This window comes from Bartonella sp. CM120XJJH, assembly GCF_042194715.1.
In the GTDB taxonomy this organism is placed as follows: Bacteria; Pseudomonadota; Alphaproteobacteria; order Rhizobiales; family Rhizobiaceae; genus Bartonella.
The window spans coordinates 1-57,671 of record NZ_JBHINE010000011.1 but is presented as its reverse complement, the minus strand read 5'-3'; the positions used below and the strand labels follow the sequence as shown (position 1 = coordinate 57,671).

Here is a 57,671-nt window from a genome sequence, read left to right as displayed (position 1 = left end):
ACATTGATAATAAATTGAAAAATGATCGTTCCCTATCTTTGTATCTCTTTTTATTATGGTTTTGTGCTCATAAGAATTTACGTTTTTCTTTTTATAGGATAAGGATTAATTCGTAACATTAGCGTGCCTTGATGAATTGATAATCAGACCTTTTCATAAAACTTGAAAAGAAGTATACATAACATAATTGGAGCTCTTGAGAAATATTTTTTTAAAAGGCTGCATTCCGTTATCATTTATAGAATAATTAAGTTATAATAAAGTGAAGGGGATTTAATGGTACAATCGCATATTCGTCTGCTGATTATTGGCTCAGGTCCGGCTGGTTATACAGCGGCGATCTATGCAGCAAGAGCAATGCTTAAGCCGGTTTTGGTGACGGGCTTGCAGCAGGGTGGACAATTAACAATTACAACTGATGTTGAGAATTATCCAGGTTTTGCAGATCCCATTCAAGGACCATGGTTGATGGAACAAATGGCGAAACAAGCTGAGAATATGGGGACAAAAATTGTCTATGATACAATTATAAAGGCTGATTTGTTGAAGTATCCTTTTGTCTTATATGGGGATTCAGGAACACAATATTCTTGTGATGCACTGATTATTGCAACAGGAGCTCAAGCGCGTTGGCTTGGTTTAGAAAGTGAACAGACCTTTATGGGCGGTGGTGTTTCCGCTTGTGCTACATGTGATGGCTTTTTTTATCGTGATAAGGACGTTATTGTCGTAGGAGGAGGAAATACGGCGGTTGAAGAAGCACTTTATTTATCGCATGTGGCAAAGAGTGTAAGCGTGGTTCACAGGCGGGGACAATTTCGGGCAGAGAAAATTTTGCAAGATAGGTTGCTTGCTTGCAAGAACGTGCATATCATTTGGGATCATGTGGTTGAAGAAATTGTTGGTTTGCCAGCTCAAGATTCAAAGGGCGCTGTTGTAACAGGGGCACGTCTGAAAAATGTTAAGACAGGTCACGAGATGACAGTGAATGCAGAGGGTATATTTATTGCTATTGGGCATGATCCTGCTGTTTCTCTGTTTGAAGGACAGCTGAAACAAAAACGAGGAGGTTATTTATGGACAGCACCCGACTCAACAGCAACAAGCATTGCTGGTGTTTTTGCTGCAGGCGATGTAACAGATGAAACATTTCGCCAAGCTGTAACAGCTGCGGGAAGGGGATGTATGGCAGCGTTGGAAGCAGAACGGTTTTTGGATATACCCAAGCGTTAGTAACTCATTGAGAACATAGAGAATCTAGAGGTAGAATTAATTGTGGCGCCACCGTTGGATTGGGATAAGTTAAGGGTTTTTCACGCTGCAGCAGAAGCAGGATCTTTTACGCATGCTGCTCAAAAACTTCATTTATCTCAATCAGCCGTTTCACGACAGGTTTCGGCTTTAGAACAAGAGGTTGGGGTATCCTTATTTCAACGTCATGCGCGTGGTTTAATTCTTACAGAACAGGGAGAAACTCTTTATCGTACAGCTCATGATGTTTTGATGAAGCTTGAAAGTGTGCGTTTGCAATTAAGTGAAAGCTATGCAAAACCAACGGGGCACTTGCGTGTGACCTCGACCTTTGGAATGGGAGCAGGGTGGATTGCAGAACGTATGCCAGAGTTTCTTAGTCTTTATCCTGATATGCAGGTTCAGCTTTTGCTTTCCGATGAAGAGCTTGATTTGACAATGTGTCATGCGGATTGTGCTGTTCGCTTACATCAACCCCAACAACCTGATCTTATACAAAGAAAACTCTTTACAATTCATATGCATGTTTATGCTTCGGAAAAGTATATTGCAAATTATGGAAAGCCGGAAAAATTGTCTGATCTTGATGAACATCGTATTATTTCGTTCGGTGAACCTGTCCCACCTTATTTGTCTGGTTTAAATTGGTTGGAAAAGGCTGGTAGAAGTGATGGATCATTGCGCGTTTCAATTCTACAAATCAACAATATCATCTCAATAAAGAATGCGCTTATGCGTGATCTTGGGATCGCTGTGCTGCCTGATTATATCGTCAATAATGATGAGCATTTGGTGCGTCTTTTTCCTGATATGGTTGATATTCCTTCTTTTGATACTTTTTTTTGTTATCCTTATAATTTAAAGAATTTAGCAAGGTTAAATGCTTTTCGAGATTATATTTTTTTAAAAGCCCGTCAGTGGTCTTTTTAATATTAATGCCTTAATTTATAAGGAATAATTAACTGTTTTGCAACTTGAGACTCCCGTAATATTCTTTCGTTTCAAATTTGCCCATATTGAATCAATTAAAACTATTCATGGCACATTAAAAGTGGAGGGAGTCCGTGTAGGTAAATACTTTTGAAAAAAGGGATAAATGTTTTTTATGAATGCTAGCAAACGTGAGGGTTATTATATATTGAAAAATGGACAATCATGTGATGATATAGCTTACATTTTTATATTTAATTAAAGAGAGTGGTACATGATGGATAAAAATGTAAAGCTATGTGTTTATTGCATAGCAGATACGCTTAAGTCTTTATTGTACTTTTTTTTATAAAATGACATAGAATGTCATCTCTTGATTATGTTGCCTCCCAGTGCGTTTTCTTGAGTGTTCCCTTACGAAGATCTATCAGATTGATTTTATTTCTGAGGATTTTCCAAATTTGCCGGGCATATGTCCGGCTTTTTTTTTATTTTTGAAAGAGTCCCTATAAATTGCAATATATGGGAGATGATAAGGAAAAAATTTCAAAATTTATGGATATCCAACAATTTTTTAAGAATACTAAAATTTAATGAGGAGTTTGAGAGAGATTTATCCTGTTGCACCAGTCTATCTTTTAGTGGTGTGATATAAAAAATTTAAAACCTTATATATGAAATGCTTTTTATGAGAGTGTGAGGTGAATGTTTAAGGCAGGTCTTGTTCATAAATCCTATGAAGTAAATCAAGTAGTTATTAGAACTTAAAGGAAACTGGATTGTTTGCCCAACGAGGGGAGTGGATTCTTATTCATTTTAGGACGAAGAAGAAGCCGAGAAATAGAAAAGATTTGATTGTAAGGGCCGTTGATTATAAGGGCAATTGTGTTTAAAAGTGCTCGGTCTTTTTTAGAGTTATAAATTGAATAGAAAAAGCAGAATAGGTTTTTTACCATCTCATGATAATAGACCGATTCATTTATTTGATTGCTAGATTTTTTTGATCTTTATCTACAGCCTCTATTGTTGTGTTTATTCATGGATATTTTTGCTGAATCGATTGATTCAGATCATAATACAGTTTCCGATGTTTTATCGGATATACTGACATTCGGCAAAAAACGATCACAAGAGATGATATTAAAGATTTTAAATTAAATTGTTACAAAAGCGCTGTATACGTATACAAGCTTCTTCAAGTAATTCTTCTGATGTTGCATAAGAAATACGAAAAGCTGATCCAAGTCCAAAAGCAGATCCTTGGACGACAGCAACAGCTTCTGTTTCTAGAAGCGCTATGGCAAAATCTTCATCATTCGTAATACGTTGACCGTTAGGTGTTTTCTTTCCAATAAGTCCTGTGCAAGAAGGATAAACATAAAAAGCACCTTCGGGCGTTGGACAGTGAATGCCAGGAGCTTGGTTTAGCATGGAGACAACGAGATCACGGCGTGCTTGAAAAATACTTTTATTTTTAGCGATAAAGTCTTGTGACCCATTGAGTGCTTCAACAGCAGCCCATTGTGAAATGACACTTGTTCCAGATGTTTGCTGGCCTTGAATGGTATCCATAGCTTTAATTAATTCTTGTGGTCCGCCTGCATAGCCGATTCTCCATCCCGTCATCGCATAGGCTTTAGAAACGCCATTCATTGTGAGTGTACGCTCATAAAGCGCTGGTTCTACTTGAGCTGGAGTAACAAAGGTAAAACCATCATATGTGAGATGTTCATATATATCATCGGAAAGGATATAAACATGAGGATATTTTACTAAAACATCTGTGAGTTTTTTCAATTCATTGTGTGTATAAGCGGCACCTGATGGATTTGAAGGAGAGTTAAAGATGAACCATTTGGTTTTGGGGGTAATGGCAGCTTCTAGCTCTTGTGGTTGGAGTTTATAAGAAAATTCGGCTTTTGTTTCTAAAAAGACAGGCGTACCATCGTTGAGTGCGACCATTTCTGGATAACTAACCCAATAAGGGGATGGAATGATGACCTCATCTCCTTTATTCAAAGTTGCCATGAATGCATTAAAGAGAATTTGTTTTCCACCGGTACCAACAATAATTTGTTCTGGTTGGTAAAGAAGGTTATTTTCTCTTTTAAACTTTGCAGAAATTGCTTGGCGCAATTCTGGAATTCCAGATATGGGAGGGTATTTTGTTTCTCCTCTTCGAATAGCTTCAATAGCCGCGTTTTTGATGTTGTCTGGGGTATCAAAGTCTGGCTCTCCAGCACTTAAAGCAATAACATCGCGCCCTAATGCTTTTAAATGGCGGGCCTTTTGAGAAGCAGCAATTGTTGCAGAAGGTTTGATACGAGACAGTTTGTCGGCAATAAAAGCCATAATTTTAAATCCTTATATTATATCAACAAATGGTTATTGCTTTAAGGATATTCTATAAGAGATTATATTGTATGCAATAAAAAACTTCCAAAATACCCTTACACGGGCTTTATATTCTTCTTTTTTGAGATTTTTACAAGATAAGCTCGTTGTAGATTTTATGAAAGTTTTTGAGGAAGTATAAAGGAGGTTTGATAAATTGTACAAAGGAGATAAGAAGTCTTTTATTTTAACAAGGTAAAATGATGCTTTATAAAAATAAAAAAAATCTTCGTCGTTACAAACGAAGATTTTTAAATAAAATATTGCAGAATTTAAACTTTAAAGAGCTGCAAGGTTACCAGCGGCAAATTTTCCTGAACGACGATCTTGAAGAACATCATAAGAAATTTTTTGCCCTTCATTAAGACTGTTTAGACCAGAACGCTCGACGGCAGAAATATGTACAAATACATCTGCACTACCATCACTAGGTTGAATGAATCCGAAACCTTTTGTTGTATTAAACCACTTAACTGTTCCTGTAGACATAGGAAACTCCTTAGAATATATATTATATTGAGTATTGAAGCTTTCATTCCTTCAATACGGTTGTAGATCGAAATTAGGTGGGAGAAGTTTCGTCAAAAGTGCAGATTGCACAGGAAAGAAAGTCACGTAACCGAAAATTCGATGAAACCTCTATAAAAGTTTTTAGAACAAAAAGCAAGTCTTAATCAATTTTTATATAAAGAAAAAATAAGAAAACAGTGTACATTTTGCTATGTAGAGAAAATTTAACTAAAATAACTTTGTAGGGAACGTACTTCAAGGCGCCTTTTTTTGAGTGCTTTGATCGCTTCTACGACGGCTTCAGCCCCAGCTATTGTTGTATAGTAGGGAACATTTTGCATGAGTGCTGCATAACGTAATGATTTTGAGTCTGAGATGGCACTGGCAGTGCTAGTTGTATTAAAAATCAATTGAATTTGGCGATTACGAATAGCGTCTTCAATATGGGGGTGTCCCTCTAGAACTTTGTTGATTTTTTTTGCTTCAATGTGGTGTTCGGTGAGAAATTTTTGTGTTCCACTTGTGGCGACAACAGAAAAGCCGAGCTCAGTTAAACGTTTTACAGGATTTAAGATGCGTTTTTTATCTTCATCTCTTACAGAAACGAACAAAGTTCCCTCTTTAGGGAGTTTGACACCAGCTCCAAGTTGGGCTTTAGCAAAAGCAAGCGAAAATTCATAGTCAAGTCCCATAACTTCACCGGTTGAGCGCATTTCTGGACCAAGAAGTGTATCAACACCTGAAAAACGAGCAAAAGGAAACACTGCTTCCTTGACGGCAATATGTTGTTTTTCCTGTAAAGAAGGTAATCCACCATAAGCTTGAAGAGCATCATGGAGCGTTTCTCCTGCCATAATACGTGCAGCCATTTTAGCAATAGGGCGACCAATCGTTTTTGCAACAAATGGGACAGTACGTGAAGCACGGGGGTTGGCTTCTAAGACATAAATGGTGTCATCTTTTATAGCATATTGTACATTCATTAAGCCGCGAACATGAAGTGCTTGTGCTAATGCTTTGGTTTGGCGCTCTAATTCAGTAACTATTTTATGTGAGAGCGTATGGACTGGTAAAGAACATGCTGAATCACCAGAGTGGATACCAGCTTCTTCAATGTGTTCCATAATACCAACGATCAGTGTTTCTTTGCCATCACATAGACAATCAACATCTACTTCAATTGCTTCTGTTAAATAGGTATCAAAGAGAAGCGGATTTTTACCAAGCAATATATTGATTTGTCCTGTTGTATCGTTAGGATAACGGACTTTGATATCTTCTGGAATTAATTCAGGGACACTCTCAAGTAAATAATTTTGTAAGCTACGTTCATCACGAATAATTTGCATAGCACGTCCTCCTAAAACATAAGAGGGACGTACAACCAATGGGAAGCCTAGTTCGTGGGCAATGAGGCGTGCTTGTTCGATGGAGTGGGCTATACCATTTTGAGGTTGTGTTAAGTTAAGTTTAAATAACAGTTTTTGAAAGCGATCTCTATCTTCTGCTAAGTCGATAGCGTCAGGTGAAGTACCTAGGATGGGGATGTTGTGTTTTTCTAGAGCGCTTGCCAATTTCAAGGGTGTTTGTCCGCCAAATTGGACGATGACTCCAACCAAATCGCCTTTTTCCTGTTCTGCTTCTAAAATAGCGATAACATCTTCTGTTGTTAAAGATTCAAAGTAAAGGCGATCAGAGGTATCATAGTCGGTTGAAACTGTTTCAGGATTGCAGTTAATCATAATCGCTTCAAAACCTGCATCACGCAGTGCAAAAGCAGCGTGACAGCAACAGTAATCAAATTCAATACCTTGCCCAATGCGGTTTGGTCCACCGCCTAAAATAGCAATTTTTTTGCGTTCAGAAATGTGTGCTTCCGAGTGCTCTACACCTGCAAAGGGAACTTCATATGTCGAATACATATAGGCTGTAGGAGAAGAAAATTCAGCGGCACAAGTATCAATCCGTTTGAAGACGTGTTTAACATTCAGTGATTTGCGTAAAGCGGCAATATCATCGGGTTCTTTCTCAGTAAGGGAGGCTAATCTCGCATCTGAAAATCCCATAGCTTTTAACATACGTAAGTTATCTGCGTCTTGGGGTAATCCATGAATGCGGATACGCTGCTCCATTTCAATGATGGAGGCTATTTGTTCTAAAAACCACGGATCAATTTTGCTAATTTGGTGAATCTCATTTAAGGGTAAGCCTGTGCGCATGGCTTGAGCAATATAGCGTAGACGATCAGGGCTTGGTATGGCAATGGCTGAGCGTATAGAACTTTTTTCATCGCCTTCAGCATGCTCTGGAATAACAATTTCATCAAGACCCGTAAGTCCTGTTTCAAGTCCACGGAGTGCTTTTTGTAACGATTCTTGAAAAGTGCGTCCAATTGCCATGACTTCTCCTACAGATTTCATCGCAGTTGTGAGGACAGGTGATGAACCAGGAAATTTTTCGAAAGCAAAACGAGGAATTTTTGTCACAATATAGTCGATAGAAGGTTCAAATGATGCTGGTGTTGCACCACCCGTGATATCATTTTTTAATTCATCAAGGGTATAACCAACAGCCAGTTTAGCCGCTACTTTGGCAATGGGAAACCCCGTTGCTTTTGAGGCAAGCGCTGAAGAGCGAGAAACACGCGGATTCATTTCAATAACAATGAGGCGTCCATTTTCAGGATTGACAGCAAACTGTACATTGGATCCCCCCGTTTCAACACCAATCTCACGCAAAACAGCAATCGAAGCATTACGCATACATTGATATTCTTTATCGGTTAAGGTGAGAGCAGGTGCTACAGTGATCGAATCACCGGTATGAATCCCCATTGGATCAATGTTTTCAATAGAACAAACAATGATACAGTTGTCGTTCTTATCACGAACAACTTCCATCTCATATTCTTTCCACCCTAAAACACTTTCTTCAATTAAAACTTCTGTTGTAGGCGAAGCTTCAAGACCGCGTTCAATAATTTCATAAAATTCAGAACGATTGTAAGCGATTCCACCACCAGTTCCACCAAGGGTAAATGAAGGACGAATAATAGCTGGAAGCCCAACAACATCAAGAGCTTGAACTGCTTTTGCTGTTGCATGGGCGATATAATGTTGTTTGCGATCAGTTTCGGTATGTCGCCAGTTGCGCTCAAGTTCTTCGAGAGCTTTGTCAAGCGCAGCACCAGAAAGTTTTGCTTTAAGTTCAGCACACGTTTTTGCGTGTTGTTGGCGATTTTCTTCTTTCAGTTCTGTTGCATTGGCTAACATAGAGCGTGGCGTTTCCAAACCGATTTTTGCCATCGCTTGGCGGAATAAAGCACGATCTTCAGCTTTATCAATAGCATCAGCATTGGCCCCTATCATTTCAACATGATAGCGGTCTAAAATACCCATACGCTTTAATGATAAAGCAGTATTGAGGGCTGTTTGTCCTCCCATAGTGGGCAAAAGGGCATCGGGACGTTCGTGGACAATAATTTTGGCAACTATTTCAGGAGTAATGGGCTCTATATAAGTTGCATCAGCTAGATCTGGATCTGTCATAATCGTGGCAGGATTAGAATTTACCAAAATAATTCGATAACCTTCTTCTTTTAATGCTTTACAGGCTTGTGTACCTGAATAATCAAATTCACATGCCTGACCAATGATAATAGGTCCTGCTCCGATGATAAGAATAGATTTTATATCTGTGCGTTTGGGCATGGCTTTTTCCTATGACAAATATCTGTGCGCGATTGTTGTGGGCAAAATATTTCAGTTCTGAGGCTACAGTTATTTTATAAGTTAAGTGACAAAGAAAGTAAGCACTAAAATACCTTTTCCATGCTTTTTTTCATAAAATTGAAGATAAATTTCTTTTTTTGAATTGAGTCATCTCGCCAGTATATCAAAAGTATGACCTTTGATAAAAAATAATAATAATGCTCCAACAAATTAGAATATTCAAGCATACTGTGGAGAATAAAAAGCCGGAACATCTTTCTAATCCATTGCCGGTATATTTGTGTTTTATGACATTGTTTGTCTAAGAGAGCACGCGCTTTTTCTGTTGCTTGTAAAATATAAGCCATTATTTATGGTTCGATGGGATTTTGCACAATGAAATGGGAAGCTTATCGTGTTGTTCCGTAAAATACTGCCGTTTAGAGCTGTGATATAAGGTATGAAAATTTACCACATTAAGGTGTTTTTTGTTAGAGTATATGATAGAATTCAGGGTAGGATTTGTCTGTAGAGAGCTTGTGAAATAAACCATATCAAATAGTTTCAGTTGGAATCTGTTAGATAAAAAGCAAGATTGTTGATAGATCGGCTCTGGTCGAAGTTTCCGTTTTAGGTAGGAAGAACGTCAATCTATGTATGTTTCCATTTGATTAAAAGGGTGAGAGTGTATTTTAATACAATGGCTAAGGAGATAATTTCAGAATGATTTTGTTTGTTTTTAAAAGATAGTGATTACTCCTTCTTTATTTTATGGATGATGTTCAAAACTTTTTAAAATATAAAGAAGGCTAAAATGCTGAACATTTCCCAAACGAGAATATTCTGTCTGAAAGATGTATCAATAGGAAAGCTTTTGGTGGCTAGGTCTCAAAAGGGGATTTATCATATAGCGTTAGGAGACACTGTAGAGCAATTATTACAGGAGTTTACGATGCGCTTTGGTGATGCACAGCAAGTTGTAGGTGACAATACATTTAAGAGAGAAGTTGCCCATATTATAGCCATGATAGAAACACCTAAGTTGGTAAAAAAATATAATTTTCCCTTAGATATAAATGGTACAGTTTTTCAACGACAAGTATGGGCCATATTATGTGATATACCATGTGGTGAAACAATTTCATATGAAGTCTTAGCGTGCCGTATTGGTATGCCGAGTGCTTTTCGTGCTGTTGCTAATGCCTGTGCACGTAACGAATTGGCTGTTATCATTCCTTGTCATCGTGTTGTGCGTAAAAATGGTTTTATTTCAGGGTATCGTTGGGGGACCAAACGGAAACAGATTTTGCTACAACGAGAACAAAATGGAGAAATTTAACTTTGTGTGATGGGCATTATAATCGTTACAGTTGTCCCTTTCATTTCTTTTGAAGTAATTTCAAGTTTGCCTTTATGGAGTTCTAGCAAGGAGCGTGAAATGGCTAAGCCAAGACCTGAGCCCGTGTGAGATTTAGTAAGCTGATTTTCGACTTGTTCAAAAGGTTGTCCAAGTTTTTTAATTGCTGATTGGGGAATACCAACGCCTGTATCTGTAATTTTAAAAATAAGGTTGTTTTTTTTCTTGAAAGTGCAGACATCAATATTTCCGCCAGAAGGCGTAAATTTAACGGCATTAGAGATGAGATTAAGGAAAATCTGTTTCATTGCACGACCATCAACTTCAGCATGAAGTTCTGGGGTAATGTTTGTTGTAACAACAATATTTTTTTCTTGAGCTTGAGGCGTGAGTGTTCGTACTGCTTCACTAATGATGGGCTCAAGATCGGTATTTTTACAATCAAGCGTAAATCTTCCAGCTTCAATTTTTGACATATCAAGGATGTCATTGATGAGGGTTAGAAGATGAGTTCCTGAATTGTAAATATCATGCATATATTCCTTATAGCGTTGTGAACCAAGAGGGCCAAAAGTCGATTGCAACATGATATCTGAAAAACCGAGAATAGCATTCAGTGGAGTGCGCAATTCATGAGACATATTAGCTAAAAATTCTGATTTAGCTTTGTTAGCACTTTCGGCGCGCTCTTTTTCTGCTTTCAAACTTTTATTAAGTTTTTCAACTTCTGTTGCGCGTTGTTGAGCACTGCCTCGAGCGCGCTTGAGTTCTTGAATGAAAGAAAAAAGACGCCTTTCACTGTCTTCAAATTTTTCTTGTTGTTGTTTAAGCTCAGAAATGTCCGTACCAATGCAGACAAGTCCGCCATCTTGGGTGCGCCGTTCATTGATTTTGAGCCAACAACCATCTGCCGTTTGGCGAATACTGGTTAAGTTACCAGTACCATCATCTTTAAGGGGATACTCACTGAGTGCAGGGCGTGCCATGGCTTCAACGGTTGCACGTTGGATACCTGATTGTAGAATTTGTTTAGGAATAGCGGCATATTCGCAAAATTTGCTGTTGGACATGACTAAACGTCCTTCTGAATCCCACAAGACGAAAGATTCTGAAATGTTTTCAATCGCATCACGGATACGAAGGTCAGCTTGCGCTGTTTGTTCAGCCAATTGTTGCTGTTCACTAATATCGAAGGAAATACCAACCAAATGGGGTTCTTCTTCTTCAGTAACTTCGGCACGAATGCGCATCCATACATAATGACCATCGGCATGGCGCATGGGAACGTTAATATCAATATGCTTTTTTTTACCGCTCATTAACTCCTGAGCAAGATCAAAAAAATTCGCATCATTTGGATTGATAATGGCGCTAATTTGGGAAATTGAGAGCAATGCATCCTGAGGGACATAGCCGAGCATTTCGTACATTGCTCGTGACCAGTAGACGCGCCCACTTGCCATATTCCAATCCCATAGTCCACAGCGTCCACGCATCATTGCCATATCAATACGGTTTTGAATTTTTTCTGAAACAAGATCCGTTTTGCGTGCTCGTACAATTTGGTTGTAATAAGCATAAAGAAGAGCGAGGATAATGCCACTAGTTCCAATGAATAGGGTTATATTTAACGAGAGAATTTTCCGCCATTCCATGGCGCTATCTTGCATCTTTTCGCTAATGAATACGCCATATTGCCCATTTTCTGTTTGGTGAAATGAAGCAAGAGCAGGAGCATCTTTTCCTATTGTGATTTTCATAATTCCAATGTGCTGTTCAAGGGATTGTAAAGCAATGCTGTCAGAGATAAAATCTTGCAAAGGTTTCCCTAAAGCAATCTCTGAACTGGATGAAGCCAAGACATTTCCTTTTTGATCAACAATGGCGATCAGAGTGCTAGGATTAATAAGATCTTGATTATGAAAAGTGGTGAGGATATTTTGCAAATGACTATGAGAAAGGGTAGAGACTTTTCCTTTCTGAGAAACAGCCAGTAAGTCATGATTAATTGTATTGGTAATATGAGAAGCTAAGAGAGTGATGGTAGAACGCGTGTTTTTGTCAATCGTGTTACGCCAATCATAGAGTGATACAAAACGAATTGATGCAAGTACAATAAGAAATGCTACAATGACAAATGGAAGTGAGCGACGCAACCAAGGTTCAATAAAGAGAAGCTTTTGATAGGCAGAGCCAGAAAGCAGATGAATACGTTTTTTCTGCGCTTTATGACTTGGAGCGCTCGATTTTGAATCAGCATATATCTCCCTTGGCGCATTATATGCGTCCAATTTAGCCATCTCTTGTTCCTTTAATTCCAGAATAATGTGATTTAAAAACTGCTTCGATATTCATAGTAACCCCATCGAGTGCAATGAATCAAAACAGGAGTCTTCTGTCCAGTCTTTTTTTTAAAAAAATAATTTTACTTCTATGAACTTGGAATATGAAAAGGAAAAGGTACTTTGAACATGACCCTATAAACAGGCTTAGATTGCCTGTTTATAGGTTTAATGATGATCGAATAGTTTGTAGAATTTATTTAAAAAAACATTATATCATATTGATTTAAAATATTTTTTTGTTTCAATTGAGCAGACGGTTGATGATATCAGCAACATCGCTTGATAATTTTGGCGCAGCAGCAATCGTTTTTAATCCAGTTTCAAGTTTTTGTTGTCGAATGGGTTCTAATTGTCGCCAAGAGCGCATCGTTGTTAATAATCGTGAAGCGAGCTGTGGATTTTTTTTGTCAATTTCCAAAATGATTTGGCAAAGAAAATGATAAGACGCTCCATCCATCCTGTTAAAGCCCGTGAGATTGTTAGAGGAAAAAACACCGATTAGGGAACGCACACGATTGGGATTATCTTTTGAAAAGAGCGGGTGTTTCATGAGCTTTTGAACATTTTCGAGCGTTGATGTGCCAGCAACCATTGCTTGAATAGAAAACCATTTATCCATGACCAAAGGGTCATGCCTATAGCGGTTTTCAAAATCATTTAAGGCATTTTGGGCCTGCTCACTTTCATTAAAATGTTTCACGAGAACAGCGATACTAGCCATACGGTCAGTCATATTATCCGCTGTTGCATATTGTATAGCAGCACGATTTGGATTGGCTTCAGCAATGGAAAGATAATCCAATATGATATTCTTTAATGCTCGTTTTCCAGCTTGTACAGCGTTTGCTGAATAGGGCTCTTGGGTTTGCATTTGTCCATAGAATTTTGTTAAGAGCTCTTGATGGGTTTGTGCAAGTGAAGCTAAAAACTGATTGCGCACATGATGAATACGCTCTGGATCAACATTTTTACCGATTGTATGAGCAAGCTCAACTTCACTAGGTAAATTTATACAGAAGGCACGAAATTCAGGCTCTAAGTTTTCATCCGTTATGATCGTTTCAATTAGCTTTAGTAAAGCAGAAGGGAGTGTTGCTTTTTCTTGTGTTTTATCTTGAATGCTTTGAATCAAAGCTTGCGTCATTAAATGATTAAGAGATTGCCAGCGATTAATGTGATTGTCATCATGTTGTGCAAGAAAAATAAGTTCTCTTTCATTGAATGGAGTGTGTAGAATGATTGGTGCTGAAAAGTCTCGCAGCAGTGATAAAACGGGTTTTTCACGCAGTCCCTTTAATGTAAACGTTTGGCTTTCCTTGGATAAAAGCATAACATCTGATTGAATATCTGTATCTGCTTCATAGGTGAGGCTTTCTCCGTTGTGTCCTAAGAGTCCAAAAGCGATAGGGATAAGCATAGGTTTTTTTATATTTTGTTGTGGGGTTGCAGGAATATGTTGCTTTGCATGAATTGTTAAAACACCATCACTATAATGACTATCGATTTCTACATTGGGTGTTCCAGCTTGTTCATACCACAGCATGAATTGGGAGAAGTCTTGACCAGATACTTCAGCAAAACAAGCGATAAAATCTTCAATTGTACAAGCTTGTCCATCATGACGTTGAAAGTAAAGATCAGTACCTTTACGAAACATAGAGGGTCCTAAAATAGTCCGTATCATGCGAACAACTTCAGCACCTTTTTCATAAACAGTTGTGGTGTAAAAATTGTTAATTTGGCTATATTGACGAGGACGTACAGGATGAGCGAGGGGCCCAGCGTCTTCGGCAAATTGCGTCGCTTTTAATGTTTTTATATTTTCAATTCGCTGTAGGCTGCGTACATTTTGATCTGATGAAAATTCCTGATCACGATAAACAGTGAATCCTTCTTTTAAACAGAGTTGAAACCAATCGCGACAGGTAATACGATTACCGCTCCAATTATGGAAATATTCATGTGCAATGACACGTTCAACATTTCTATAATCCTGATCGGTTGCTGTTTCAGGATCGACAAGAACATATTTATCATTAAAAACGTTAAGGCCTTTGTTTTCCATTGCTCCCATGTTAAAGTCGGACACTGCAACAATATTGAAAATATCAAGATCATATTCGCGCCCAAAACATTGTTCATCCCAACGCATGGAACGTTTTAGAGCATCCATTGCATAAGCAGCGCGTTTGGTTTTTCCTTTTTCTACATAGATACCAAGCTCGATACGTCTTCCAGATACAGTTGTAAAATGGTCTTCTAACTTATCAAGATTTCCACCTACTAAAGCAAAAAGATAAGATGGTTTGGGATAAGGATCTTCCCAAATGGCAAAATGGCGATTATTCTCTAAAGTTCCTGTTTCCACCAGATTACCATTTGAAAGCAAGATTGGGATTGTTTGGGAATCTGCTTCAATTTTCACTCTATAGGTAGAAAGAACATCTGGGCGGTCGTAAAAATAAGTAATACGACGAAAACCTTCCGATTCGCATTGTGTGCAATAAACACCATTTGAAAGATAAAGGCCCATAAGTTGACGATTGCTTTCAGGATTCAGTTCCGTAACCAATTTCAATGTAAAAGGAGCCGTTGGTGGCGTTGTAATTTCTAAACGTGAAGGCGTCACTTTATAAGCATTTGGGGCTAATGTCTCATCATTAATAGAAACGGAAATTAAAGTAAGATCATCACCAGAAAGAACAAGAGGTGTTAATTCTTTTGTATCGTGACGGGATTCAATAGACAATATGGCTGTAACATAAGTTTTTGTTGGTGCCAATTGAAAGGAAAGTTGTGTTTTAGGGATAGCGTAAGGGGTTGGCTGGTAGTCTTCCAAACGATAAATATATGTTGTTGGCTGTTCCATAGTTGTTCCCATTCGTATTTTAAGAGTTAAAGAAGGTGTTTAATTTTAGTGTCAAAGAAGATTACAGAATTACAAAAGGCTATCGAGGCGATTTTTTACTTCTAAGAAGTCTATCCATGTAAGCTTCTTTTGACTAGGGGTTCGAAGAAGGTAGGCAGGGTGGAAAGTTGGCATAACAGGTATTTTTATATTATCCTCACTTTCATAAAGATGCCATTTTCCTCTTGTTCGGATAATCCCATTTTGAGATCCCGTAAGAAACTGTGCAGCAACGCCTCCCAGTGCTATAAGTACACGAGGACGCGCTAAATAAATGTGTCGTTCAATAAAAGGGCGGCACAAGGCAACTTCTCTTGGTGTTGGTGTACGATTTCCTGGTGGACGCCAAGGAATAGTGTTGGCAATGTAAACATTATTTCTTGTTAAGCCAATTGATGCGAGGATTTTATTAAGCAACATTCCTGCTTTTCCTACAAAAGGAATTCCTTGTATATCCTCGTCTCGTCCTGGCGCTTCGCCTATAAGCATCAGGGGGCTTCCTGCTGTTCCATCTGAAAAACAGGTATTTTTTGCTGTCAATTTTAATGAACAGCCATTAAATGCAAGGAGAGCAGATTTTAACTCATCAAGTGTCTTTGCATTTTTTGCGCTCTCTATAGCGGTGGATTCATTTTGTAGAGCCCCAGAGTTATGCAGCGGATGATGATTTAATTTTACGGTTGGGGATGTTTTGGGAGATGTTTGTTGATTATGAGAAATGCTCACGACAGGTGTTAATTTTTTTTCTAAACAAGCAGACTGTTTAAAACGATCAATAGGGAAATCTGTCAGAACAGCATCCGCACCACTTTCTTTATAAAAGTTTAAGAGTTCTTCATAAGAAATTGAGCACGGCGTTTGATTTAACATTTTATTTTTTCTAATGATCTAGCAACTATAGATCAAACAAATTTATCCCTCAAGTTTTATAAATGCATTTGCTAGCCGTTAATGTATAGGAACGCTGATAGGATTCTCTCTTTTCACAAAAAAGGCAAATCGTAAAATGCAAGTGTTCTCGATTATATATATCTTTAAATGTACAATTTGTTTAAATTACGCTATTTTAATTTTTTAAACAAGTTAGGCTCTTTATAATAAAAGAATTCTCTACTGAATGCAAGTGGTATGATAATATTTTTAATCATTATATCCTATATTTAATAATTAATGCAAATGAACTTTATAGTATTTAATTTGTAAAATTAAGTATAAATTTTTTATTATTATATTTTTATCTTTTTTATTAAAAATATTAAATGAATAAAATATATAAAATATTGCTTTTATATGAGAAAATACTAAGACTTTACAAACTGTTTTTACAATGGGTTAAAAGCAATGTGTGGATATATGCTTTTGCTTTTTTTGCAGCTGAAATGAGGGGTTCATTTAATGCTAAATGCGCAGCAATAGCGCTTGAGAGAATGCAACCTGTTCCTCGCATTGTTCCTTTTAAACGTGGAGTAGAAATATTTATGACTTCAGTTTTGTCAATGAATCTATCAATTGCAAGAGGACCCTCAGCATGTCCTCCTTTTACTAAAATAGAGCGAGCTCCCAATGACAAAAGTTTTTTTGCTTGTTGTATTGCTTGCTTGTCATGAGATGCCAATGGACTTTGGCTAAGAAGAGCGAGTTCTTCTCTATTCGGTGTTAAAAGAGTAACATGAGAAAGCAGTTTATCGATCATAGTGTCGATGATTGTTTCCGTTGTTAGTTTTCCTCCTGATGAAGCGACAAGTACAGGGTCCAAAATAACTGGAACATGGGGATAGTCTTTGAGTACGTTACTGATTGCTGCTATAATTTCTTTTGTCCCCGTCATACCGATTTTTATTGCGCTTATTGGATTTGCTTCTAGGGCGGAACGCATTTGCGCAGCGACGAGGTCTCCGCGCATTGGAATGATTTCGACAACGCGATTATCATCTTGTACGTTAACACAAGTAATTGCTAAATTTGCTTTTATTTGAAAATATACAGCGGTTTCTATATCACGAACAATACCGGCACCTCCCGTTGGATCAGTGCCCGCAACAATAAGAATGGAAGGTATCAACGCCATGTTTGTGTCACTTTTATCCACTGCTGTACACGCTCTTCAGGTTTTTTATGAAGGATAATATCAGTTACAACAGCAGCACTATTTGCGCCTGCTTTTAAAACACCAACTGCGCGTTCTGGTGTTAAACCACCGATACCCACCAAAGGTAAAGCACCAATCCGCTGTCTCCATTGTTTGATTTTTTCTAGTCCTTGCGGCATCCATTTCATTTTTTTTAAGATTGTCGGATAAATAGGACCAAGTGCAATATATTCAGGATTAACAGAGAGTGCCGTATCCAATTCATGTTCATCATGCGTACTAAGACCAACTTTTATACCACTTTTACGAATTGCATGAAGATCAGCATTGCTTAGGTCTTCTTGTCCTAGATGAATAAAATTGCACTTTTCATCAATTGCTATTTCCCAATGATCATTAATAATTAATTGCGCTCCTAATTTATTGCATATGTTTTTTGCGCGCTTGATATGTTGACGGATTATTTGTTGATTTTCATGTTTCATACGCAATTGCACGAGCTTGATACCAAGAGGAAGCAAACGCTCAATCCAATCAGCGTTATCAACGATGAGGTAAAATGGATCCAGTTTCATGAAAATACTGCTTTTCCGATAACGGGCGTTGAAGGGACTGCCACATTGCGTGCTTCGATCATGCCAGCTTTATATCCCATACGTCCTGCTTGAACAGCTTTAGAAAATGCTTCAGCCATTAAGACAGGATCACCTGCTTTAGCAACTGCGGTATTAAGCAGTACTGCATCATAACCGAGTTCCATCGCAATGGCGGCATGTGATGGGCGTCCAATGCCGGCATCAATAACAAGAGTAGCGTCCGGAAGGTAAGCACGGATAGAACGCAATCCATCAGTATTATGAGGTCCTTTGGCAGAACCAATAGGAGCACACCAAGGCATAATAACACGACAACCAATGTCAAAAAGTTTTTCAGCAACAATAAGATCATCCGTTGTGTAAGCAAAAATTTTGAAACCTTCATTGTTTAAAATTTGCGCAGCTTCGATTAAGGAAAAAATATTTGGCTGTAAGGTGTCTGGATTTCCTATCACTTCGAGTTTAATCCAAGCTGTTTTAAAAAGATCTCTTGCTAATTGGGCTGTCGTTACGGCCTCTTTAACAGTATAACAACCAGCAGTATTAGGAAGCACTGTTACTCCAAGTTCTTGAAGAAAGTGCCAAAATTGTCCGCCTTGTTTTCCGCCTGCAGTTTCACGGCGCAAGGAAACAGTCACAATTTCCGTATCCGATTTCTGAATAGCATCACGAAGGATTGCTGGTGAAGGATATTGCGCTGTACCTAATAGAAGACGGGAAGAGAATTGTCGTCCATAAAGATTCAGCATAATTTTAGCCTCCTTGCATTGGGCTCAAAATTTCAATTTTATCTCCTTCATGTAAGACAAATTGGCTTCGTGCATCTATGGGAACAACTTCAGCATTAACAGCGGTTGCAAGCCAATTTCCTTCATACCCCAATTCTTCAAGTAAGAGACCGAGAGTCATAACTTCTGTTTGGACTGTTTCACCATTAACAAATATTTGCATGCTTTATTCCAATGCCAATTTCATTGCTCTTTTTGCCATTTCTGGAGACAAAAGAAAACCATGTCTATAAAATCCATTAATAAAAATACAGTTACCATCTTTATGCACAGAAGGGAAGTTATTAGGATAACATGGACGAACACCAACGCCAGATTCAATAATTTCTGCTTCAGCAAAAGCAGGATGTAAAGTATAAGCCGCGTTGAGCAGTTCCATCATTGATCTCACAGAGATTGCACCATCAAAGTCACTTTCAATCATTGTTGCGCCAATCATAAAAATATTATCTTGTCGAGGTACAATGTAGAGAGGAAACCGTGGATGAAGAAGACGAATTGGACGCGAAATTTTAATATCGGTGCAGCGCACGAGAAGCATTTCGCCGCGTACGCCCCGTATATTTTTGTCCTTTCCTAAACGTGCTATTCCTGTCGCATCAACAACAATATCAAAATTTGTTTCAGCCGTCTCTAAATCAACAAAACACGCTCCATTGTTGAGAAGCTTTTCTTTTAAAGCCATAAGTGCTTTGCGAGGATCAATATGGGCTTCATTTTCATAAAAGAGCGCACAGTTAAAACGTTCTGCAAGATCTGGTTCAAGATGAGCTATTTCTGTATGATCTATAGTTTTGTGATTATGCGTGCGCACAGAAAATCGTTCAAGCTCTCCTCTATCTCGTGTAGGTGCAACCACTAAAGTGCCTTTTTGTATGACAAGGTTGGGGAGCGTTTTCCGCCACCACTGTATAGCTTGTACACCAAGATCTTCAACAATCTGTTCCGCATTTTCTCTTTCACAGTAAGGTGCGAGCATTCCTCCTGCATACCAACTAGCACTTCCTAGAGGAGAACGAGGGGGAGCCGATATAGTAACAGAAACACCTTTTTGCTGTAACATAAAGGCAACCGTTAAGCCGCCTATACCTGCACCTTTGATAAGAATGTTCTTCAACTGTTTACTTTCTCTTTTTGAGGAGGAACAACTTCCATATAAAGGTCACCATTTTTCTGATATTTCTCGGCCATGGCGATCATACCTTCCCCTTTTGTTTTTCTTATTGCTGCTGCCTCACGAATGTCATGGGAAATACGCATAGAACAGAATTTTGGTCCACACATGGAACAAAAATGCACCAATTTATGGGCTTCTTTAGGCATTGTCTCATCATGAAAGGCACAGGCTGTTTCTGGATCAAGAGAAAGGTTGAATTGATCATGCCATCTAAAATCAAATCGTGCACGTGAAAGAGCATTATCGCGCAATTGTGCTCTAGGTAAACCTTTGGCAAGATCAGCAGCATGAGCAGCAATTTTATAAGTGATCACACCAGTTTTTACGTCATTCCTATCGGGGAGTCCTAGGTGTTCTTTAGGTGTTACATAACACAACATAGCTGTTCCAAACCATCCAATCATAGCGGCACCAATTGCTGATGTAATATGATCATAACCAGGAGCAATGTCGGTTGTAAGAGGTCCCAAAGTATAAAAAGGCGCCTCATGACAAAGATCTAATTGTTGCTCCATATTTTCTTTAATTTTGTGCATTGGGACATGCCCAGGACCTTCAATCATAACCTGTACATCTTTTTCCCAAGCAATTTTTGTCAATTCTCCCAAAGTTTTAAGCTCTGCAAATTGAGCTTCATCATTGGCATCGGCAATAGAGCCAGGGCGCAATCCATCCCCCAATGAAAGAGAGATGTCATACGTGCGTGCGATATCACAGATTTCATCAAAATGTTCATAGAGAAAACTTTCTTTGTGATGATGCAAACACCATTTTGCCATAATAGAACCACCTCGTGAAACAATACCTGTTACCCGATCAACGGTCAAAGGGATAAAAGGTAATCTTAATCCCGCATGAATGGTAAAATAATCAACACCTTGCTCTGCTTGCTCAATAAGGGTATCACGGAAAATGTCCCATGTTAAGTTTTCGGCAATACCCTGTACTTTTTCGAGTGCTTGATAAAGTGGAACAGTTCCAATGGGAACAGGAGCATTTCGAATAATCCACTCACGAATATTATGAATATTTCGACCTGTTGAGAGATCCATAACTGTATCTGCGCCCCAGCGAATAGCCCAAACCATTTTATCAACTTCTTCTTCCATAGATGAAGTCACTGCTGAATTGCCAATATTGGCATTAATTTTAACACGAAAATTACGCCCAATAATCATAGGTTCGCACTCTGGATGATTAATGCTTTGTGGAATAATGGCGCGTCCACAAGCAATTTCATTGCGAACAAATTCCGCAGTATAAATTTCTGGTATTGATCCAGCAAATGTTTCATTTGATGGTACATTCTGCCGTTCTTTTACTGCTAATCCTTCATTTTCTCGTATAGCCACATATTCCATTTCCGCTGTAATAATGCCTGCGCGTGCATAAGCCATTTGTGTAATTGCTTTGCCATTTTTTGCTCGTAAAATGGGACGTTTTTGTTTAAAGGCTGGTGTAAGGTTTTTATCAGAAATTAATCCATTATCTTCAGGTTTCACTGATCGTGCAGGATAAGTTTCAGTATCATCCCGCTTAGAGAGCCAAGGCAAGCTAATTGCTGGTAAGCCTTTTGTAATGTCAATGATCATATCTTTATCGGTGTAGGGGCCAGAAGTATCGTAAACGTTTAAAGGTTTTTCACCACTGCCATCAGTCAGTGAAATTTCACGCAATGGTACGCGCACATCAGAAAAGAGAAGGCTCTGTTGATAAATTTTGCGTGAAGCGGGAAAGGGGCTACAACTGATTGATGGGGTATTTTTCTGCACAAACTTTTTCCTTATAGACACAGAGTTCAAAAATAGGTTGCGATGTTAATGGGGATCTATTCAAATTATCAGTCACGAGCATTCGGATGAATAAGGATAGTATTGCTTTGTAGCAAAGAAAATCCAATACAGCTCAAGAAAAGTTATTTTGAAAAATTGATACAATATCTATTCTCATATTTGCATGCCTCCTCCCACTTAAAGTATTTTTGTTAATACGAACATGGTTGGCTCAAATATCTATATTGTCAATCATAAAAATATATTTTAAACGATTTTGGTGTGTTTTTTTAAGAGTGCAAATAGACATTATTATAAAGCGATAAACTATGATCTTGAAGATTTTATAAACCAGAATAAAGTTAAAAACGGATTATCAAGGAAAAATTAGATAGTTTATAGTTCTGATTGAGATTTTTTCATATTAAAATAAAACTCAGAATACCATAAGATTCTTTCATCATACATCTTTTCATATAAAATCACTTCTTGCATATCATAAGTGGGGGCGTATGGGGCAAAACACTTGAAGAAAGGAAGCCAAATGTCATTTAATGAATATTCTAAGATGTGAGACTGTCACAACGTGGGGGAAAACAAAATGTATGATGTGTTTCAGCTTGTATCGTCAAAAGCTTAAAGCTGATGATCTATAATGGCTTACTATTGTATCATTGGCGTGCGCTGTCGTAAAATGAACGGAGTATATTTTGAGCAATATTTCTTTAAAAGTGCGTGATATGCAATATCATTATATTTTGTTTGGAGCATTCTATTCTTCATGAGGGGATGTTCCCATTAAGAATGCGATAAACAAAAGCGTAAAACAATACCTAATCTTTATTATTAAAAATAATATTGCCTTTAATGTTTTGAAAATCGTAAAGCTGAATTAAAAAATGATGATGAAAATGAACAAAGGCTATTCATCTTAAAATTTCATCAACACTTTTAAATAGTTGGAAGAGAGAGAAAAGCAAAAGGATGTATCTCAGCATAAAGTACTACGTAAATTCATTAATTAGTTTGCAATAGAAATGCGCAAAGCGCTGTGTTTTAGCTTAAGACGAGGTGAAAATTCATTTTCTGAGACATAAAGCTCTTTGGTTTTCAAGGTAAAGTTATTCACGAGTCATGTGATATCGTGCAACAATATTACAGATAAGAAATCGCTAATTATATACAAAAAGCTTTCTAATCATAATGAAGTGCTCTTATTATTATAATACAACAAGAGAAAAATTGAGTAAATTTGCATCAAAAAATTTTAAATATTAAAATAGGTAATAAATAAAACAAACGCAAACAAAGAATTATTATGATAATGATTAACAAAGCCTAAAACTAATTTTTGAATAAGTAGGGAATTATGAGGAAGAATAACCAAATTCCACTAACATTGTGATTATTAGCAATGTTACAATTGGGAGCCCTATAAAAGCTGCAGCTGTACAGGAAAAAATGATTGGCATACCTCAGAGATAGGTAAATGTATTAACAAAATATTCATAGATAAATTCGTTAGTGAATTATTTATCTGCACTATCATAGCATTCTATAATCGCTTTGCATTGTCCTACTCACATCATAAAACTCGTTATGCATATTAGGAAGGATATAAAGCTTATCTTTTATATCTTATAAAAAAATCATATTTAAGTAGTGCAATTATACTAAATAGTGAGGTCAATGCTGTCAGGAATAGAAAAGAACACCTAAAGTATTCTTTTTCCATTTTAATGTAATTATTTTCGTATTCACCATCCAACGAAAAGATTATAAACAAAAATCCTAATATACTGCATACTATAAGATCTCCAAAACTCATATCTCCATCGTTCTTTTTGAGTGTTCATTCTGTTGATTAATTAAGTTTTTTATTACCTAAAGAAAATGTTTCTGACATTAGAAAATATAGTGATAACTTCAAAAATAGTAAAAAATAGACCCCGTCTAGAGCTAGTAAAGGGTGTAGCTAATAAATGATGTGTATTTTAAAGGGAAGATAGAAGTTAAAGGTGCAGAGAACACTGAAAATAAAGTCGGTAATGAGTGGAGGGGATATTCTATTTGGAAAAAACAAGCCATGGATAGTCCAGTTATCTGGCTACTTACTTAGCAAGATTTTGTAAGGTGCTTTCTTTGATAGTTAAGGGGATAGCAAGTGTTAAATCGATGGAGCATATTTTTTTGTTTGGATTGACGAGGCAGATGAGTTAGCAAAACAGTTTAGAGAATGCTTTTTGATATTGTCATGAATTAAGAAGAACACCAATAATTGCAAGATGTTGTTGAGAATGATTTATTATTCTTGCAAAAAAAATATACATATAATAATATATAAAAAGGTATGCTACGTGTGGGAGGGGAGAAGTTGGTTACGGGACGTTTAAAAAAACAGGGATATTGTTCATAAAAATTGGGGGAGGGCGCTGGTTTGTGCTTTTTAATGTTTTTCGGATCGGATGCAACCTTCAAATTTGGTGAAGGTGTGTGATATTTCTCTAGTCGTTCAAAGTATTTCATTTCCAGTTCAATGAAAGTGTGAAGAAATGGCCATATTGAATATATTCTCTATGGTGCATTTGGATTGGACAAAAGCTTGTTCAAAAAAACATTGATGCTAATCTTGTAACACAATTTCAGGAATAAATTGAATAAAATAGAACAAAGTATCTGCATGCGAATAAAAACATGATGAAGCATGCAAAGAATTTGAAGCTAACTTTTAAAATTTTAATACAAATGATAGCCAAAAGATAGAGTTTCTTTGTTTAAAATGCATGGTATAAAATATCGACGAAATAGATTTAAACTATTGAAAAAATAAAAAAAGATAATGTTTAAGTTAGAAACTTTCTATGTGGATGATAAGTTATTACATTCAATAATGGTTATATGAAATCCATAATAAGGAAAATTCTGAACAGTATTTATAAATTTTGCAACAAGAAGCAAGATTTGAAAAATAAGTATATAACAACAGCAAAGCAACAAAAAAGATATTAAGTAACATCAGATGAGGTGATTACATTACACATTAGAAAAGAAAGCATCAATACTAATGTTATGTAAAGCATCTGGTGAATTTAGGTTATTAAATTACAAGTTATTAAATTACAAGGAGTGAAGAGAGGTAAAATGCGTAAATACAAATGGTGCAGTGGTTATGATAAACCAATCAACGACGGTAGCACATTTTAGTGCACAGAACGAGAAGTTGTTAGAAAAACTATGAAAATAAAGGGGGATTTATAATGTCTAATATTTACGATTGGTCTCTAAAGGCTGATGAAAATGCTTATTCAGATAGTATCATTAATTGGGCAGAAGGTCAGCCGCCTAGTTCTGTTAATGATAGTGCACGGGCGATGATGCAGCGCGTGCGTGAATATCTTGCAGATAATGGTGGTTCTATTAATTCAAGCTTTACAGTAAATGTGGAAGATAAAACAACATTAATTACCTTAAAGACAGTTTCACCTATAAAGAAATACAACAATGATATCATCATACGTTTTAAAGCTTGTGGTGTAAATATTGGCGCGACAACAATAACTGTTAATAATATAGGAGAAAAGCGTATCTATAAAGCCACTGATGCGGGGGTTATGCCATTAGAAGGTGGAGAATTTCAAACAGATGGCATTTATGAAATGATATACAATAATGGTGTTTTAATAAAAGAGCATGAGGGTTGGTATTTATTAAATCCTACACCACCAAAGATAGAAAGTTTTCCTGCTGGATTCATTGCAACATTTGCTATGCAAAATGTGCCAAATGGTTGGCTTTTATGTGATGGTAAGGCCTATAAGCGTGAAGATTATCCGCAGTTATTCAAGGCAATAGGTGATAAATGGGGTAAAGACAGCAATAAAACGTTTAAAGTTCCTGATTTTAGAGGCATGTTTTTACGCGGCTTTGATAATGGTCGGGGGGTAGATGGTGGTAGAAAATTTGCAGATGAACAACAAGATAGCATAAAATCGCATACGCATATTGGGAGCATTGAAAATGCAGGCGAGCACGCGCATAGTTTTGAGTATAAAGGAGTTGGATGGCCAACTGGTGATATTGGGAGACTACCGAATCATTATACCTATGATGCGACCCTGAAAGGGAAAACAGGTTCTGCTGGTGCACATACACACAAGATAACTCTTTCCCATACAGGTGAGGCAGAAACGCGCCCTGTTAATACAACCGTTGTCTATGCTATAAAATCATGAGTATGTTTGAGTAATAATAATCTATACACCCTGATAATTTTGTTAGCGCGGAGTAATTCCGCGTTATTTTCTTCGTCTATGAAGAGGAAATCTATATTGTTAATACGATACTTGAGGGAGTCAAAAAAAACGATTTTAAAATGATTAAAAGAAAGAGTTAAGGATATAATTTATTATCAGAAAAAGAAAATCATAACTTTTTTATAATTGTATGATAACATAGAGAAAATGTGTAAAACTTATTTAAATTGTGCCGTGAAGTGATCTGGGATGTATTTTTTCATAAGGTGTTTTGATAGGGGGTAAGGTGATAAAATTATTCAACCTGAGGCATAAAAAGGTACAATGTTTTTAACGTTTTTTGTGCAAAAACAGCATACTCTGTATGAGTTAATTCGTCTCATAAAGATATCTCTTATCTTGTTGTCAATTTCATTTCTTTGCATTGCCATGGTGTAGGCTTTATCTGTAAATGATGGTACTCCTTGAGTGGAATCATAGTTATGCTTGTGAAGCAGCAGACAAACACTTTTTCTATACTTTCTCCCCATCCCTATATTCCGCATTTTTTTGCATTAAGGGGCTTACAAGAAGCGTTGTTGAGTTTATTTTAAAGTTTTTATTCAATAGGTTAACTTTTTGTGATATGCAAATAAACAATTTTATATATATAGAGAGAGAGGAAAATAAAAAATACCATTATAAATCAATATTTATTTATATAAAAAGCTAAAGTATATATATATTATAAAGAAAATATTACTATTAAAGCTACAGATAAACCTTTTATGGGTGGGAGAAAGGTATTTGATTTCTATATGGTCCTTAGAAGATATAAATAATGCACCCCATTATTATAACAAAGGCATTTGTACACATTTCTTGAATCATTTTTATAAAGATAAAAGTGATAGAAAGAGTGGGAAAACGCATATGTATGTTGTATAACTTCATACTATCTAACAGTATGATAGCAAAACAAAATTTCACATGTTTTTAGTTACGTAAAATCTTGAAGGATTTTAAACGAGTAGTTTTTTCCAAAAATATCTTTAAGGTGCTTAGTCTTCTTGTTTAAAATGACAGATGACAAAAAGGAGTTCATATAAAAATAAAAAAGATTCTCAAATATTTGCGTGTTTTATTTTGCTATGGACTTTAGTTTTTAGATTGAAGCCGATAGCTTAGAGGTCTAATTTCGTAGGAGGATGCCGTTTGAGGAAGTACAAAAGGGATATCTTCTTTAGGTAATTCAGAAACGTTTAAAGAACAATGATAAACATCGCGGAGATTTTGTGTTGTCAAAACGTTCGTTGCATTTCCTTCGCAATAAATCTCTCCGTCCTTGAGCAAGATCATGTTATCTGCATAATGTGCCGCGAGATTGAGGTCATGAAGAACAGCAAGAACGCCGCCACCAGAATGGGCAAATTGTTTAGCAATATCCATAACGATGATTTGATGTTGAATATCGAGGCTAGCAATAGGTTCATCTAATATCATCCAGCGAGGAATCCCATTATGAACAGGTTTCCAGATTTGGCAAAGTACACGGGCAAGTTGTACTCTAGCTTGTTCTCCGCCTGATAATTGGTGATAATACAGGTTGCCATAATCAGAAAGGTCAACGCACTCTAAAGCCTTTTGGATAAGATTTTGCAATTCGGTTTTGGCAATGGTAAATTGGTTTACAGAAAGGCCAAGTCCTACAACTTCATGAACTAAAAATGGAAATACGAGCGTTGTTGATTGTGGTAGCACAGCACGCATTTTTGCCATTTCATGCGTTTTTGTTTGGCATACATCATAACCATTTAAGGTTATTTTTCCACTGTAAGGAATTTCACCACTCAGAGCTTTGATAAAAGTACTTTTTCCTGATCCATTAGGACCAATAATAATGGTAAAAGCACCACTTTTAGCTTGAAGATTAATGTGTTTAAGAATCTGCTTCTTTCTGCGCTGAACACAAATATTTGTCGCTTCAATCATGAAAAGTCTGTTCCTCGTTTGCATATAAGGATCCATAGAAAGAAAGGTGCACCAAAAAGTGCTGTTACAATTCCAATCGGCAATTCTGCGGGGGCAACAATGAGGCGTGCAAACGTATCAGCAAAAATAAGTAATGCTGCTCCCAAGAGAGCAGAGCAAGGAATGAGATAGCGATGATCAGGACCAATGAGCTGACGTAAAATATGAGGAACAATAATACCAATAAAACCAATACCACCACTGACAGCAACAGCACTACCACACATAAGAGCAACTAGGGGAATAGCAATATTTTTAACGCGTTGAATATGGAAACCAATATGGCCAGCAACAGCTTCTCCAAGAGCAAGGGCATTAAGTGCTCGTGATAAAAAGGGAGAGAAAAGAAGACCAATAACAATGAAAGGGAGAACGAGCCATACTTTCAACCATGTAGCGCCCGCAAGAGAGCCAAGACTCCAAAAAGTGATATCACGGAGTTGTTGGTCATTTGCGATAAAAATCAATGTTCCAACAACTGCACTGCTTAATGCACCAAGAGCAATACCAGCAAGCAGCATGGTTGCAATAGAGGTAAAGCTATTATGCGTTGCTATGATGTAGAGAATAATCGTGGACAAAAGTCCACCCAAAAAAGCACCTATGATAACTTTGTAAGGCTCTAGAAAAGGTGCAAATGAAACAGGAAAAGCAAAACCTACAACAATTGCTAAGACTGCTCCAAGTCCAGCACCTGCTGATACACCTACAATCCCAGGATCTGCAAGAGGGTTACGGAAAAGCCCTTGCATAAGAACACCGGAGACAGCTAAAGCTGCTCCAATCAATAATCCCAAGATAACGCGGGGAAGCCTTATGTCGATAAGCACGAGGTAATCACGCGTTTTACTACTTACCGAAAAATCTTGTGTAAGCATTACATGGAGGAGATCAACGAAAGAAACCTTTGCTGCACCATTCAAGAGCCCACCAAAAATACTGAAGGTAAGGAATATTATTAAGCTTAATAATAAAATCTTTCCCTGCTTTGAACGGTTTATTTTTTTACCTTCTTTTGCTTCGGGTAAATGCATCATCGATGTACCGTCTACCATGTTTGTCAGCTCTTACCGTTTTGATTTGCACCATAAAGCATATGAATAAGTTCTCTTGACGCGTCTGCAGTGCGTGGACCGAATCCTAAAAAATACATAGCATCCATCTGTTTTATGGCATGATTTCTTGCTGCAGTTGTTGCTTGAACTGCCGGTATGGCTAAAATCTTATCAATACTGGTTGATTTTGCACCATGTTTTACAAGTAAGATAACATCGGGATCTGATTTCAATAACGCTTCGCCGTTGAGAAGTTTATATCCTTTATAATCGGTGATAGCATTGATAGCGCCTGAAAGTTTTATCATACTATCAGCTGCAGTACCTGTTCCAGATGCCATGACGCGTCCATTTTGCACAGAGAAAACAAAAAGAACACGCTTTGGTCTTGTTACTTTCGCCAAAAGCGCATCGTTGTCTAAAAAATTACGCTTCAATTTCTCAATTAACGCAGCCGCTTGCACTTCCCGATGAATGGCTTGACCAACGAGACGAATCTTTTCTATCACATTTTCACGGGAATAGTCTTCTGGTATGATCACCAGAGGTATTGATGTTTTTTTGAGAATATCAATTGTTGAAGCGGGACCGCTTCCTTCAACAAGCAATATGCCTTCTGGGGCAAGTGATAAAACACCCTCAGGTGAAAGAGCACGCATATATCCAAGCACAGGAAGCTTGAGCGCTTCTTGTGGGTAGACGCTTGTACTATCACGGGCGACAAGTTGATCTTGGGCTCCCAATGCATAGACAATTTCTGTAAGTGCTCCGCCGATAGAAACAATACGAGCATTTTCAGGAAAACGGGTTGTGGGTTCAGCAATCACTTGTTTAGAAAAACAGGTAAGAGAGAGCAGTAAACACATAAGAAAAAGGTTTGATAACCTATGTAAAAGAGATATGAACATGTCCAACCTTACCTTATCTTAGTCACTGCTGTTTTCTTGGCATGATGGCAAACTATTCAATAAAGAGCGCCAATCTTCACGTTCTTTTTGACCTTCCTTGCGTACGCCAAAGAATTGAATAATCATCTCATCATCTTTATCGAAAACTTCAAGTGAGCTGACATAACCATCAATCGTAGGTTTGCGAACACGCCATACCTTATCAAATCCAGAAACGAGTAAATGGAGATGAAATTTTTGATCGAGAACATTAAGCCAAGGTCCCACTTGCTTAATGTTCTTTACTTTCCCAGTGAAAATTTGGACGCACCCTTTGTTACCGACAAAACACATAATTGGTAACTCTTGTTGTGCAACGTGTCTGAGCATCATCTCAACAGCTTCTATCTGTAATTCATCGGCAAATTCATTGCCGGCATGTTTCACAGCATCATGTCGATTAATTTTCAGTTCAGAAATAATCCTATGAAGCTGATGTACATCAGTCATCTGACGCCAACAATCTCGAAATTTTTCAACATCCAGCTTTGCCATATCACATTGTACTGGAGGAGGAACGGGAGAAATATCAAGTACAGGTGACTGATCGTCATGAAGCAATTTTTCAACAAGTACGGCCCATTCTTCCATATTTGTCGTGTCTTTAGAATAGAGTTTGAAAATAGCCATGCCAGATTGATCAAAGAATTGCAAACTTTTCATAGGTGTTCCGAGAATAATCACGTCATGTTCGAAACCAAACTTCCATTGTTTTGAAAAAATACGCAAGTCAATTTCACCGAGTGTTATCGGGATATGCTGGCTTTGAACAATCTTCTCAAAACATCCTGTTATTTCATGGACAGCATTATCATTACGTGTCAATGCCATAACTGTGCCAAGTTTAGGAGAATTTTCCAAGAAAGTAGCGACATCAGCGCGCAGTCTTTTTGCTTTTCCAATTGTACAATAAGCCGCAATGAGTTCTGCTTCGGATATACCAATAGAGTCCGCGAAATCACGGCTACGCATCTCTTTTTTTTCTTCACGCAAACGAAGAATTATTTCGGCTGTGTATGACATGGGCTTATCCTTATGTTACCTGTTTGAAGGTTAATTGTTTAATTTTACAACTAGAAAGACAGTGAGTCGAACCACTATCAACTAATGGTTCAACCCACCACGAAACAAGCCCTTATTTTATCAACAGTAGAACAATAAAAACCAATAAATTACCAAGAGTTAAAGCGAAAACTTCAAAACTTGTTGTTCAAAGAACAATGAGAACAGAAACGCAATAATTTATTTTTTATCAATATAACCTTTTTCATTGATCTAATGGTTAACAAAAGCGACTAGAATTTTTGCACGAACGAAACTTTAAAGTTACGACCAGGCTGACTATAATAATCCTTCGGTGTTGAGCTTGCACCGGAAGGAAGATCTGAAACATTCCAATATTTTTGATTGAACAGATTATAAACACCAGCCCTTATAACAGGACCCGGTTCACCGAATGGTTTCCACCACCCTGTCATATCAACGACATAGTATCCTGGAATTTTTTGGTAATCCGATGCCTTAGCTACTTTGTCACGTTTGGCTGCTACAGTAAGGATAACATCGCTTCCCCAAACTTCTTTTGCATATCCTAAACCGATAACTGTTTTCAAAGGAGAAATTGAGTTAAGATACTCTTTTTTATCAAGATCTTTTCCTTGTGAATAAGAAAGAGCAATATTGCCATGAAAACCATTTTTAAGAACTAGATGCGCTTTTGTTTCAACACCAAAAATTTGCACGCGGAAGCGATTCATGTAATGCCGACGCGCAAATTTGAATTCTTCTGATGGACCTCTATCCTCGGTATCTATGAAATTCTTATATTGGTTGATAAAGGCATTGAAGGAACCACCGAAATTTACATTTCCATAGTGTATCCCCACATCATACCCATTGCTTGTTTCTGGTTGAAGGTCAGGATTTCCTTTCACGTAATAAGCAGAAGGTTTGATATAAGAGACATAAAGTTCTGAAATACGTGGTGCACGAAAAGCTTGTGCCCATTGAGCATAGAGCGTTACTTGATTACGAACATCCCACTCCACGCGTAATTTAGGAGAAAAGCGTGATCCATTTCTTTCTGGAGGGAATTTATCAGAAATCAGTGATTTCTCATAAGAAGATGTTTTCTGAGGAATATATTTGTACCAATCATACCGGATTCCCGGTGTTACACGAAAACGATCATCAACGAATCCAATTTCATCTTCAAAAGCAAAACCCAAATTGTAACCATTTGTGTCTGGCGAATCTGATCGATTAGCAGGAACAAAAAGACATCCTCGAGCATATTCTTTTATATGACAGTTGTCTTTACCAAACAAATAGTGATGAGATTTAGATGACGAAACATTCGTTGCAAACTTTAACGTGTGGCTTACAGTGCCAAAATCCACTTTTTTAAGTGCATCAGCATTGAAACCATAATTGATATTCCGCAAAAAATTATCTCTCAAATAATCCCCTTTAGGAGCTGAAACACGAACGCCAGTCGTAACGGAATGACTTGATTGCCTTTGCCAATAAAGCAGCCCACTAAACGCATCAAGAACCGCATCACCATTACCATTATAATTGTAAGAAAGAGAAAAACGCTCACGGAGTCTATTATCCCGTTCATAAACGGAACCTGGAGCATATCTTTTAGACGAATTTAATGCATGCGCGTTACTATTATGACCAAAACGCTCTGCAGTAAAACCAAGCCGATGATTATCACTCAAATATTGATGAATTTTAAAAAGCAAGTTATTTTTGTCAAAGTGAGAGGGGTTTTTACGTGTGCGTTCTTCATATCCTCCCACTGTTCCCATATTTTTGCGCTCATGACCTTCTACATAAGACCCTTGGAAAAGCAAAAATGTTCGGTAATTACGCACAGCAAAAGCTTGATCGATGCGCCAACTATTATCAACAGAATGATAACCACCTTTTATAAGGCTACCCCAATTCTTTCCTTCCACGATAAGATCTTCAGGATTAAGGGTACGCAGAGCAATTATTCCTCCTAGGGCGCCAGAACCATAAAGACTAGAATCTGATCCTTGAATAGTATCAAACGTAGAAAGAGCATTGAAATCAAAAGTTGTGTTTCCGCCTCCACCACGGAATATATCATTATACCATGGAAGAGAAATACCATCCATTGTCGTAAGAACACGGTTTGCATCTAAACCACGAATAACGAAACTATTACTTCCCGAGTTATAGGAGACAGAAGGATTAAGACGACTCACATCATAAACATCAGTTATTTGTTTTTCATCAATATTCTTATTGGTTTTACGGTCAGTTAGAATGGTTATTAAATTTGAAGCATCTTCTATTTTTTTTCCTTTAATAAGGATTGGCTTGAGCTCAGTTACAGTACTCTTATCGCTGTTTTGTGCAAAAACAAATGAAGGTATACAGACCGATAATGCACTTAAAATTACACAGCTTTTATAGATATTTTTTCGTCTTATTTGCATAACACATCATAACCCTTTTAACATCCCCTCTGTTTGAAATTTTATATTCATACAAAAAGGCTGGGCCCGCTGATTAAAACTTGCCAGCCAAGTAGAAATGATTTTGACAACAACACAAAATCACTGGAAAACCATATTAAACATGACAAAATCAGTCAAGAAAAAAGTTGCAATTTCAAAATAGCCTGTTTTAATGAGATTGAACACCAATATTAAGCTTAAAATAGTGGCAGAAGAAACGATGAATTTTGCAAATACGAAGCAATTATTAACTCTTTGGATTGGTGCATTTGTTGGAGCTTTCTTTTTGCACGTATTATTGGGAGCGCAGTTTTATTTTCAAAGTACTGGTGTAAGTAATGGCTTACTCTCGTCGGAGATTATGCTGACTTTTGTGCAAGAAACTATCTATCCGGATGTTGATACAGACTTACCAGATATTCACACAGAGTCAGATATTCATACAGAGCCAGAAGTATTACGGACTGATCTCCTAGAGCAGGAGTCAGAGGAATTGGAATCTGTGGATGAAGTTCAATCGGAAGAACCTCAGCATATGGCAGAACAAGATGACTTAAAGTCTTTGGAAGAACCCCTTCCTCAAAAAGTGGAGCATAAAGCGTTTATCAAAAAGACAATACCGACGCCAAAAGCTGTAGTAAAGCGCTCCAATGCAAAGGTGGTACGTTCTTCTTCCACCAACAAGGGTGGTGGTACAGCAGGGCTTGAAGATACGTTGTTAATGGAGTGGTTAGCAAAGGTACAGTCACAATTAGAAAGGCAAAAAAATTATGTTGTAGGACAGCGTACCAGTCGAGCAAAAGGAACGGTGAAGTTAGAATTTATGGTGCATGAGCGGGGGAGTATTTTTTCTAGCCGTGTCGTCGTTTCTGCTGGAGATCCAGAACTGGATCGATTGGCTATGGCAGCACTTCAACGCGTTGGTTCTTTTCCTCCCCCTCCACCATCAAAAGTGAAGAAAATAATCAGAGTATCCCTAATATTTAGCTGATTTTTTATGCGGGGCGCTTTTCTTATAATATATTTATTTATAATTTGAATGAAAGTTCAAATATAGTTCGTTCGAATTTTTTGACGTTGAATCAATCGAAACCATCTGCTTACTTATGACACAAGTTGAGGGGAAGCATAGATAAAAAACTTCTAAAAGCAGTGAATATACTTTTTATAAATACTCTAAATGAAAGGGCTGTTGCAACATCGGGCGTTAAGAGATGATAGAGCTATAGCTTTTATGAAGTAAAGGTTAATCGTGTCTAATCGATTTTTATACCATTCGTAAGAGGATTTTCGTAAGTACTTTTCAGATACACCGTTGTGAAATAGACTTAGAAACATTAAAATAAAACAAGAATATAAATAAGAAAAACATACTATTTGGGGATGCTCTATTTTGTGTAAAGGATGTGAGCTTATATATAAAAATGAGAAAAACAAAAAGCAAAGCTTCATCTTCATCATTAAAAGATATTGACATATTTAAAAGTCGTAAAACCGAATAAAAAGGGAAGGGGTAGAAGAAAATTGTTTGTCTTTAAGGCTTTCTAACTCAATGAGTCTGCCTTTCTGTTATCAAAGATAATCCAAACGATATATATATAACGTGCTCTTATTTGGTATAGAAATGTTATAAGCAGAAAAAAAATAGTCTTAAAATATGCTATTTCGCAAGATTTGAATATTGACTAATAAGCAACAGTAAAAGGATGAGTTATTTGTTTTACTCTTCTCTTTATAATTTCTATGATATTGTCGTTTATGTTGAGAAAAAATAAATTATTTGTACAACATATTGATTTATAATGATAATTTATCATTTTGTATTTGGAATAAAAGACCCGAATAGCGGAGGGTTTTCTCATTTCGAATTTATTGATACTGAATCAATTAAAATTAATTGCTTATACATCATAAGCAGGTTGGTATGTGGGTACCATTTAAAAAGGAATAAAAACACTTCTTATGAACGTTTTCAAATGCTATTTGGGAAGTTAAGGCATATTATTTCCATCGACCAGAAAGCAGGTCGGTTTTTATATCTATTTTCCCAGTAAGTCTTGCTTTGTAGACACCATAATTTTCCATGACACGCATCACGTAATTACGTGTTTCTGTATAAGGAATACGTTCAATCCAATCAATGACATTATCGAGAGATTGTCCTCGAGGATCGCCATAACGTTTTATCCATTCATTGACTCGACGGGGACCCGCATTATAGCCAATAAGAGTTAGTATATAGGATCCATTAAAACGTTCTAATTGTTCATTGAGAAAATGGGCACCTAATGTTGCATTATAATGAGCATCACTGCTAAACTTTTTAGGAGACCATGTGATTGAGTATTTTTTTGCCAGTGCTTTTGCTGTTGTAGGAAGCAATTGGAGTATACCTTGTGCACCTGCTTTTGATATGGCTGTTGGATTAAATTCGCTTTCTTGGCGTGCAATGGCATAGATAAGCGATTTTTCTTCTACAGAAATATTAGTAGAAGCTGGTATAGCTCCCAGAGGATGAGAGAGTGCCCCGACATTTTTTCCCTGAATAACAGCCATTTTTCCAATTTTGAGGCTGGTATAATAGTCACCATTTTTTTCTGCCATAACAGCTAGAAGAGCTAATTCACCGGGGCTTTCTATTTTTTTTCCGAGCTCTCTATAAAAAATTTTAGCAAAATCAGCATAGCCGGCTGCTTCAAGACGTTGAATTGCTTTGATCGCTTTTCGTGCACTGAAATGTTGTCGCTCAGCGGTTGTTGGTTTGGGAAAAGACACTTTAAGCTTTTTTTGGTTGAGTCGTGCAGCGGCTAATTGACCATAGTAAGTTGCACCAAAATGAGCTGCGCGATGAAAGTATTGCTGGGCATTTTTATGTTCTCCTAGCTTTTCTGCTGTTCGTCCCATCCAGTAATATCCACGTGATGCAGAAAAAGGTAAAGAAGAGAGTTGAGGAATACGTGAAAAATGCTGCATTGCCAATTTAGGGTTATGAAGAAACCGTAGTGCGTACCATCCTGCATGAAACTCAGCATCGATAGCTAATGCAGATGTTATACCAGTGTGCATTGTAACGAGTTGATAAGCGATTTTTGGTTTGTTTAAATCGAGCATTTCACGAGAAAGGGCGCGTTGTTCTTTCCACAATGAATGAGGGTTCATAAGGCGGAATGCATCTTTTGATGTTTTCATCATGAGTGCTGCGGCTGCATCATATTGCTCTGTTCGTCGAAGATGGCGTATTCGAGCAAACTGAAAAAGAGGATCTTTTTGCCATGATCTCTCTACAGCTTTCAATTTTTGTGTAGCTCTAGGATCATTTTTTTCAACGGCCACAAAAGCATCAAAAAGAGATTGAGCATGGGCTAATTTTGCAACGCGTGCTGCTGAATCAAAACGATGTGTATACAGCATAAACTGCATGCGTTTCAAATGATCAATAGGTTTTAATGCAGCGCTTGCATTTTTAAGAACAAATACTTCTTCTTTTGCATTAAGCTGTGTTTTATGCCACCATGGTGCAATAACGTGTTGAGCACGAGTGGTTTGTCCCGTTGCGATAAGTGCTTTAGCGAAGAGAGCCATTCCTTGTGCTGTTTGGGGCGGGTGATGAGAAAATTTTTGGATGATTGCGCGTGTGACGTTGGTTTCGTTAAGAAAAGCACGTTCAGCATTGCGTTGCATCGTTTCTATACCTGGCCATCCTTTTAGCATGTTGATTGCATTAAATATTTCAGAACTTGGTATATTCGCTGGGTTTGATACCCCCAACGCCCATGTCAAAATATGACGATCAAGGCTATGTTTTTCCATTGAATTACGAAGATTTATTGTTTTTGCAATATTGTTATTTGCTAGTGCATCTAGCCCAGCTTTCAGTTGCTGAAGTGTAGCAGCATTGTGCGGTGTCGTGTGTATCTGTTGAAGAGATTCTTGAGCTTCTTTTGCGGTAAAGGGAGTAGGGCGAACCAAAGGGATTGGCGTTTTCCCTTGTAAAAGGGGTGTTTGCGCGTATGCACTTGAAAATAAAATTCTTATTGCCAGTATAAGTGCAGTAAAGGTTGATACGAAAAGAGAGGTGGCAAATACACGCATAGAGAAAAGACCTTGAGACCTTGCTTTTTGTAAAAAAACTTAAGGATTTATAGAACACAAGCGTGAAAAACGCGTTAATATAGACGGCTTATTTAAAAGAAATGTTCAACATTTAAGGAGGGGCATTTTCATCTTATAAGGGCTTTTTTTTGAAATTCATCTTGCTTCAATGATAGAGCAAGATTATGCTCTATTTAAAATTTATAAAAGGCGATTATAAAAAAATAAAAGCAAACATTATAGGGAGTTTATCATGCTCAAGGGAGCGATAACTGCGCTTATCACACCGTTTGATAACAAGGGCGCAATTGATGAGAAGGCGTTTTGTGATTTTGTTGAATGGCAGATTACACAAGGGATTAACGGCGTAAGCCCTGTTGGGACAACAGGTGAATCAGCAACGTTAAGTCATGAAGAACATAAGCGGATTATAGAATTGTGTGTTGAGAAGGTCGCAAAGCGTGTTCCTGTTGTGGCCGGAGCGGGATCAAATAGCACAAGTGAGGCTGTAGAGCTTGCACAATATGCGCAAAAAGCTGGTGCAGATGCAGTTTTGGTTGTCACTCCCTATTATAATAAACCAAATCAATCTGGTTTATACAAACATTTTTCTTCCATTGCCAAAGCTGTTTCTATTCCGATTATAATTTATAATATTCCTGGTCGTTCTATTATCGATATGGCTGTAGAAACGATGAGAGACCTTTATCAAGATTTTAACAATATCATTGGTGTTAAGGATGCAACGAGCAGAATTGAGCGCGTTAGTGAACAAGGTGAAAAGTGTGGAAAAGATTTTGTGCAGCTTTCCGGCGATGATTGTACGGCATTAGGTTTTAATGCACATGGAGGTGTGGGGTGTATTTCAGTTTCCTCAAATGTTGCTCCAAAGCTTTGTGCAGAGCTTCAAGCTGCTTGTTTTCGTGGTGATTATAAAACAGCACGAGAACTAAATGATCGCTTGATGCCTCTTAATCGTGCTGTATTTATTGAACCTAGTCCAGCAGGTATTAAATATGCCGCTGCAAAATTAGGATTTTGTGGTGATACAGTGCGTTCTCCTATTGTTCCATTAACAGAAAGCACAAAGAAGATTATTGATGCTGCCCTCAGTCATGCTGGTCTTTTAAAAGCATAGAATGATATTGACAAAGCCATGAATAAAAAAAAGAACGCGCCCGTACGGAAAATAATTGCTGACAATCGTAAAGCACGTTTTAATTTTGAAATCCTTAATAATCTCGAGGCTGGTCTTGTCCTTCAGGGAGCGGAAGTGAAGTCCCTACGTTCTAATCATGCCAATATTGCGGAAAGCTATGCGAGTTTTGAGAATGGGGAATTATGGTTAGTAAACAGCTATATTCCTGAATATACGCAGGCTAATCGTTTTAATCATGAACCGCGACGTTTGCGCAAGTTATTACTTTCAAAACGCGAGATGGCACGTTTTTTTAATGCAACGTCTCGTGAAGGAATGACACTTGTTCCTCTCAAACTTTATTTTAATGAACGGGGGCGCGTTAAGTTGGAGATCGCTTTAGCGCGGGGAAAAAAGCTTCATGATAAGCGCGAAACGGAAAAAAAACGCGATTGGGGACGTGAAAAAGCAAGACTTTTAAAAAGATATGGATGACGGATGCGATCAAGATATCCTTTATTTATAGCACTTTTTAAAACAGTTTTAGCATTGATCTAAGTATGTTTTTGCTGCTTGAAAGATTTGGTGAAACATAGCGTCTGTCAAGCGTCCAGTATTTGTATTATAACGAGAACAGTGATAGCTCGAAAAGATGCGTAATCTGCCGATGTTATTGATTTTACCGTGTCCAAAAGGGTGAGATAAAACTTTTGCATTAAGGGCACGTATCGTTGAATGGTGCGCAATGGTGCCTAAGGTAATAACGGCTTTAAGTTTGGGAAGATTTGTTAAAAGAGGTGAGAAGAAATAGCGGCACGTGTTAATTTCTGCACCGGTGGGTTTATTTTCGGGTGGAACACAACGAACAGAGTTAACTATTGCTGCATCAATAAGTTCAAGAGTATCATCTGCTCTTTCTTCAAAGGTTCCTTGGGCAAAACCAAACTTTTTTAAAGTTGAATAAAGTAAATGCCCAGCATAATCACCAGTAAATGGACGTCCAGTTCTATTGGCTCCGCGTAATCCAGGAGCAAGCCCAACAATGAGAAGGCGTGTTGTGTCTGGCCCTTTATAAGGAAAGAAGGGGCGCACCGGTGCATTATACCAACTTGGTTCTTTTACACGCCAGTCAGCGATAAACTGATGGAGCCTAGGACATAAATTGCAATTTTGGGGCGGTTCTGGGCAAAGTGATGTTAATTGGCTATTCATGGTGTTAGGCATCAATCGTTTTTTCTATTTTTTTGAGTCTTTTATAGCGTATATGACGGGTTATGTTTTGAGAAACAATCTATAATGAATATAAAGAAAGTTTAATATAAACTTATTACTAATTATTGTGTAAAGAGAGGTAATCTTTCAGTAATTTATTCGATGAATAAGAGCATAATACACATGATGTTCAAAGAAAAAAAGCTCTCTCTTTAGATAAAGATATTATCATAAAAAGTATGTATAAGGCTGCTGTTATTGCAAAGGATTTTCAACAGCTGGTATTCCTTTTAAAAGGACGAAGACCCCAGACAAGTATTTTGTCAAGAAAGACCGTCCTTTGTTTGAAGTCAATCTATTGGAATGCTTTTAAGAGAAGCTTTGATAATGAGCATAAATAGGTTATACATTTTATAAATTTTCCAAGAATTTTCTTAAATAAGTTCTTTAATCAAAAAATATAAAAGTTTGAGTTGTTTTTCTTGTGTTTTATTTTGATTATTGTATATACTTCCCTATCCGCTATTAAATTTTTTTATTTGAGAAAGAGGCATAAATGGCCCGCGTAACGGTAGAAGATTGTATTGATAAAGTTGATAACCGCTTTGAATTGGTACTTTTAGCAGGTCATCGGGCGCGTCAGATTTCACAAGGAGCGCAGATTACGGTTGATCGTGATAATGATAAAAACCCAGTTGTTGCTTTGCGTGAAATAGCAGAAGAAACATTGTCGCCTGCTGATTTAAAGGAAGACCTTATTCATTCGCTGCAAAAGCATGTGGAAGTAGATGAGCCAGAAATGGCAAGTGAATTTATTACCCATTCAGGTGAAGCTGAAAGTGCTTTTAATACGTCGTCGCAAGAAGAAGGTACTTCATTTGATCATATGTCAGAAGAAGAGCTTTTAGCGGGTATTGAAGGTTTGGTTGTTCCAGAAAAAAGTGACGATTATTAATTGCAGCAATTTATGTTACAGGAGTAAAGATACCTTGTCATGTGAGGAGCAATTATTTTTCTTGTCTTTTATTGATAAGATGTGTTCAATAAGGATTAGGGGTGTGAAAAGATAAAGGATATGCTCGTATGATGCGTCAGTGTGAGCTTGTTGGACGTGTTCAGCGTTACAAGTCTGACGTAGATGAGGCTCTTTTAAACAAAGCCTATGATTATGCAATGAGAAAGCATGCACATCAAAAGCGTGCGTCAGGTGATCTTTATTTTTCTCATCCTTTAGAAGTTGCTGCTATTTTGACGGATATGCGGTTGGACGAGGCAACGATTGCTGTTGCTCTTTTGCATGATACAATTGAAGATACAAGCGCTACACGAGCAGAAATTGATCAGCTTTTTGGTTCTGAAATTGGGAAGTTGGTTGAAGGACTTACAAAGCTTAATAAGCTTGATCTTGTATCAAAGAAAGCCGTACAGGCAGAAAATCTTCGTAAACTTCTTATTGCCATTTCTGATGATGTTCGCGTTCTTTTAGTCAAACTTGCTGACCGCCTTCATAATATGCGTACCCTTGGTGTTATGCGTGATGATAAACGTCGACGAATTGCTGAGGAGACGATGGATATTTATGCGCCACTTGCAGGCCGTATGGGTATGCAGGATATGCGCGAAGAATTAGAGGATCTCTCTTTTTTTTATTTAAATCCAGAAGGTTATCGTACGATTACCAATCGACTTTCTGAATTATTGAAACACAACCGTGATTTGCTTTCCACAATTGAAAATGAATTGACAAAACTTTTTTTCGAGCATGGCATTAAAGCAGATGTTAAAAGCCGTCAGAAAAAATCTTATTCAGTCTTTCGCAAAATGGAAAGTAAAGCATTATCTTTTGAACAGTTATCGGATATTTTTGGTTTTCGTGTGATTGTTGAGTCCGTGAATGATTGTTATCGTGCTCTTGGGGTCATTCATACGACATGGCCAATGGTTCCTGGTCGTTTTAAAGATTATATCTCTATACCAAAGCAAAATGATTATCGTTCTATTCATACAACAATTGTGGGACCATCGCGACAACGTGTTGAGTTGCAAATTAGAACGGCTGCTATGGATGAAGTTGCTGAATATGGGGTTGCTGCTCATTCCATATATAAAGAGCACGGTTCCAATTATTCGACTATGAAGTTATCAAGCGAAACGAATGCCTATGCATGGCTGCGTCAAACGATACAATCTTTGTCTGATGGAGATAATCCAGAAGAGTTTTTAGAACATACAAAACTTGAGCTTTTTCAAGACCAAGTTTTTTGTTTTACGCCGAAAGGTCGATTAATTGCTTTTCCTAAAGGAGCTACACCCATTGATTTTGCTTATGCCGTCCATACAGACATTGGTGATTCTTGTGTGGGTGTAAAAATCAATGGTCGTATTATGCCTTTAATGACCAAATTAAAAAATGGTGATGAGGTTGATATTATTCGTTCACACGCTCAAATTCCGCCAGCTGCATGGGAATTTCTTGTTGTCACAGGTAAAGCACGTTCAGCTATTCGACGAGCAAGTCGAGCAGCGGTACGTAAACAATATTCGGGTTTAGGATATCGTATTCTTGAGCGTTCATTTGAATATATGGGAAAACAATTTTCAAAAGACATTTTGAAGAAAGTTTTGCCACGTTTAGCGCGTAAAGATGTAGAGGATGTCTTAGCTGCTGTTGGGCGTGGAGAGCTGTTTTCCGCTGATGTGATTAAAGCGGTTTATCCTGATTATCAAGATCACCGTGTGGTACAAAAGTCATCTTTTAAGCCTGGGGAAGAAGGTTGGTTTAATATTGAAAATGCTCAAGGTATGATTTTTAAAGTTCCAGAAAATGAAAAGAATGCAATGGTCGAGAATCATCAATCTAAAGCATTGCCTATTAGAGGAACTGGTGGAGATATACCGGTACGTTTTTCACCGGAAGGAGCAGTACCTGGAGATCGGATTGTTGGTATTATGCAGCCAGGGGCTGGGATCGTTATTTATCCAATACAGTCTTCAGCTTTGATGGCGTATGATGATCAGCCAGAACGATGGATTGATGTCCGCTGGGATATTGATGCCCAAATGAATGAACGTTTTCCTGCACGGATGAATATTTTGGTTGTAAATAGTCCTGGTTCTTTGGCTGAAATTACACAAATAATTTCTGCTAACGATGCCAATATCCAAAATTTATCTTTTATCCGCACAGCACCAGATTTTACAGAAATTATGATTGATTTGGAAGTGTGGGATTTAAAACATTTGAATCGTATTTTTTCTCAGTTAAAAGAGGCAAGTTCAGTAAGTACAGTACGGCGGGTTCATGGATAAAAAGAAAGATTTTGCAATGAATACACAAGATGTCATTGATATTTTTAAACAAGCAGATGCTATTCTAGAAGGGCATTTTATTTTAACATCGGGTCGCCATAGCGCGACTTATATGCAAAAAGCGAAAGTATTCATGCATGCTGACTTGACGGAAAAGTTATGTCGTGGATTGGCTGAAAAAATAAAAAAATCTATCGATGGAAAAATTGATTATGTTGTTGGTCCCGCAATTGGCGGTCTTATTCCTTCCTATGAAACTTCACGTCACCTTGGTGTTCCTTCTCTTTGGGTAGAGCGTGTAAATGGCATCTTTGAGTTGCGTCGTTTTGAAATCAAGAAGGGTGCACGGGTTGTTATCGTTGAAGATATTGTGACCACCGGTCTTTCCATTCGTGAGACTATTGAGGCGCTCGTTGCAGCAGGAGCAGAGGTATTGGCCAGTGCATGTATCCTTGATCGTTCTGGTGGTAAAGTCAATGTTGGAGTTCCATTGATTGCACTTGCTGAATACGAGATAACCTCTTACGCTAGTGATGCTCTTCCTGCAGAGCTTTCTGTTCTTCCAGCGATAAAACCAGGCAGTCGAAATATTTAATTGTCTTTCTATTTTTTTTGTGCAAAAGCTTAAAAAGATTAATTTGGATGATAAAGCTTAAAAAGATTAATTTGGATAATATAGATTATTTCATCATCAAAAGATGTATATTGAGAGTCATATGCTTTTTCGTCGTCGAGAACCAATAGATTTTGTAACGCGTATTCGACTTTGGTTATGGCCACGTCGTTCATTTTCTCGCTCATTTTGCTACATACATAAACGTATTTTGCGTATATCAGCAACACCGCATGAAGTAGCATTGGGGGTTGCTGTTGGCATTTTTTTAGCTTGTTCTCCTTTCTTTGGGCTGCATATTATTTTGGCAATATTTCTTTCTTGGCTTTTGCGTGCAAACTTTGCCGCCGCAATCATTGGGACGATTTTTTCTAATCCACTCACATTTTTATTGATTGTCATGGCTGATTATAAAGTAGGGTATTTTTGTTTATCACTTTTTAGCGATGTCAAAGAGATTTCTCTTTCGCAAATTCGTGCTCTATTTAATGATTTGACATTGTCAAATCTCTCTCTCCTCTTTAAAGGCGCATGGGACACAATTATGAGTCCTATGATTTTAGGTGGAACTCTTTTAGGTATTGTTTTTGGTGGGTTATCTTATATAGGTGTTTACAGAGCAACGGTTCGTTTTAAAGAAAAGCGATATCAAAAGATTATAAAAAAAAGGCGTTTAAAGAAGCGTTCATCGTAAGAAAGATCGGGTAATATCTTATGATTATTGGTCTTGGAAATGATCTGGTTGATATACGACGTATTGAGAAAATGTTGGTTCGTTATGGTGATCGTTTTATCCAACGTATTTTTACGGATATTGAAAGAAAGAGATCCGAAAATCTCAAAAAAATCTCCTCTTCCTATGCAAAAAGATTTGCTGCTAAAGAAGCGTGTGCTAAAGCCTTAGGAACAGGAATCGCTTGTGGTATCAATTGGAAAGACATGGGGGTAGTTAATTTGCCATCTGGTAAACCAATCATGCAATTAACAAATTGCGCACAAGTGCAACTTCAAAAGTTATTACCTCCTCATCATGATGCAGTTATTCATCTTAGCATAACAGATGATTTTCCTTGGGCACAGGCATTTATTATTATCGAGGCACTTCCACGTGGATAGATGGGATGAGAGATTGTGCTTTTGTTATTTGAATATTATGATGAAAAAAAATTATATCTGTGATGAGAAGGCAGTTGGTGATGATCCAAAAAGATAAAGTGCATAAAAAAGAAAAAAAAGGTGGGCTTCGTGAATTTATCTCTGTTCTAATACAGGCTCTGCTTTTAGCAGCGTTTATTCGGACACTTTTTTTCCAGCCTTTTAGTATTCCTTCCGGTTCAATGCGTCCTACTTTGTTGGTGGGAGATTATCTGTTTGTTTCTAAGTATGCATATGGGTATTCTCGTTTTTCCATACCCTTTTCTCCTCCTCTTTTTTCTGGACGGATTTGGGCATCTCAACCTCAACGTGGAGATGTGGTCGTTTTTCGCTTACCAAGTAATCCGAAGATTGATTATATAAAACGCGTTGTTGGGCTACCAGGTGATCGTATACAAGTCCGTCAAAGTGTTCTTTATATTAATGATAAGGCTGTCTCACGTCACTTTATGGGGGAGATTGATAATTCTGATATAACAGAGGTTAGCTATCCTGTTGAGGTTTATCGCGAGACAATGCCTAATGGTGTCAGTTATGATACACTTGATTTAGCTTTCATCCCGAAAGTTGATGATACAGAAGTCTTTGAAGTTCCTCAAGGACATTACTTTATGATGGGAGATAACCGCGACAATTCAGATGATAGTCGTTTAGATGTAGGCTATGTTCCAGAAGAAAATCTTATTGGTCGCGCGAGCGTAATTTTCTTTTCCATCAGTAACGGTTCAAGTGCTTGGCAGATTTGGCGCTGGCCATTTGATGTGCGTTGGAAGCGTTTGTTTTCTTTTATAAATACGGTTCATGATTTGCCGCTTATCAAGCAAGGAAACAACGATGAAACGTCTAATGATTGATCAGCTTTTCAAGCTGACGGGGCATCGTTTTAAAGATGAAGAGAGGTTAAAGAAGGCATTAACACACTCGAGTGTACAGGATTCAGAACAGGGGAATTATGAACGACTAGAGTTTTTAGGGGATCGGGTTTTAGGCCTTTTGATTGCAGAAATGCTGTATCAACTTTTCCCTCAGGCAAGTGAAGGTGAATTATCAGTCCGTTTGAATCATCTAGTCAATGCGCAGACATGTGCTGATATTGCGCGTGAAATGAGGCTTCCTGATATGATCCGTGTTGGTTTTGAGATGAAAAATTTCGAGGGGCGTCGACTCATCAATATGCATGCAGATGTCGTGGAAGCTTTGATTGCCGTGATATATCTCGATGGAGGATTGGAAAGCGTTCGCCCTTTTATTCAAAAATATTGGCAAAGTCGGGCAAGGAAAATGGATGCTGGTCGACGTGATGCCAAGACAGAGTTACAGGAATGGGCGCATATCCAAGGCAATGCACAACCACATTATCAGGTTATAAAACGTTCAGGTCCAGATCACGATCCTGTTTTTATGGTAGAGGTCAGTATTTCTGGGGTTGCTTCAGAGATTGGGCAGGGAAGCTCTAAAAGATATGCTGAAAGAATGGCAGCTGAAAAAATTTTGCGACGAGAGGGCGTATGGAAAACAGTGGGAAAAAATGATCATGAGTGACGTTATGAAAACGCGTTCTGGGTTTGTTGTGCTTATTGGGATGCCTAATGCCGGTAAATCGACATTGGTTAATCAGTTGGTTGGAACAAAGGTTTCAATTGTAACGCATAAGGTACAAACAACACGAACTTTAATCCGCGGTATTGTCATTCATGATGATGTGCAAATTGTGTTAGTCGATACACCGGGTGTTTTTCGTCCCCATAAGCGCTTAGAACGTGCCATGGTTTCTGCTGCTTGGGGAGGGGCTAAGAGCGCGGATGTTCTGCTCGTTTTAATTGACGCTCAAAGTGGTCTTTCGGATGAAGTTGATATGATGTTAGATATTGTAAACAACATGAAACAAGAAAAAGTTCTTGTTCTTAATAAGGTTGATACAGTTGTTAAATCATCTCTTCTAGCGTTAACCACTAAAATAAATGAACGTGTAAAGTTTGCGCAAACATTTATGATTTCTGCTCTAAACGGTTCTGGTTGCAAGGATTTACTTCATGCGTTGAGTAATATGATGCAGGAGGGGCCATGGTATTATCCGGAAGATCAAATTTCCGATATGCCCATGCGTCATCTTGCTGCTGAAATTACGCGTGAAAAACTTTTTCTTCGTCTTCATGACGAACTTCCTTATTCCTCAACGGTTGAAACAGAAAGCTGGGAAGAGCGTTCAGATGGTTCCGTTAAAATTAATCAAGTTATTTATGTCGAGCGTGAGAGTCAGAAAAAAATTGTCTTAGGAGCAAAAGGCGATACAATTAAAGCGATTGGTCAAGCAGCACGTAAAGAACTCATGGAAATTATGGATCAAAAGGTTCATCTTTTTCTCTTTGTGAAAGTACGCGATAATTGGGATACCGATCCAGAACGTTATCGCGAAATGGGATTGGATTTTTTAAAATAAGATTTTTAAAAATAATTAAAGTAAAATGAAGTGGAAAGAACAAGCTGTTATTCTTGGTACACGCCAATATGGTGAAACAAGTGTCATTCTTGAGGTTATGACACGTGAACATGGTCGTTATATGGGAGTGGTAAAAGGGGGGCGGTCGCGTCGTATGGCAGCTCTTCTTCAACCTGGAAATTTTGTGGAGGCTGAATGGTGGGCTCGTTTAGAGGAACATTTGGGACTTTTTCGGCTTGAAGCTCTGGATTTACATGCGGCACGATTAATCTGTCTACCAGAAGCGCTTTATGCTATGCAATTGATAGCTTTTCATTTGCGGCTTCTTCCAGAACGTGATCCGCACCCCGTTTTATATGATATTTTACACCTTTTTATGCGAAATTTTGATGAACCATTTGTAAATGCAGAATTGCTTGTACGTTTTGAAATGCGGCTTCTTGAAGAACTTGGTTTTGGTCTTGATTTATCTTGTTGTGCTGCAACAGGTCGTCAGGAAAGACTTCATTACGTATCACCAAAATCTGGACGGGCTGTCTGTGAAGAAGCAGGGGAGCCTTGGAAAAAAAAGCTTCTCATTCTACCACAGTTTCTTGTACAGAGAACGACTCGTCCTGCTGATTCTAGTGACATAATGAATGGTTTTATACTGACTGGTTTTTTTCTTATGCGTCATGTCTGGGAGCCACGAGATATACAGCAGCCGTCAGTACGCATGAATTTGATACAATTGTTTGAGCGCCAATTTGGTATACAAGCATTGATTTGTTGATCTGATGATAATTGAATGGGAAAATGAGAGTTTTAAAGACAATTGCTGAAGTCCGCCAATATACTTCAGAGGAACGAAGTTTAGATTTTTCGATTGGTTTTGTTCCAACAATGGGGGCATTGCATGATGGACATCTTGCATTAGTACAGTATGCAAGAGCAATGTGTGATCGCGTATTGGTTTCTATTTTTGTCAATCCAAAGCAATTTGGACCTCATGAAGATTTTTCTCAATATCCAAGAGATTTGAAGGGCGATTGTGCTTTGTTAAAAGAAGCGGGTGTTGAATGTGTTTTTGCCCCTTCTGTAGATGAAATGTGGCCACTGGGAAATGATACAATTGTGCAAGTGAAAAAATTATCACGTATTTTGATGGGAAAATTACGTCCAGGGCACTTTTGTGGTGTAACAAGCGTTGTTGCTAAACTTTTTAACATTGTCCAACCAGACAAGGCTTTTTTTGGGGAAAAGGATTTTCAACAACTTTTAATTATTCGGCGTATGGTTGAAGATTTGGCTTTTCCTATTGAAATCGTTGGAGTTCCTATTCTACGGGAGTCGGATGGTGTAGCTTGTTCTTCACGCAATCAGCTTTTAACATTAGAAGATCGTAAAGCTGCCAAAATTATTCCTGAAAGTGGGAAAGCTGCTGAAAAGCTTTACCATGAAGGTGAACGGTCGGTTGATAAATTATGCACAACTGTTCGTGATATTTTACAACAAGAAACGCGAGCAATCATTGAAGCGATAGATTTACGGGATATGGAAACTTTATGCGTGGTTAAAGGAATATTGAATAAACCAGCAGTTTTACTTCTTACTGTCCGCTTTGGAGAGGTAAGACTGATTGATCAATATATATTGCAAGAGAAGGGCGGAAAATGAGTGTACATAAAACCGTAAAGCGTCTAACATCTTCCGAAATACGTGCAAGAAAGGGACAACAGCCAATTGTTTCTTTAACAGCTTATCAAGCTTATGCTGCGCGGATTGCTGATCCATATTGCGATATCCTTTTGGTTGGTGATAGCGTTGGTATGGTTGTATATGGGTTTGAGACAACGCTTCCTGTTAATTTAGATATGATGATTTTACACGGGCAAGCTGTGGTGCGTGGATCTCAAAAAGCTCTTGTGGTTATTGATATGCCTTTTGGCTCTTATGAGGAAAGTCCAGAGCAAGCTTTTTTAAATGCATCGCGTATTCTTGCTCAAACGGGGTGTGGTGCAGTTAAGCTTGAAGGTGGTGTTTATATAGCGGAAACAATTGATTTTTTGTGTAAACGTGGCATTCCAGTAATGGGGCACATTGGTCTCACACCCCAGGCGGTGAATCGTTTTGGTGGCTTCAAAACACAAGGACGAAGAGAGAGTGATTGGCAAAGAATTGAAGCCGATGGGGTTGCAATTGAGGAGGCAGGTGCTTTTGCTATTGTTTTAGAAGGGATTGTCGAGCCTTTAGCAGTAAAACTGACAGAAAAGCTTTCTATCCCTACGATCGGTATTGGTGCATCCAATCAGTGTGATGGACAAGTATTGGTTATGGAAGATATGTTGGGCTATGGTGCTCATGTGCCAAAATTTGTACGCCGTTATGGAAACCTTGAACAAGCCATGGAAACTGCAATAAAGAATTATGCAGAGGATGTCATCTCTCGTGCTTTCCCAGCGGATAATGAAGTTTATAAATTAAAATAAAATTCAGTTTAAGATGAGAATTTTAACAAGAGAATATTTGTTGTTTTGATAATGAATGTGCATATATTTTGTATACAATTTGAGCTGTGATTTTTCTATTTCTTTAATGGGGTCACGTCTCTTATGCAAAACAGAACGCGATTGGGTTAGTAATTCATGTGCTTTTTTAAGAAAGCTTTCTTGAGGCACCCAATCCTATTTCGCGACAGCGCCCGTGAAGAGTATACCGTAAATCCATTGAGCACCTCCGTCTTTACGCTTATGAAGAAGCAAGCCGGTACCCATCACACTATTTTCCAGCCCTTAATGTTGCGACAGTTCTTGGCACTTAAGACGATTCATAAGAACTATTTTTAGTTCTTTCTTATACAAATTTGATCCACACACTCATCCCGCTTGTTATGTGCAAACGAGTGGTTTTGATTGATTCAACATAAACAGGTTTGGAATCAGAGAATCTTGCGTTATTCGAGGGGCTAATTCAATATGAATAACGCTAGATTATCATTATAAATCAATATGATTGTATCTTTAATAAGAAATAAAAGTTTGTATTTTGGCGCCGAGTAGAACCTCTTTTAAAGGTAATTTCACCGCAAGTAGATTTCACAAAATTACAATTAAAACAGAAAAATAATTGAAAAATTTTTCTTCTGAGAAGCTGATTTACGCAACAACTATTCTTTATTTCAGCCCAAAAAAACCTTTTTAAAATTACGTGATAAAGCAGAGCATTGCATATTTCTTATTGCGATTGAAGTGAAATAGCCATTGAAATCAGGAATAATATTTTTTGAATGAAATTAATAATTAAAATGGAAATTAGCTGAGCACAAGAGTTTTTCGATTTATACTGGTATAGGCCAATTTTTTTCCAAACTGAATATTGCATAATGCAGTTAAATTGATTTTATAATTATAAAGTTGTAGATTTCTAGGATTTTTACAAAATACTAATTGTCTTGAATATAAATAAGGTACATAATAACAATATGATGAGGATATTATGTCATATAAAAAACCGCAGGTGATTGGCACTGTGAATAGTGCAACTTTAACTTGTTATAAACCATTGGTGCGAGATAGAAAAAAATAAAAAAGCAGGATAAGGGCGCAGCAACGCCCTTATCCGTTGTATTATTAAGAAACAATTTAGGAGGGGAAATGTTTCGTATTAATCTCGACGAGAATAGCATAACTAGATTAAATGATTTTCAGACTATTGTGCTTAATGATTCAGCTATAATTTTAATTGATTCAGTTTTTTTACAGAAACAGAAAATTGAAACTATTGCGGCAAAGCTTAATGTAAAGACAGAGATTCGAGCATCAGATTTTTTAATCTTGTTAAGAGAACTAGAAAAGAAAGGTTTTCTTTTAAAGAAGGAAAACTTGATTAGTGCGTCAGATTCGATTTTTGATTTTAAAAAATTATGGGTACCTGTAACACCTATTATACATATTTATCCAGAATTGCAATAGCCCTTGTACCATGTGCGCTTGCTGGAAGATTAAGGAAAAAAAATGGCATACTCCAGAAAGTTTAATATCCTTATTTAGAATGTTGAAAGAAAAAGGAGCTACCTCAGTGATGCTTTCTGGGGGAGAACCTTTAATGCATCCGAAGCTTAAAGATATTTTATTAACGTTGAATGAACTAGGTCTGCCTGTTGAATTAAATACTAATGGCATCTTATTGCATAAAAATTTATGGATTTCACAGTATGACATAAAAGAAATTGTTATTTCTATGGATTCGACTAGTGTCCAAGGATATTATGATATACGGGGGGCGAATAAATTTGATCGCGTGTGGAAAAACATTGAAACCGTTAAAAATCTTCAACCTCTGCAAAGTATAGGAATAAGAGCGACAGTTACCAAAGAGATTCTAGAAAATATTATTAATTTTATCGATTTTTGTATAAGCAAAGATGTCGATTATATCGGATTCAGCCCGCTCGATACGTCGTCATTTAGTTTTTCTAGAAAAAATAATACAAAGGATCGATCTAAGGCTTTAAGAAACAAAACTCTTCCACCAAACGCTTCACTTTTTCATTTGAGAGATGAATTATCAAGGAAAGAATCCCCCCTCCAGGTTTATATAGATAAAAAGTTTCAAGAAAAGAAAATCTCATGGACGTCACAAAATTTTGTAAATTGTATTAATTATTACTTAGGCGAAAATTCTACGTACGTTTCGTCGCCGTTAATGTGTTTATTTCCATTTTCATCCTTGGTATTGGACTATAATGGAGATTTAAAAAATTGCTTTTATTCAGAAGCTTTTGGGAATCTACAAAATTATGAGGCAATAGATTGGTCTGCTCAAAGTGTTTTAAAATCTTTGAAAGAATCTGGCGCATGTAGCGGATGTCGTGGGAAGGTATTTTGTGGATAAGGTTAAGCAATTTAAGATTTATAGTGTTAGCAAGTCTACTGCTCTAGTGGTTGCTGTTTTACCACTTTTTTTGTCAGAAAAATTGCATTTGTCGCAAGCGGATATTGTTTTAATCGGTAGTTATTTTTTATTGCTTCCTTTGATATTAGAAGTCCCCTTGGGTTTATTATCAGATGTTTATGGAAGTAAACGCGTTATTTATACTGGGCTGTTTTTCTTTCTTTGCGGTTTTTTAGCTCTTTTTATGAATTATGCATATTTTGCTTACGCCACTTATTTGTTGTGTATTACATTAGCAGCCGCTTGTTTCTCAGGTGCGGAAGATAGTTTACTCTTTTCTGTAGTACCAAAGCATCGCACACTGTTTTCCGTTAAGTCCGAAGTGGCTGCTGTTACCTATAGTGTAACAACGGTACTTATTTTTTTAGGGGGAATACTTTATTATGTGCATCCTGCATTGCCTGTGATTTTTCAAGTCCTTTCATTAATTTTTGCTATTTTTATGTTTTCAAAACTGACGAAGGGATTAGATAGTTTTCATATCAACGCTCATCCGAGTATTTTCACAGTTATGTGCGCCAGCCGTAAAGAAGTCAAAAATCCTTATCGCTTCACTCTTATTTTTTTAAGTGCAGTTTCAGCTTTTGCTATTTTGGTTAATAATCGAACTGTTTCTATCGCATTTTCTGATTTTTTGCCATTTCAACCTGCTATTTTGGTTTCGATTATTTTTATCATTGGGAATTTTTTTTCAGCAAGTTCCAATATATTGTTTCAGAAGTATTTTTCAAAGTTTCAAAATCCTATTTTTCCCGTCTTAATGATTGGTTGTATGGTAACCATTGCTTTTTTTCTCATGTCATTTCAAATCATTGCGGCTCTTATATTAGGATTTTTACTGCTATGTGTTTTTAAATCCGCTTATCGATCTTATCTGTCGTCTCTTCTTATAAATTCACTGATTGATCCCAAAGCTATCGCGACTGTTTTATCATTCACAGCCATTATTACAGCTGTTGTATCCTTTGCATTCAGTTTTTTATACGGTTATGTTTTTTCAACATTCTGGCAAGCTAATTTGTGGTTGGCAGTGATTATGGCTGTGATTTTTGGGGTGTCTGCTTTAATTATTTTTGTCAGAAAACAAGAAATCATTTGGTTACAGCCTGAAAATGCACAATCGTCAAAACAACATTTCTTGAAACGCAAGCATCAAGAGTTTTGCTATGGGCAAATTTATCCGGAAGCATCGTGCATTAATGAAAACATCAAGGATGGCTCTTTTCGACAAAGTCTCTATCCTGCACCAAATTTGATAACACTTTGCGATGAAGTAGTCGAATGGGAGTTTATCCGAGGGACTGTATTGAGCCAAATGGATTTGCTACATCAAAAGACGATTATTGATCAAATCAATAAGATCTTTCAAGATCGATTAAGCAAGAATATAATCTTATCACATGGAGATTTACATCCTGATAATATCATTGTTACTCCTGATAGTTCTTTTATGGTAGTGGATTGGGATTTATGTCAAGAAGCCAGTCCGGAATTGGATATTTTAACATTTTTCACCAGTCCAAGATTATCTCTCAATTTAGAAGAACGGATAGACTATATTTCTCATTTACTGTCTATATCAAAGGATGAAGCTTTACCAATGATAAAAGCGTTTGTGGCTAAAAAAATTTCTGATCTTTGTCTATACCAAAATATTTTCATGAAACAATTAGTATTGGATTATATGAACTTGAATAAGAAATTTCATGGGCGATAATATTGTAATTTGTAATAAAAATTGCAGTGCGGGCTGCAATCATTGTCCATATTCGATGGAATGTATGGTGAGAGATGACGCGTTGCCTGAATCTTTATATACAATAAATGACATAAAATCTGATTTTATTATTCTTTCTGGTGGAGAGCCTTTTGAGCTCGATTATGATTTACTTCATAAATATACTTGTATGTGTCTCATTTGTAAAAAATATTTTCGGATTGCAACAGGGGGGCACATCTATATTCAACCATATTTGAAGCTATTAAAGAGTAATCCGTTCTTTTTAGGGATACAAATAGGCACAGATGTTATTTCAGAGATAAGAAATCTAGACAGTAAAAAATATAAACAAAAGTGGGTGCGTAACATAGAATGTATGAAAAAATATAGCGTACCATATAGTGTGACGATTACTTTATCGGAGAGATTCGATTTGGCAGAAGTGTTAGCTCTAATATGTATCGCTACTCCCGAGTTCATTTTAGTTAATTGTGAAAATGGAAAAAAGTACGAGAATACATTTCAGTTAAATATGATACAGGATTTTTTTTCTGGCTGTGAGATAAAATATGGATATACGCATCAGAGTTTACACCAATAAATATAAATTATCGGATTCTTTTCACAGTTCTTCTGGTGTGTTAGTTGAAAAACAGAACTGATAATTTTATTTACTGTTCGGGATAAAGTTATTTCGCCCTTTGCTATGGAGTTGCCATTGTCACCTAGTCACGGAGAAATGCCAGACGATTTTATAAAATCTGTAAATGAAAGATCAATAAATAAAAGTAAACACTTTTCAAATTCTTTAAGCTATTTCTTTGGGTTGGAAGATTTTTTTTAAAAAGTTGAAATGGCTAAAATTATTAATTCTGGATTAATAAAATCTATTAAAACGATAGGAATAGGTGAAATTATTGATGATGAGATACGTAATTACGATTTGATACAATTGAAATGATCGAATCAGTATTTGGATGATACAATTGCAATTGTTAATGAAAACAAAAATGTAAAATTTATTATTGATTTCAATGCAAGTATTAATTTTGAGCAGTGGAATTATTTTATTGATAGGATAGATAAGAATAATTTGTTTGGAATAGAACAGCCTATGAAATTTCCTTCAAAAATTCCAGATTTGGGTTTCTTAAATATCGCTGATGAGACATTCGTGAAATGTGGTTATGAAAAAATTCACGAATATGGCTATAATGCTTTTGTCTATAAGCCATTTGCAAGTAATATTAAAGAATTATATAAGTGTTTTGAGAATAAAAATAACTACGTTGGTATGGTTGGAAGTAATGTTTCTGGCCCTTTAGATTGTAGTTTTTGTAACATCATAAATCATTATATGCCTACCAAATTAGCAGGAAATCGTGCAAGTAATTTTGAAGCGCATCCGTTAAATAATAAAACTGAGGATTTAATGAGAATTCGAGAAAAAAAGATATATCTCTCTGATGAATTGTTTATTTATCTTGATAAATTTTGCCGAAAGGTATCGGATTTGTATTTTGATATGAATACATTAAAAGAAATTGCTACAAATATATAATATTTCCCACTCTGAAGCAGCGATGTTTCGTGAATAGATATAGGACATACGGATGGAAGAACAATATGGTGCTTGTCTCATATATCGGAATCTCATATACTAAAAGTGTCAAAGATGGTGGCAAAATTGGCTTGGATTTTTTTAATATTAGCAGTAATTTAAGCGGCAACTTGCCTTTTTTATTCAAGATTTTTGATGAGAAAGAATTATAGGTATTTCCGCTTGATGTTTATTATAAAGCTGAGCTCAACCCCAATCAGAACAGTATAGCAGGTGGCCTTATTATCTTACTTAAAGGGAGCTAGCTAAGAAGCATACGCTTGTTATTATATCGAATGTTCTCAATTTGCATTCGATTAAACTTACAAATCAAGATGGCTTTTATTCTAATATCATCAATACCGAGCTTTATAGATTAAACATTCAAGTCCAATAGTTCGCAGAACAAATGAGCCATGCATCCAAAATGCCAATTACGAGTAATATAAATCCAGATGATATTGTAGCTGATATTCACGTAATACCATCAATACTCCCAAATAACTTCTATTATCGTAAGTTTTTCTTTTTTCTTGAGATAATCACCAATGTCATAAAAATATATTTTACCATGCTGTTGCATGTTTGGATTTTTTACAAAAATAGAAATTTCCATAGAGTAGCTCGAGATCCTAAACAAAAATATTAAAATATAATGTTTTTTATTATTTAAAAAATAACATAAACATTGGAATAACTCTCCAAAAGCAACAAAACTCTTTGTAAGAAGAACTCTGATCATTTTCTTTGAAAAAAGAGCAATGAAGAGAATATCACTAAAAAGAGCTTTGAGCGATTGGCTTGAAAAACTCTCAAAAGAGATTTCTCTATTGTGTGGTCCTATGATTTTTCACCAAGGTGGGCTATTATAGCGTTTTGTAGGCCGACCGCCTTTTGGGTTTTGTCTTCATGAATTTCACGAAGATAGTCGCAACAGCATAAAAGCTCTAAAGTTTGTTGAATAATTCCTTTATCCTTTAAAAGTTTCCAATCACGCTTATAAACATCTCGTGCAGGTAAAACCATCTGGTAAATGATCACAAAGCTCTACAATGAGTTTTGCATGACTTAACAAATAGGGTGATCAACACAATGTCATAGTGAGTGAAGGCAAGCCTATTTCAAAACGCCCCCCCTTCGGTCAATTCAAAAATCAACGCAAGACTTACTATGGTTTTGGGTATTTTCAAAAGATGCGCTTGTAAACTTTCAGAAAGGTTATTCTCTTTGGCTTCTTTAAAAATCTTTTGCATCCATTCACGAAAGATCTCTTGCGCTTCAGCAGAAAAGCGCATCACCAGCGGGTGTTCTGGTGAACCAAGGGGTTTATCATAAAGAGAATGAAACACCCCTTCATAAGTTTTCCATGCCTCTTGATTAGGAGGTCTATCAACCCATTTCCATTCTTGATTTTCATCGGGCCACACAATCATTTGAAACCGTTGCAATAAACCGTCATCGTTTATTCCATGGTGGATTGCTTGAATGATGGGAATAATGTGTGAAGGTTGAATGCCTCCAATTATTGATAACGTTACATGGGGGATAAAAATGGTTCCCCGCTCGATACGGTCATAGGTAAATTGATCATCTCCATTAAAAGCTGTGAGATAAAAAGCACGGTCTGTTTGATATTCCTTTCTTTCTAGATTGGTTAAAAAACCAGATAACTCATCACGAACCATTAAGAGACCACGGGGGTTTTCTTTTAACAATTCCCCAAGCTTTTCGACCGTGACATCATTGACAATAAACCGAGAGACATCATCATCATGTGTATTATCTTTAGAGGGGGGGTCAGACAAAAGAGCACGGGCTGTTTCAAGATCTCCTTTTTTGATCGCTTTATGGGCTTGTTTTTTCTTTTCTGATTT

44 protein-coding genes and 1 pseudogene are annotated in these 57,671 nt (G+C 37.1%); 23 read left to right on the top strand and 22 right to left on the bottom strand.

Annotated elements, in window-relative coordinates:
* Positions 1 to 276 precede the first annotated feature (276 nt).
* Both trxB and ACFIKU_RS05990 read left to right on the top strand, forming a co-directional pair.
* A complete protein-coding gene (trxB, locus tag ACFIKU_RS05995) occupies positions 277 to 1,233 on the top strand; it encodes a thioredoxin-disulfide reductase (RefSeq protein WP_375656959.1) in 957 nt (318 codons plus the stop codon).
* A gap of 42 nt (positions 1,234 to 1,275) precedes the next feature.
* Positions 1,276 to 2,181 (top strand): LysR family transcriptional regulator, encoded by a 906-nt coding sequence (locus ACFIKU_RS05990; protein WP_375641548.1) that lies wholly within the window; start codon positions 1,276 to 1,278, stop codon positions 2,179 to 2,181.
* A 1,149-nt stretch (positions 2,182 to 3,330) separates the two neighbouring features.
* On the opposite strand, the gene ACFIKU_RS05985 is transcribed toward ACFIKU_RS05990, so the two are convergent.
* The 3 genes from ACFIKU_RS05985 to carB form a co-directional block, all read right to left on the bottom strand.
* Positions 3,331 to 4,533: a pyridoxal phosphate-dependent aminotransferase gene (locus ACFIKU_RS05985; protein ID WP_375656958.1), complete on the bottom strand. Its 1,203-nt coding sequence runs from the start codon at positions 4,531 to 4,533 to the stop codon at positions 3,331 to 3,333.
* Positions 4,534 to 4,854: 321 nt separating this feature from the next.
* Positions 4,855 to 5,064: a cold-shock protein gene (locus tag ACFIKU_RS05980; protein ID WP_012754908.1), complete on the bottom strand. Its 210-nt coding sequence runs from the start codon at positions 5,062 to 5,064 to the stop codon at positions 4,855 to 4,857.
* Between the two features lie 245 nt (positions 5,065 to 5,309).
* Entirely contained in the window at positions 5,310 to 8,795 is a 3,486-nt protein-coding gene (gene carB / locus ACFIKU_RS05975; RefSeq protein WP_375656957.1) for a carbamoyl-phosphate synthase large subunit, read from the bottom strand.
* Between the two features lie 814 nt (positions 8,796 to 9,609).
* Here carB and ACFIKU_RS05970 point away from each other — a divergent pair.
* Complete coding sequence (locus tag ACFIKU_RS05970; protein WP_375656956.1) at positions 9,610 to 10,134, top strand: methylated-DNA--[protein]-cysteine S-methyltransferase; 525 nt, start codon at positions 9,610 to 9,612, stop codon at positions 10,132 to 10,134.
* Here ACFIKU_RS05970 and ACFIKU_RS05965 read toward each other — a convergent pair.
* The 9 genes from ACFIKU_RS05965 to thiC all read right to left on the bottom strand — a co-directional run bounded on the left by ACFIKU_RS05965 (position 10,131) and on the right by thiC (position 21,827).
* On the bottom strand, positions 10,131 to 12,452 hold the full coding sequence (locus ACFIKU_RS05965) for a PAS domain-containing sensor histidine kinase (RefSeq protein WP_375656955.1): 2,322 nt from the start codon (positions 12,450 to 12,452) through the stop codon (positions 10,131 to 10,133). The genes ACFIKU_RS05970 and ACFIKU_RS05965 overlap by 4 nt on opposite strands.
* A gap of 286 nt (positions 12,453 to 12,738) precedes the next feature.
* Positions 12,739 to 15,366, bottom strand: coding sequence for an aminopeptidase N (gene pepN / locus ACFIKU_RS05960; RefSeq protein ID WP_375656954.1), 2,628 nt, complete (start codon positions 15,364 to 15,366; stop codon positions 12,739 to 12,741).
* A gap of 69 nt (positions 15,367 to 15,435) precedes the next feature.
* Positions 15,436 to 16,275: a uracil-DNA glycosylase family protein gene (locus tag ACFIKU_RS05955; protein WP_375641542.1), complete on the bottom strand. Its 840-nt coding sequence runs from the start codon at positions 16,273 to 16,275 to the stop codon at positions 15,436 to 15,438.
* 439 nt (positions 16,276 to 16,714) lie between these two features.
* Positions 16,715 to 17,473, bottom strand: coding sequence for a hydroxymethylpyrimidine/phosphomethylpyrimidine kinase (locus tag ACFIKU_RS05950; protein WP_375656953.1), 759 nt, complete (start codon positions 17,471 to 17,473; stop codon positions 16,715 to 16,717).
* Entirely contained in the window at positions 17,464 to 18,069 is a 606-nt protein-coding gene (locus ACFIKU_RS05945; RefSeq protein WP_375656952.1) for a thiamine phosphate synthase, read from the bottom strand. Before ACFIKU_RS05945 ends, ACFIKU_RS05950 begins: the two co-directional genes overlap by 10 nt.
* A complete protein-coding gene (locus ACFIKU_RS05940; RefSeq protein ID WP_375656951.1) occupies positions 18,066 to 18,839 on the bottom strand; it encodes a thiazole synthase in 774 nt (257 codons plus the stop codon). The genes ACFIKU_RS05945 and ACFIKU_RS05940 overlap by 4 nt, the downstream gene beginning before the upstream one ends.
* Positions 18,840 to 18,843: 4 nt before the next feature.
* Positions 18,844 to 19,041, bottom strand: a complete 198-nt coding sequence (gene thiS, locus ACFIKU_RS05935) for a sulfur carrier protein ThiS (RefSeq protein WP_273791115.1) — start codon at positions 19,039 to 19,041, stop codon at positions 18,844 to 18,846.
* 3 nt (positions 19,042 to 19,044) lie between these two features.
* Positions 19,045 to 19,995: a glycine oxidase ThiO gene (gene thiO, locus ACFIKU_RS05930; RefSeq protein WP_375656950.1), complete on the bottom strand. Its 951-nt coding sequence runs from the start codon at positions 19,993 to 19,995 to the stop codon at positions 19,045 to 19,047.
* Positions 19,992 to 21,827, bottom strand: a complete 1,836-nt coding sequence (thiC, locus tag ACFIKU_RS05925; RefSeq protein ID WP_375656949.1) for a phosphomethylpyrimidine synthase ThiC — start codon at positions 21,825 to 21,827, stop codon at positions 19,992 to 19,994. The genes thiO and thiC overlap by 4 nt, the downstream gene beginning before the upstream one ends.
* A gap of 3,257 nt (positions 21,828 to 25,084) precedes the next feature.
* Here thiC and ACFIKU_RS05920 point away from each other — a divergent pair.
* Positions 25,085 to 26,059: a tail fiber protein gene (locus ACFIKU_RS05920; RefSeq protein WP_375656948.1), complete on the top strand. Its 975-nt coding sequence runs from the start codon at positions 25,085 to 25,087 to the stop codon at positions 26,057 to 26,059.
* A gap of 1,158 nt (positions 26,060 to 27,217) precedes the next feature.
* On the opposite strand, the gene ACFIKU_RS05915 is transcribed toward ACFIKU_RS05920, so the two are convergent.
* The 5 genes from ACFIKU_RS05915 to ACFIKU_RS05895 all read right to left on the bottom strand — a co-directional run bounded on the left by ACFIKU_RS05915 (position 27,218) and on the right by ACFIKU_RS05895 (position 33,565).
* Positions 27,218 to 28,051 (bottom strand): heme ABC transporter ATP-binding protein, encoded by an 834-nt coding sequence (locus tag ACFIKU_RS05915; protein ID WP_375656947.1) that lies wholly within the window; start codon positions 28,049 to 28,051, stop codon positions 27,218 to 27,220.
* A complete protein-coding gene (locus ACFIKU_RS05910; RefSeq protein WP_375656946.1) occupies positions 28,048 to 29,145 on the bottom strand; it encodes a FecCD family ABC transporter permease in 1,098 nt (365 codons plus the stop codon). Before ACFIKU_RS05910 ends, ACFIKU_RS05915 begins: the two co-directional genes overlap by 4 nt.
* Before the next feature lie 5 nt (positions 29,146 to 29,150).
* Positions 29,151 to 30,053: a hemin ABC transporter substrate-binding protein gene (locus tag ACFIKU_RS05905; protein ID WP_375641532.1), complete on the bottom strand. Its 903-nt coding sequence runs from the start codon at positions 30,051 to 30,053 to the stop codon at positions 29,151 to 29,153.
* A gap of 18 nt (positions 30,054 to 30,071) precedes the next feature.
* Positions 30,072 to 31,115 (bottom strand): hemin-degrading factor, encoded by a 1,044-nt coding sequence (locus ACFIKU_RS05900; protein WP_375641531.1) that lies wholly within the window; start codon positions 31,113 to 31,115, stop codon positions 30,072 to 30,074.
* Positions 31,116 to 31,387: 272 nt separating this feature from the next.
* Positions 31,388 to 33,565 (bottom strand): TonB-dependent hemoglobin/transferrin/lactoferrin family receptor, encoded by a 2,178-nt coding sequence (locus ACFIKU_RS05895; protein ID WP_375656945.1) that lies wholly within the window; start codon positions 33,563 to 33,565, stop codon positions 31,388 to 31,390.
* Between the two features lie 241 nt (positions 33,566 to 33,806).
* On the opposite strand from ACFIKU_RS05895, the gene ACFIKU_RS05890 reads away from it, so the two are divergent.
* Positions 33,807 to 34,577 (top strand): energy transducer TonB, encoded by a 771-nt coding sequence (locus ACFIKU_RS05890; protein WP_375641559.1) that lies wholly within the window; start codon positions 33,807 to 33,809, stop codon positions 34,575 to 34,577.
* Between the two features lie 1,010 nt (positions 34,578 to 35,587).
* Here the strand turns inward: ACFIKU_RS05890 and ACFIKU_RS05885 are convergent.
* Positions 35,588 to 37,678 carry a lytic transglycosylase domain-containing protein gene (locus tag ACFIKU_RS05885; RefSeq protein WP_375656944.1) on the bottom strand — a complete coding sequence of 697 codons (2,091 nt, stop codon included), beginning with the start codon at positions 37,676 to 37,678 and terminating at the stop codon, positions 35,588 to 35,590.
* A gap of 253 nt (positions 37,679 to 37,931) precedes the next feature.
* On the opposite strand from ACFIKU_RS05885, the gene dapA reads away from it, so the two are divergent.
* The gene (gene dapA, locus ACFIKU_RS05880; protein ID WP_375641528.1) at positions 37,932 to 38,816 is read left to right on the top strand and encodes a 4-hydroxy-tetrahydrodipicolinate synthase; all 885 of its coding nucleotides are present in this window, start codon (positions 37,932 to 37,934) and stop codon (positions 38,814 to 38,816) included.
* An 18-nt stretch (positions 38,817 to 38,834) separates the two neighbouring features.
* Positions 38,835 to 39,311, top strand: a complete 477-nt coding sequence (gene smpB, locus ACFIKU_RS05875; RefSeq protein ID WP_012231306.1) for an SsrA-binding protein SmpB — start codon at positions 38,835 to 38,837, stop codon at positions 39,309 to 39,311.
* A gap of 48 nt (positions 39,312 to 39,359) precedes the next feature.
* Here smpB and ACFIKU_RS05870 read toward each other — a convergent pair whose 3' ends face one another.
* Positions 39,360 to 40,028, bottom strand: coding sequence for a uracil-DNA glycosylase (locus ACFIKU_RS05870; protein ID WP_375656963.1), 669 nt, complete (start codon positions 40,026 to 40,028; stop codon positions 39,360 to 39,362).
* Between the two features lie 556 nt (positions 40,029 to 40,584).
* On the opposite strand from ACFIKU_RS05870, the gene rpoZ reads away from it, so the two are divergent.
* The 11 genes from rpoZ to panB all read left to right on the top strand — a co-directional run bounded on the left by rpoZ (position 40,585) and on the right by panB (position 50,013).
* Positions 40,585 to 40,983 (top strand): DNA-directed RNA polymerase subunit omega, encoded by a 399-nt coding sequence (gene rpoZ / locus ACFIKU_RS05865; RefSeq protein WP_375625042.1) that lies wholly within the window; start codon positions 40,585 to 40,587, stop codon positions 40,981 to 40,983.
* 128 nt (positions 40,984 to 41,111) lie between these two features.
* Positions 41,112 to 43,337 (top strand): RelA/SpoT family protein, encoded by a 2,226-nt coding sequence (locus tag ACFIKU_RS05860; RefSeq protein WP_375641527.1) that lies wholly within the window; start codon positions 41,112 to 41,114, stop codon positions 43,335 to 43,337.
* Between the two features lie 16 nt (positions 43,338 to 43,353).
* A complete protein-coding gene (gene pyrE, locus ACFIKU_RS05855) occupies positions 43,354 to 43,932 on the top strand; it encodes an orotate phosphoribosyltransferase (RefSeq protein WP_273723667.1) in 579 nt (192 codons plus the stop codon).
* Between the two features lie 121 nt (positions 43,933 to 44,053).
* Complete coding sequence (locus ACFIKU_RS05850; protein WP_375641526.1) at positions 44,054 to 44,644, top strand: DUF2062 domain-containing protein; 591 nt, start codon at positions 44,054 to 44,056, stop codon at positions 44,642 to 44,644.
* 20 nt (positions 44,645 to 44,664) lie between these two features.
* Positions 44,665 to 45,066 carry a holo-ACP synthase gene (gene acpS / locus ACFIKU_RS05845; RefSeq protein ID WP_375641525.1) on the top strand — a complete coding sequence of 134 codons (402 nt, stop codon included), beginning with the start codon at positions 44,665 to 44,667 and terminating at the stop codon, positions 45,064 to 45,066.
* 80 nt (positions 45,067 to 45,146) lie between these two features.
* Entirely contained in the window at positions 45,147 to 45,959 is an 813-nt protein-coding gene (gene lepB, locus ACFIKU_RS05840; protein WP_375641524.1) for a signal peptidase I, read from the top strand.
* Positions 45,940 to 46,647 carry a ribonuclease III gene (rnc, locus tag ACFIKU_RS05835; protein WP_375641523.1) on the top strand — a complete coding sequence of 236 codons (708 nt, stop codon included), beginning with the start codon at positions 45,940 to 45,942 and terminating at the stop codon, positions 46,645 to 46,647. The genes lepB and rnc overlap by 20 nt, the downstream gene beginning before the upstream one ends.
* Complete coding sequence (gene era / locus ACFIKU_RS05830) at positions 46,640 to 47,545, top strand: GTPase Era (RefSeq protein ID WP_273723653.1); 906 nt, start codon at positions 46,640 to 46,642, stop codon at positions 47,543 to 47,545. Before rnc ends, era begins: the two co-directional genes overlap by 8 nt.
* Before the next feature lie 25 nt (positions 47,546 to 47,570).
* Complete coding sequence (recO, locus tag ACFIKU_RS05825) at positions 47,571 to 48,317, top strand: DNA repair protein RecO (protein WP_375641522.1); 747 nt, start codon at positions 47,571 to 47,573, stop codon at positions 48,315 to 48,317.
* 23 nt (positions 48,318 to 48,340) lie between these two features.
* Positions 48,341 to 49,201 carry a pantoate--beta-alanine ligase gene (panC, locus tag ACFIKU_RS05820; RefSeq protein ID WP_375656943.1) on the top strand — a complete coding sequence of 287 codons (861 nt, stop codon included), beginning with the start codon at positions 48,341 to 48,343 and terminating at the stop codon, positions 49,199 to 49,201.
* Positions 49,198 to 50,013, top strand: a complete 816-nt coding sequence (panB, locus tag ACFIKU_RS05815) for a 3-methyl-2-oxobutanoate hydroxymethyltransferase (RefSeq protein ID WP_375656942.1) — start codon at positions 49,198 to 49,200, stop codon at positions 50,011 to 50,013. Before panC ends, panB begins: the two co-directional genes overlap by 4 nt.
* Before the next feature lie 48 nt (positions 50,014 to 50,061).
* Here the strand turns inward: panB and ACFIKU_RS05810 are convergent.
* Positions 50,062 to 50,364: pseudogene (locus tag ACFIKU_RS05810) on the bottom strand (integrase arm-type DNA-binding domain-containing protein); the annotation flags it as partial.
* Positions 50,365 to 51,177: 813 nt separating this feature from the next.
* On the opposite strand from ACFIKU_RS05810, the gene ACFIKU_RS05805 reads away from it, so the two are divergent.
* From ACFIKU_RS05805 to ACFIKU_RS05785, 5 genes are all read left to right on the top strand, one after another.
* A complete protein-coding gene (locus ACFIKU_RS05805) occupies positions 51,178 to 51,495 on the top strand; it encodes a hypothetical protein (protein ID WP_375656941.1) in 318 nt (105 codons plus the stop codon).
* Positions 51,496 to 51,505: 10 nt separating this feature from the next.
* Complete coding sequence (locus tag ACFIKU_RS05800) at positions 51,506 to 52,417, top strand: radical SAM protein (RefSeq protein WP_375656940.1); 912 nt, start codon at positions 51,506 to 51,508, stop codon at positions 52,415 to 52,417.
* Positions 52,410 to 54,194 carry an MFS transporter gene (locus tag ACFIKU_RS05795; protein WP_375656939.1) on the top strand — a complete coding sequence of 595 codons (1,785 nt, stop codon included), beginning with the start codon at positions 52,410 to 52,412 and terminating at the stop codon, positions 54,192 to 54,194. Before ACFIKU_RS05800 ends, ACFIKU_RS05795 begins: the two co-directional genes overlap by 8 nt.
* A complete protein-coding gene (locus tag ACFIKU_RS05790; protein ID WP_375656938.1) occupies positions 54,184 to 54,798 on the top strand; it encodes a hypothetical protein in 615 nt (204 codons plus the stop codon). Before ACFIKU_RS05795 ends, ACFIKU_RS05790 begins: the two co-directional genes overlap by 11 nt.
* A 372-nt stretch (positions 54,799 to 55,170) precedes the next feature.
* Entirely contained in the window at positions 55,171 to 55,758 is a 588-nt protein-coding gene (locus tag ACFIKU_RS05785; RefSeq protein WP_375656937.1) for a hypothetical protein, read from the top strand.
* 879 nt (positions 55,759 to 56,637) lie between these two features.
* Here the strand turns inward: ACFIKU_RS05785 and ACFIKU_RS05780 are convergent.
* Together ACFIKU_RS05780 and ACFIKU_RS05775 are read right to left on the bottom strand one after the other, a co-directional pair.
* Positions 56,638 to 56,838, bottom strand: a complete 201-nt coding sequence (locus tag ACFIKU_RS05780; RefSeq protein ID WP_375656936.1) for a hypothetical protein — start codon at positions 56,836 to 56,838, stop codon at positions 56,638 to 56,640.
* A gap of 80 nt (positions 56,839 to 56,918) precedes the next feature.
* Positions 56,919 to 57,671: DUF3987 domain-containing protein (locus tag ACFIKU_RS05775; RefSeq protein ID WP_375656935.1), on the bottom strand; the 753-nt coding region annotated here is incomplete at its 5' end.

Coding starts and splice junctions, on each gene's coding strand:
- rnc (WP_375641523.1), top strand. CDS start 45,940: ATGAAACGTCTAATGATTGATCAGCTTTTCAAGCTGACGGGGCATCGT.
- ACFIKU_RS05965 (WP_375656955.1), bottom strand. CDS start 12,452: ATGGCTAAATTGGACGCATATAATGCGCCAAGGGAGATATATGCTGAT.
- ACFIKU_RS05945 (WP_375656952.1), bottom strand. CDS start 18,069: ATGAAACTGGATCCATTTTACCTCATCGTTGATAACGCTGATTGGATT.
- recO (WP_375641522.1), top strand. CDS start 47,571: ATGAAGTGGAAAGAACAAGCTGTTATTCTTGGTACACGCCAATATGGT.
- pyrE (WP_273723667.1), top strand. CDS start 43,354: ATGAATACACAAGATGTCATTGATATTTTTAAACAAGCAGATGCTATT.
- ACFIKU_RS05850 (WP_375641526.1), top strand. CDS start 44,054: ATGCTTTTTCGTCGTCGAGAACCAATAGATTTTGTAACGCGTATTCGA.
- thiS (WP_273791115.1), bottom strand. CDS start 19,041: ATGCAAATATTTGTTAATGGTGAAACAGTCCAAACAGAAGTTATGACT.
- ACFIKU_RS05900 (WP_375641531.1), bottom strand. CDS start 31,115: ATGTCATACACAGCCGAAATAATTCTTCGTTTGCGTGAAGAAAAAAAA.
- trxB (WP_375656959.1), top strand. CDS start 277: ATGGTACAATCGCATATTCGTCTGCTGATTATTGGCTCAGGTCCGGCT.
- ACFIKU_RS05920 (WP_375656948.1), top strand. CDS start 25,085: ATGTCTAATATTTACGATTGGTCTCTAAAGGCTGATGAAAATGCTTAT.
- ACFIKU_RS05910 (WP_375656946.1), bottom strand. CDS start 29,145: ATGGTAGACGGTACATCGATGATGCATTTACCCGAAGCAAAAGAAGGT.
- ACFIKU_RS05980 (WP_012754908.1), bottom strand. CDS start 5,064: ATGTCTACAGGAACAGTTAAGTGGTTTAATACAACAAAAGGTTTCGGA.
- ACFIKU_RS05915 (WP_375656947.1), bottom strand. CDS start 28,051: ATGATTGAAGCGACAAATATTTGTGTTCAGCGCAGAAAGAAGCAGATT.
- ACFIKU_RS05885 (WP_375656944.1), bottom strand. CDS start 37,678: ATGCGTGTATTTGCCACCTCTCTTTTCGTATCAACCTTTACTGCACTT.
- ACFIKU_RS05890 (WP_375641559.1), top strand. CDS start 33,807: ATGAATTTTGCAAATACGAAGCAATTATTAACTCTTTGGATTGGTGCA.
- ACFIKU_RS05985 (WP_375656958.1), bottom strand. CDS start 4,533: ATGGCTTTTATTGCCGACAAACTGTCTCGTATCAAACCTTCTGCAACA.
- ACFIKU_RS05870 (WP_375656963.1), bottom strand. CDS start 40,028: ATGAATAGCCAATTAACATCACTTTGCCCAGAACCGCCCCAAAATTGC.
- ACFIKU_RS05950 (WP_375656953.1), bottom strand. CDS start 17,473: ATGGCGTTGATACCTTCCATTCTTATTGTTGCGGGCACTGATCCAACG.
- ACFIKU_RS05955 (WP_375641542.1), bottom strand. CDS start 16,275: ATGTTAAATCAAACGCCGTGCTCAATTTCTTATGAAGAACTCTTAAAC.
- lepB (WP_375641524.1), top strand. CDS start 45,147: ATGATCCAAAAAGATAAAGTGCATAAAAAAGAAAAAAAAGGTGGGCTT.
- panC (WP_375656943.1), top strand. CDS start 48,341: ATGAGAGTTTTAAAGACAATTGCTGAAGTCCGCCAATATACTTCAGAG.
- acpS (WP_375641525.1), top strand. CDS start 44,665: ATGATTATTGGTCTTGGAAATGATCTGGTTGATATACGACGTATTGAG.
- panB (WP_375656942.1), top strand. CDS start 49,198: ATGAGTGTACATAAAACCGTAAAGCGTCTAACATCTTCCGAAATACGT.
- ACFIKU_RS05905 (WP_375641532.1), bottom strand. CDS start 30,053: ATGTTCATATCTCTTTTACATAGGTTATCAAACCTTTTTCTTATGTGT.
- ACFIKU_RS05970 (WP_375656956.1), top strand. CDS start 9,610: ATGCTGAACATTTCCCAAACGAGAATATTCTGTCTGAAAGATGTATCA.
- ACFIKU_RS05805 (WP_375656941.1), top strand. CDS start 51,178: ATGTTTCGTATTAATCTCGACGAGAATAGCATAACTAGATTAAATGAT.
- dapA (WP_375641528.1), top strand. CDS start 37,932: ATGCTCAAGGGAGCGATAACTGCGCTTATCACACCGTTTGATAACAAG.
- ACFIKU_RS05860 (WP_375641527.1), top strand. CDS start 41,112: ATGATGCGTCAGTGTGAGCTTGTTGGACGTGTTCAGCGTTACAAGTCT.
- ACFIKU_RS05940 (WP_375656951.1), bottom strand. CDS start 18,839: ATGCTGAATCTTTATGGACGACAATTCTCTTCCCGTCTTCTATTAGGT.
- rpoZ (WP_375625042.1), top strand. CDS start 40,585: ATGGCCCGCGTAACGGTAGAAGATTGTATTGATAAAGTTGATAACCGC.
- ACFIKU_RS05800 (WP_375656940.1), top strand. CDS start 51,506: ATGTGCGCTTGCTGGAAGATTAAGGAAAAAAAATGGCATACTCCAGAA.
- smpB (WP_012231306.1), top strand. CDS start 38,835: ATGAATAAAAAAAAGAACGCGCCCGTACGGAAAATAATTGCTGACAAT.
- carB (WP_375656957.1), bottom strand. CDS start 8,795: ATGCCCAAACGCACAGATATAAAATCTATTCTTATCATCGGAGCAGGA.
- ACFIKU_RS05895 (WP_375656945.1), bottom strand. CDS start 33,565: ATGCAAATAAGACGAAAAAATATCTATAAAAGCTGTGTAATTTTAAGT.
- ACFIKU_RS05790 (WP_375656938.1), top strand. CDS start 54,184: ATGGGCGATAATATTGTAATTTGTAATAAAAATTGCAGTGCGGGCTGC.
- pepN (WP_375656954.1), bottom strand. CDS start 15,366: ATGGAACAGCCAACAACATATATTTATCGTTTGGAAGACTACCAGCCA.
- era (WP_273723653.1), top strand. CDS start 46,640: ATGAGTGACGTTATGAAAACGCGTTCTGGGTTTGTTGTGCTTATTGGG.